At 45.2% G+C, this 57,671-nt stretch carries 57 protein-coding genes and 2 tRNA genes (2 of these 59 cut by a window edge); 16 read left to right on the forward strand and 43 right to left on the reverse strand.

Features of this window, described 5'->3' with window-relative positions; all coding sequences use genetic code 11:
• Positions 1-386: the end of an SIS domain-containing protein gene (locus B3157_RS06825; RefSeq protein WP_214060279.1), read on the forward strand. 619 nt of this gene lie to the left of the window's left edge; the window shows 386 of its 1,005 coding nt (coding positions 620-1,005); its start codon lies off the left edge, out of view; it ends in the stop codon at positions 384-386.
• A gap of 173 nt (positions 387-559) precedes the next feature.
• Positions 560-700 (forward strand): hypothetical protein, encoded by a 141-nt coding sequence (locus tag B3157_RS06830; protein ID WP_214060278.1) that lies wholly within the window; start codon positions 560-562, stop codon positions 698-700.
• A gap of 432 nt (positions 701-1,132) precedes the next feature.
• Here the strand turns inward: B3157_RS06830 and B3157_RS06835 are convergent, their stop codons facing one another.
• The 10 genes from B3157_RS06835 to glpX form a co-directional block, all read right to left on the reverse strand.
• Entirely contained in the window at positions 1,133-1,795 is a 663-nt protein-coding gene (locus B3157_RS06835; protein ID WP_214060277.1) for a class I SAM-dependent methyltransferase, read from the reverse strand.
• Between the two features lie 79 nt (positions 1,796-1,874).
• Positions 1,875-2,849, reverse strand: coding sequence for a Gfo/Idh/MocA family protein (locus B3157_RS06840; RefSeq protein ID WP_214079095.1), 975 nt, complete (start codon positions 2,847-2,849; stop codon positions 1,875-1,877).
• A gap of 1 nt (position 2,850) precedes the next feature.
• Positions 2,851-3,861 (reverse strand): Gfo/Idh/MocA family protein, encoded by a 1,011-nt coding sequence (locus B3157_RS06845; RefSeq protein WP_214079094.1) that lies wholly within the window; start codon positions 3,859-3,861, stop codon positions 2,851-2,853.
• Between the two features lie 32 nt (positions 3,862-3,893).
• Positions 3,894-5,129 carry a metallopeptidase TldD-related protein gene (locus B3157_RS06850; protein WP_214060325.1) on the reverse strand — a complete coding sequence of 412 codons (1,236 nt, stop codon included), beginning with the start codon at positions 5,127-5,129 and terminating at the stop codon, positions 3,894-3,896.
• A 12-nt stretch (positions 5,130-5,141) separates the two neighbouring features.
• Positions 5,142-6,482, reverse strand: a complete 1,341-nt coding sequence (locus B3157_RS06855; RefSeq protein WP_214079093.1) for a TldD/PmbA family protein — start codon at positions 6,480-6,482, stop codon at positions 5,142-5,144.
• A 243-nt stretch (positions 6,483-6,725) separates the two neighbouring features.
• On the reverse strand, positions 6,726-7,787 hold the full coding sequence (proB, locus tag B3157_RS06860; RefSeq protein WP_099828671.1) for a glutamate 5-kinase: 1,062 nt from the start codon (positions 7,785-7,787) through the stop codon (positions 6,726-6,728).
• On the reverse strand, positions 7,787-9,028 hold the full coding sequence (locus B3157_RS06865; protein WP_292589837.1) for a glutamate-5-semialdehyde dehydrogenase: 1,242 nt from the start codon (positions 9,026-9,028) through the stop codon (positions 7,787-7,789). Before B3157_RS06865 ends, proB begins: the two co-directional genes overlap by 1 nt.
• Complete coding sequence (gene proC / locus B3157_RS06870) at positions 9,012-9,842, reverse strand: pyrroline-5-carboxylate reductase (protein ID WP_214061333.1); 831 nt, start codon at positions 9,840-9,842, stop codon at positions 9,012-9,014. The genes B3157_RS06865 and proC overlap by 17 nt, the downstream gene beginning before the upstream one ends.
• A gap of 21 nt (positions 9,843-9,863) precedes the next feature.
• On the reverse strand, positions 9,864-10,451 hold the full coding sequence (locus tag B3157_RS06875; protein WP_214061334.1) for a type 1 glutamine amidotransferase: 588 nt from the start codon (positions 10,449-10,451) through the stop codon (positions 9,864-9,866).
• 141 nt (positions 10,452-10,592) lie between these two features.
• On the reverse strand, positions 10,593-11,606 hold the full coding sequence (glpX, locus tag B3157_RS06880) for a class II fructose-bisphosphatase (RefSeq protein WP_214061335.1): 1,014 nt from the start codon (positions 11,604-11,606) through the stop codon (positions 10,593-10,595).
• 396 nt (positions 11,607-12,002) lie between these two features.
• Between glpX and B3157_RS06885 the strand changes: the two genes are divergently transcribed.
• The 4 genes from B3157_RS06885 (at position 12,003) to B3157_RS06900 (ending at position 14,992) form a co-directional block, all read left to right on the forward strand.
• Positions 12,003-12,704, forward strand: a complete 702-nt coding sequence (locus B3157_RS06885; protein ID WP_214079090.1) for a DUF3298 and DUF4163 domain-containing protein — start codon at positions 12,003-12,005, stop codon at positions 12,702-12,704.
• Positions 12,705-12,804: 100 nt separating this feature from the next.
• Positions 12,805-12,894: transfer RNA gene (locus B3157_RS06890), tRNA-Leu, on the forward strand.
• A gap of 68 nt (positions 12,895-12,962) precedes the next feature.
• A complete protein-coding gene (locus B3157_RS06895; RefSeq protein WP_292589843.1) occupies positions 12,963-13,709 on the forward strand; it encodes a WecB/TagA/CpsF family glycosyltransferase in 747 nt (248 codons plus the stop codon).
• Positions 13,706-14,992, forward strand: a complete 1,287-nt coding sequence (locus B3157_RS06900) for an amidohydrolase (RefSeq protein ID WP_292589844.1) — start codon at positions 13,706-13,708, stop codon at positions 14,990-14,992. Before B3157_RS06895 ends, B3157_RS06900 begins: the two co-directional genes overlap by 4 nt.
• Here the strand turns inward: B3157_RS06900 and disA are convergent.
• The 6 genes from disA to B3157_RS06930 form a co-directional block, all read right to left on the reverse strand.
• Positions 14,973-16,052: a DNA integrity scanning diadenylate cyclase DisA gene (disA, locus tag B3157_RS06905; RefSeq protein WP_292589845.1), complete on the reverse strand. Its 1,080-nt coding sequence runs from the start codon at positions 16,050-16,052 to the stop codon at positions 14,973-14,975. The two genes, B3157_RS06900 and disA, sit on opposite strands and share 20 nt — an antisense overlap.
• Entirely contained in the window at positions 16,039-17,367 is a 1,329-nt protein-coding gene (radA, locus tag B3157_RS06910) for a DNA repair protein RadA (protein ID WP_292589846.1), read from the reverse strand. Before radA ends, disA begins: the two co-directional genes overlap by 14 nt.
• A 98-nt stretch (positions 17,368-17,465) precedes the next feature.
• Complete coding sequence (locus tag B3157_RS06915; protein WP_214079086.1) at positions 17,466-19,958, reverse strand: ATP-dependent Clp protease ATP-binding subunit; 2,493 nt, start codon at positions 19,956-19,958, stop codon at positions 17,466-17,468.
• Positions 19,959-19,963: 5 nt separating this feature from the next.
• On the reverse strand, positions 19,964-20,593 hold the full coding sequence (gene tmk, locus B3157_RS06920; protein ID WP_099828681.1) for a dTMP kinase: 630 nt from the start codon (positions 20,591-20,593) through the stop codon (positions 19,964-19,966).
• Positions 20,594-20,598: 5 nt separating this feature from the next.
• Positions 20,599-21,270 carry a tRNA1(Val) (adenine(37)-N6)-methyltransferase gene (locus B3157_RS06925; RefSeq protein ID WP_243392200.1) on the reverse strand — a complete coding sequence of 224 codons (672 nt, stop codon included), beginning with the start codon at positions 21,268-21,270 and terminating at the stop codon, positions 20,599-20,601.
• A gap of 9 nt (positions 21,271-21,279) precedes the next feature.
• The gene (locus B3157_RS06930) at positions 21,280-23,214 is read right to left on the reverse strand and encodes a hypothetical protein (RefSeq protein ID WP_292589847.1); all 1,935 of its coding nucleotides are present in this window, start codon (positions 23,212-23,214) and stop codon (positions 21,280-21,282) included.
• Between the two features lie 115 nt (positions 23,215-23,329).
• Between B3157_RS06930 and B3157_RS06935 the strand changes: the two genes are divergently transcribed.
• The gene (locus B3157_RS06935; protein WP_292589848.1) at positions 23,330-23,839 is read left to right on the forward strand and encodes a dihydrofolate reductase family protein; all 510 of its coding nucleotides are present in this window, start codon (positions 23,330-23,332) and stop codon (positions 23,837-23,839) included.
• Between the two features lies 1 nt (position 23,840).
• Here B3157_RS06935 and B3157_RS06940 read toward each other — a convergent pair.
• From B3157_RS06940 to B3157_RS07035, 20 genes are all read right to left on the reverse strand, one after another.
• A tRNA-Gly gene (locus tag B3157_RS06940) sits at positions 23,841-23,916 on the reverse strand.
• 65 nt (positions 23,917-23,981) lie between these two features.
• A complete protein-coding gene (locus B3157_RS06945) occupies positions 23,982-25,352 on the reverse strand; it encodes a GlmL-related ornithine degradation protein (RefSeq protein ID WP_292589849.1) in 1,371 nt (456 codons plus the stop codon).
• The gene (locus B3157_RS06950) at positions 25,349-25,810 is read right to left on the reverse strand and encodes a GatB/YqeY domain-containing protein (RefSeq protein ID WP_214060780.1); all 462 of its coding nucleotides are present in this window, start codon (positions 25,808-25,810) and stop codon (positions 25,349-25,351) included. Before B3157_RS06950 ends, B3157_RS06945 begins: the two co-directional genes overlap by 4 nt.
• Before the next feature lie 10 nt (positions 25,811-25,820).
• On the reverse strand, positions 25,821-27,326 hold the full coding sequence (lysS, locus tag B3157_RS06955) for a lysine--tRNA ligase (protein WP_292589850.1): 1,506 nt from the start codon (positions 27,324-27,326) through the stop codon (positions 25,821-25,823).
• Between the two features lie 12 nt (positions 27,327-27,338).
• A complete protein-coding gene (gene greA / locus B3157_RS06960) occupies positions 27,339-27,812 on the reverse strand; it encodes a transcription elongation factor GreA (RefSeq protein ID WP_099828686.1) in 474 nt (157 codons plus the stop codon).
• A gap of 17 nt (positions 27,813-27,829) precedes the next feature.
• A complete protein-coding gene (gene nrdR, locus B3157_RS06965; RefSeq protein ID WP_214060782.1) occupies positions 27,830-28,291 on the reverse strand; it encodes a transcriptional regulator NrdR in 462 nt (153 codons plus the stop codon).
• On the reverse strand, positions 28,292-29,218 hold the full coding sequence (gene whiA, locus B3157_RS06970; protein ID WP_214079083.1) for a DNA-binding protein WhiA: 927 nt from the start codon (positions 29,216-29,218) through the stop codon (positions 28,292-28,294).
• Positions 29,215-30,177: a gluconeogenesis factor YvcK family protein gene (locus B3157_RS06975; RefSeq protein ID WP_214060784.1), complete on the reverse strand. Its 963-nt coding sequence runs from the start codon at positions 30,175-30,177 to the stop codon at positions 29,215-29,217. Before B3157_RS06975 ends, whiA begins: the two co-directional genes overlap by 4 nt.
• The gene (murI, locus tag B3157_RS06980) at positions 30,174-31,001 is read right to left on the reverse strand and encodes a glutamate racemase (protein ID WP_214079082.1); all 828 of its coding nucleotides are present in this window, start codon (positions 30,999-31,001) and stop codon (positions 30,174-30,176) included. Before murI ends, B3157_RS06975 begins: the two co-directional genes overlap by 4 nt.
• Entirely contained in the window at positions 30,991-31,272 is a 282-nt protein-coding gene (locus tag B3157_RS06985; RefSeq protein WP_214079081.1) for a cell division protein ZapA, read from the reverse strand. The genes murI and B3157_RS06985 overlap by 11 nt, the downstream gene beginning before the upstream one ends.
• 11 nt (positions 31,273-31,283) lie before the next feature.
• Positions 31,284-31,520: a hypothetical protein gene (locus tag B3157_RS06990; RefSeq protein ID WP_099828692.1), complete on the reverse strand. Its 237-nt coding sequence runs from the start codon at positions 31,518-31,520 to the stop codon at positions 31,284-31,286.
• A gap of 92 nt (positions 31,521-31,612) precedes the next feature.
• The gene (tpiA, locus tag B3157_RS06995) at positions 31,613-33,580 is read right to left on the reverse strand and encodes a triose-phosphate isomerase (protein WP_292589851.1); all 1,968 of its coding nucleotides are present in this window, start codon (positions 33,578-33,580) and stop codon (positions 31,613-31,615) included.
• A 60-nt stretch (positions 33,581-33,640) separates the two neighbouring features.
• On the reverse strand, positions 33,641-34,636 hold the full coding sequence (gap, locus tag B3157_RS07000; protein WP_214079079.1) for a type I glyceraldehyde-3-phosphate dehydrogenase: 996 nt from the start codon (positions 34,634-34,636) through the stop codon (positions 33,641-33,643).
• A gap of 12 nt (positions 34,637-34,648) precedes the next feature.
• The gene (locus tag B3157_RS07005; protein ID WP_214059979.1) at positions 34,649-35,014 is read right to left on the reverse strand and encodes a YbaB/EbfC family nucleoid-associated protein; all 366 of its coding nucleotides are present in this window, start codon (positions 35,012-35,014) and stop codon (positions 34,649-34,651) included.
• A gap of 2 nt (positions 35,015-35,016) precedes the next feature.
• Positions 35,017-36,474, reverse strand: a complete 1,458-nt coding sequence (dnaX, locus tag B3157_RS07010; protein WP_214079078.1) for a DNA polymerase III subunit gamma/tau — start codon at positions 36,472-36,474, stop codon at positions 35,017-35,019.
• 136 nt (positions 36,475-36,610) lie between these two features.
• Positions 36,611-37,975, reverse strand: a complete 1,365-nt coding sequence (locus B3157_RS07015; RefSeq protein WP_214060416.1) for an MATE family efflux transporter — start codon at positions 37,973-37,975, stop codon at positions 36,611-36,613.
• Between the two features lie 98 nt (positions 37,976-38,073).
• The gene (locus tag B3157_RS07020) at positions 38,074-39,855 is read right to left on the reverse strand and encodes a M3 family oligoendopeptidase (RefSeq protein ID WP_292589852.1); all 1,782 of its coding nucleotides are present in this window, start codon (positions 39,853-39,855) and stop codon (positions 38,074-38,076) included.
• Complete coding sequence (locus B3157_RS07025; protein ID WP_292589853.1) at positions 39,848-40,405, reverse strand: hypothetical protein; 558 nt, start codon at positions 40,403-40,405, stop codon at positions 39,848-39,850. Before B3157_RS07025 ends, B3157_RS07020 begins: the two co-directional genes overlap by 8 nt.
• Positions 40,402-44,883 carry an MG2 domain-containing protein gene (locus B3157_RS07030; protein WP_292589854.1) on the reverse strand — a complete coding sequence of 1,494 codons (4,482 nt, stop codon included), beginning with the start codon at positions 44,881-44,883 and terminating at the stop codon, positions 40,402-40,404. The genes B3157_RS07025 and B3157_RS07030 overlap by 4 nt, the downstream gene beginning before the upstream one ends.
• A gap of 15 nt (positions 44,884-44,898) precedes the next feature.
• On the reverse strand, positions 44,899-45,888 hold the full coding sequence (locus B3157_RS07035) for a DUF1175 domain-containing protein (RefSeq protein ID WP_292589855.1): 990 nt from the start codon (positions 45,886-45,888) through the stop codon (positions 44,899-44,901).
• Between the two features lie 182 nt (positions 45,889-46,070).
• On the opposite strand from B3157_RS07035, the gene B3157_RS07040 reads away from it, so the two are divergent.
• Positions 46,071-46,550 carry a nuclear transport factor 2 family protein gene (locus tag B3157_RS07040; protein WP_292589856.1) on the forward strand — a complete coding sequence of 160 codons (480 nt, stop codon included), beginning with the start codon at positions 46,071-46,073 and terminating at the stop codon, positions 46,548-46,550.
• A gap of 115 nt (positions 46,551-46,665) precedes the next feature.
• On the opposite strand, the gene B3157_RS07045 is transcribed toward B3157_RS07040, so the two are convergent.
• From B3157_RS07045 to B3157_RS07065, 5 genes are all read right to left on the reverse strand, one after another.
• The gene (locus B3157_RS07045; protein ID WP_214079073.1) at positions 46,666-47,040 is read right to left on the reverse strand and encodes an FMN-binding protein; all 375 of its coding nucleotides are present in this window, start codon (positions 47,038-47,040) and stop codon (positions 46,666-46,668) included.
• A 145-nt stretch (positions 47,041-47,185) separates the two neighbouring features.
• Positions 47,186-48,529, reverse strand: a complete 1,344-nt coding sequence (dnaA, locus tag B3157_RS07050) for a chromosomal replication initiator protein DnaA (protein ID WP_292589857.1) — start codon at positions 48,527-48,529, stop codon at positions 47,186-47,188.
• Positions 48,530-48,723: 194 nt separating this feature from the next.
• Entirely contained in the window at positions 48,724-48,903 is a 180-nt protein-coding gene (locus tag B3157_RS07055) for a ferredoxin (RefSeq protein WP_214060720.1), read from the reverse strand.
• A 31-nt stretch (positions 48,904-48,934) separates the two neighbouring features.
• Positions 48,935-49,858 carry a hydroxyacid dehydrogenase gene (locus B3157_RS07060; RefSeq protein ID WP_292589858.1) on the reverse strand — a complete coding sequence of 308 codons (924 nt, stop codon included), beginning with the start codon at positions 49,856-49,858 and terminating at the stop codon, positions 48,935-48,937.
• Positions 49,858-51,000 carry a pyridoxal-phosphate-dependent aminotransferase family protein gene (locus B3157_RS07065; protein ID WP_214060718.1) on the reverse strand — a complete coding sequence of 381 codons (1,143 nt, stop codon included), beginning with the start codon at positions 50,998-51,000 and terminating at the stop codon, positions 49,858-49,860. The genes B3157_RS07060 and B3157_RS07065 overlap by 1 nt, the downstream gene beginning before the upstream one ends.
• Before the next feature lie 343 nt (positions 51,001-51,343).
• Between B3157_RS07065 and B3157_RS07070 the strand changes: the two genes are divergently transcribed.
• From B3157_RS07070 to B3157_RS07080, 3 genes are all read left to right on the forward strand, one after another.
• The gene (locus B3157_RS07070; RefSeq protein ID WP_292589889.1) at positions 51,344-52,276 is read left to right on the forward strand and encodes a 6-bladed beta-propeller; all 933 of its coding nucleotides are present in this window, start codon (positions 51,344-51,346) and stop codon (positions 52,274-52,276) included.
• A 29-nt stretch (positions 52,277-52,305) separates the two neighbouring features.
• Positions 52,306-53,292 carry a hypothetical protein gene (locus tag B3157_RS07075; protein WP_292589859.1) on the forward strand — a complete coding sequence of 329 codons (987 nt, stop codon included), beginning with the start codon at positions 52,306-52,308 and terminating at the stop codon, positions 53,290-53,292.
• A gap of 788 nt (positions 53,293-54,080) precedes the next feature.
• A complete protein-coding gene (locus tag B3157_RS07080; RefSeq protein ID WP_214079068.1) occupies positions 54,081-54,347 on the forward strand; it encodes a hypothetical protein in 267 nt (88 codons plus the stop codon).
• Between the two features lie 281 nt (positions 54,348-54,628).
• Here the strand turns inward: B3157_RS07080 and B3157_RS12870 are convergent, their stop codons facing one another.
• Positions 54,629-54,814, reverse strand: a complete 186-nt coding sequence (locus B3157_RS12870) for a Pr6Pr family membrane protein (RefSeq protein ID WP_414674286.1) — start codon at positions 54,812-54,814, stop codon at positions 54,629-54,631.
• Between the two features lie 9 nt (positions 54,815-54,823).
• Positions 54,824-55,129 carry a hypothetical protein gene (locus tag B3157_RS07085; protein ID WP_292589860.1) on the reverse strand — a complete coding sequence of 102 codons (306 nt, stop codon included), beginning with the start codon at positions 55,127-55,129 and terminating at the stop codon, positions 54,824-54,826.
• Positions 55,130-56,022: 893 nt separating this feature from the next.
• On the opposite strand from B3157_RS07085, the gene B3157_RS07090 reads away from it, so the two are divergent.
• The 5 genes from B3157_RS07090 to B3157_RS07105 form a co-directional block, all read left to right on the forward strand.
• Entirely contained in the window at positions 56,023-56,427 is a 405-nt protein-coding gene (locus tag B3157_RS07090; RefSeq protein WP_099828708.1) for a DUF4332 domain-containing protein, read from the forward strand.
• Between the two features lie 209 nt (positions 56,428-56,636).
• Positions 56,637-57,023 carry a hypothetical protein gene (locus B3157_RS07095; protein WP_214079066.1) on the forward strand — a complete coding sequence of 129 codons (387 nt, stop codon included), beginning with the start codon at positions 56,637-56,639 and terminating at the stop codon, positions 57,021-57,023.
• Positions 57,020-57,454, forward strand: coding sequence for a hypothetical protein (locus B3157_RS07100; protein ID WP_214079065.1), 435 nt, complete (start codon positions 57,020-57,022; stop codon positions 57,452-57,454). Before B3157_RS07095 ends, B3157_RS07100 begins: the two co-directional genes overlap by 4 nt.
• A gap of 4 nt (positions 57,455-57,458) precedes the next feature.
• Entirely contained in the window at positions 57,459-57,587 is a 129-nt protein-coding gene (locus B3157_RS12875) for a hypothetical protein (RefSeq protein ID WP_414674285.1), read from the forward strand.
• Positions 57,588-57,653: 66 nt separating this feature from the next.
• On the forward strand, positions 57,654-57,671 hold the beginning of the coding sequence (locus tag B3157_RS07105) for a cation-translocating P-type ATPase (RefSeq protein ID WP_214079063.1). Its footprint extends 2,658 nt past the window's final position; only the first 18 of its 2,676 coding nucleotides appear in the window; the start codon lies at positions 57,654-57,656; the stop codon falls past the right edge of the window.

Here is a 57,671-nt window from a genome sequence, read left to right on the forward strand (position 1 = left end):
TCGGAGTTGGCAGCATGGCAAGACTTATGTTTGCCGAAGTCGCTAAGATTAGCTTGATTTTCTACGCAGGAGCAGCCTTCAGGCATGGCCCTGTTGATCTGTTGATTGACAGACCGGTTGTACTCACTATGAATCCGGAAGGTGTAACCCAAAACCTGATGCAGGAACTACACAGAGATATTTCAGACAAGTGTGACCTAATAACGCTAACGAATTTAAAGAAAGAGAGTGTAGAGTCCATATATGTTTCCGAAGGTCTAGACGAAGTGCTTGCCTCAATTCCGATGATGAATGTTCTTCAGAAGTCCGTTGAAGAGATAGCGAGAAACCGGGGTTTCGATCCTGGGGCAGGAGTCTACGGAACGAAAGTAACGACCAAGGAATAGAAATATAGAGTACTTGTTGCAGAAGTTCCCACCCGTACGATGTCCTCATCACTACCTATAGGTTAGGGAGTAAGTGAGAAATCATATCATGCTCCTTCGCCCTTGACAATACATGCTGTATTTGGCTCTTGATGATCCTGATCCTAAGTCCTCCCTTGAAGGAGGGCTACGCATTGGCGGAGGGTGTCTCTGAAGGAACGAGTGCAAGACTAAGAGGGACCAACACCGAGAGCTCCGTTTCGAGAAAAACCATATTCGAGATTACCAAGAGTGAGGAGAGAAAGCAGATCCCGTATAACATCACTGCAGAATGACAGAACAAAAGAGGCGAAGAATGGTATAGACCACAGAAACCGGGCAGTCTCTATTTTTGCTTCTTGGCTTTTCACAGCGCTCAGCGTGCAGCGTTTATTGACAAGCGGGTCTTTGAGCCGAAAGCGGTCTCTCCAGCTCATGCGGGGACTTATAATCAATAGCGTAGAAATGCGACATCAGGTCTATTGATAACGATTACTAGTTCAGGAACTCAGTAATAAGGTGACTGAACTCCAAAGATGATGATGTGTGCAGCGATGAGGTAAGAATCCGGGTATAGGATACCACCTAAATCGGATTCATCGATCAAGACTTCTCTTATACATGAATTCTTCGACTTGGCACAAAAAAGCGAAGCTCCAGTTTTCATCAAAACTTCGCGGTTCAAGGCTTCTGGAGACTTTCAGAATATACTTATCTTGAAGACATCGCTAGGAAAAGGAGGCGCATATCAACCCCACCAACGGATGAATTTGAAGAATCTCGATTTCTTCTGCACCAGATTTTTCAAAGATCTCTCGCATGAACGAGATGCTCGCCGGATGATCTGTCTCGCTGTCATCAAAATAGACCTCATCCCATTCGTCCCTGTACTTGCCAGGGTCATCGAACCACATGATGTCGCCGACAACAATCCGCCCAGGACGTTTAAGCATCGCTGAAAGCTTTGAGATTGCCTCCGCCTTCATAGAATCAGTAAGATGGTGAAGAGAGTATATAGCGACTATCTTGTTTACATTCTTTTGCGAAATATCCGTCTCTTCACACGGGTCCTCAAAAGATCCTCTATAGAACTCTACATTCTCGGCTCCCGCGCTTGCAACGTTCATTCTTGCATCTTCGAGCATCCTTTTACTTATGTCTATACCTATTACTTTTTTGCAATGCTGACTGGCTGCCACGGCCCATCTCCCTCGCCCGGTTCCAATATCTAGCAGAACGTCATCCGCGCCAAGCTCAAGAAAATCAAGAGCAAGAGCTCCCACCATTGCGATTATGTCTCCCTTGAATGGGTCGATATCTGCTATAGGCGAAGCTTCGGGAAGGCTGTCAAACTCCTGTTCAAGTTTTCTACGGTCATACTGCTGCTCCAAACAACTCACCTCATGACTGTTATCATAACACCTAGATTATACGCCTTATGAATAAGCAAGGCGAAAAAAGAAGATCGAGTCAAACAATCTCGATCTCCCTTCCTTCCCGAAAGCTCCTGTAGGCAGCAGAGACCACTTCAAGAGCTCTCAATCCGTCTTCTCCATTAGTCAAAGGTTCCTTCCCAGAATGAATCACTTCAAGAAACTCTCTCGTCAAAAGCTGATCGAGATCATCTCCGTAGTTTTCCCAGCGATTTCCTTTCTCGCTGGAACTGACTTCAATCTTAGAGTTGAAGATATCCAGAAAGAGAGTACCTCTGGTTCCCACAATGTGTATAGTCACATCACCCCAGTAAGGATGGATTCTCGGTCTCGACCAGCTGCAGTCAAGCGTCATGTACTGGTCCGTTGAAAGTCTGAACATCTCCAGTCCGCAGTCTTCGACACGTGTATCGTGAATCAGGGTGTCATATACGGCGTAGACCTGTTTGAACTCGCAGTCGAGGAGCCATCTTACGGTGTCAACAACGTGAACGGTGTGGTCCATAACAGCGCCACCACCGCTAAGTTCGGGATCTATGAACCAGCCTCCAGGCATTCTCCCGTGGTTAGTTCCAACAAGGTTGACGATTTCACCCAAAAGACCATTCTTGATCAACTCTTTGGCCTTTCTTACGGAGGCACTATATCTCACCGGAAAAGCCATCTGAAGCCTAACGTTGTTTATATGACATATGTCTATCATAGCCTCGGCATCTTCAACAGATGTGGCAATCGGCTTTTCGCACAATACATGTTTTCCGCATCGAGCAGCGATTTCCACGAACTCTCTGTGAGTTGAGTTCTCGCTTGCAACTATTACTCCGTCGCTTGCAGCTACAAGCTCTTCGGGGTGGTCGTACGATTTAACCTCAAGAGCAGTGCTCGCTCTTGCCATCCTTGATCTGTCGTGGTCATATATCCCAACAATCTCAACATCTCTTTTCCCCTTCAACGCTTTGACGTAGCTGTAGCCATGCATGTGAGCTATTCCAAGAATCGAAATTCTAGTCATCTCACGACACCTCCGAGAGTTCTACCGGTCTCAACAGTCTCGCCGACAGGTTGGCTGCCAGTGCAACTCTCAACGATTCTGTAGCCTCTTCACAGCTCACCGGGACTTCTTTGCCTTCCTCTATCGATAGTATGAACGATTTCAGCTCCTCGGTATATGGATCATTCAAGATCGGATTCTCTTGAGAGTATAGGGGCTTGCCGTCGATTGAGGTTTGAAGGCGAAGCGTAGTTTCTCTCTCGTAGCTGTTCGTGATCATTCCCTTAGTGCCGATGAACTCGTAAGATGTTCCAAATCCAACCGGCATGTCGGCCGGTTCGGCCCAGCTGCCTTCGATGTGGGCCAGTGCGCCGGACTCGAACCTCAGAATCGCCATGCCGTGATCGAAAGAAGGCTTTTTCACTGTCGAGCTGAGTTCTACGGACCTCGCTTCGACGGTTCTCACCGGGCCAAGCAGTTTTCTAAGAAAATCAAAATCGTGTATGGAGAGATCGATGAAGACCCCGCCGCTTTTGGTGATATCTGCAAACCAGTTATCTATACCGTGCGAGGGAAAGGATCCTCCTCTGTAAAGTCTAGCCATTACGATTTCGCCAACGTCACCTGAGGAAGCGAGTTCTCTAACCTTAATATACTGCGGAAAGAAGCGTACGACGTGGCCCACCATAAACACTCTGCCGCTTTTTTTGGCCGCCTTGTCCATTGCCACGGCGTCTTCAATCTTCAGTGCTACCGGCTTTTCGCAGAAGACATGCTTGCCCGCCTCGAGAGCTCTGACTACAAGATCTCTGTGAGTGAAAGTCGGCGTGCAGATATCAACTATTTCTATTTCGTCATCTGCAAGGATTTCATCAAAACTTGCAGCGATTGCTCGATATTTGTCGGAGATAACCTTCGCTCTGCTTCCAACTGGATCGACTATCGATAAGGGACTCGTTTCATCTATCGTTCTATATGACCGAGCATGAACGTTTCCCATCATTCCGGCTCCAACTATTGCTATCGGGCGCACATCACACCTCCAGACTATTGGGAAGAAAAACGCTACAGTTTGCTCACCTTCATATCTATTATCGTCATCTTCGAATTCTCCGCTCCCAGAAAATCGTCGTTTGAGACCCCGCGAAAGTCCTTGCCAAACATATCATACATATGAGAACTCAAACTCAGCTCGGGGAGCCTTCCGACAAACCTCTCTCCATCAAACAGGAAGGCAAGTTGAACCGGGGTTGCAAAGCGCCCGTCCTGTGTGAAGTCTCCTCCACTGGCAATTAGAATGAAGATAGCCTTCTGACCTTTGAGAAGCTGTTTTGCAGTTTCCTGTGATTCAGCGAATTTAAGCTTCGGTATCCCCAGCTCCGGCAAACCATCGTACTCTCCACCTGCAGAACCAGTATGAGGTAGATTAAAAGTTGTAGCCGTTTTCTTATCCGTATATGGCGACTTTAGCACTCCGCTCTCAATTAGAGCAAATCTATCCAACTGATTTACAGTCCCTTCTAGATCAAAAAACGGTTCGAAGAAACCATCATCGACGTTACGCGTCTGCAAGAGAGTGACTCTATCGGAAAAGATCTTCTCACCGACTTTCCCTGACAAAAGGGATCCGCCAGAACCAAACAGCATCCCATTCAAAGACTCATAGAGTTTCTTGTAATACGTCATGTCGCCCGACATGAAAGCTACCGGATATACTCCTTCTTCTATGTCGTGGAGCTGGTTCTTGTATGCATCACAAATCATATTAGTCAGTCCTACAAACGAATCCTTTCGGAACTCTCTTCCTTCGTATCCTGTCATTGCATCGATAATGTTAGATGACTGTTTGTCCTTTATTACTAGTTCCATGCTGAGAGATTCTCGAGACGATCTCAGATCAAGACCGAGATCATTCTCCAGAAAAGACTCTACCCTAGCCGACTTGAATAAATGACTGAAACTGAATTGTGGCTGATCTCTTCTCAGTCTCTCAAGGATATCTTCTGCAGCTTCCAGAAGCTCCGCCTCGTTCTGAAGATCTGATTCGTGCTGTTCTTCTCTCTTTAGTTCTTTGCAAGGTTCGCAAGCATAAGGAATTCCAAGCTCGAGAGATTCTCTTGCTTTTTTTATGAGCTCTCGCTCATCGCAATTTCCAAAAGCACCGGCAACACCCATTGACTTACCATCGTAAAGACGAATTGAAGTTCGAAGAATGTCTTTCTTTCTTACTGAAGTAACCCGAGTTTGAACTATCTTCACAGCACTCTCTGTATAATGAACGACAAGTCTCTCTTTAGTCATAGTCAGCACCTCCTAGTGAGCATTCAACGAACGTACACGCACGTACGGTCCGCCGAATCCAACGGGAAGAGGGTACTGTTCCATCTTTCCACATCCTCCAAGCGCAAATGACAGAAGCTTGAATTCCTCGGTTAGTCCCTCTATTTCGTTAAGAGTCTGGAAAACACTTCCCGTCACAACAGAAATCTTCACAGGCTCAGCGATCTTTCCATCTCTGATCATATAAGCTCTGCAGGGAGCGAGAGTGAATGTAGACATTCCTGAACCATGGTTTAGTGAATCGACATAGAGTCCTTCTTTGATACCTGAAAGTAATTCATCAAAGGAGAGCCTTCCCGGCAGGATGTAGGTAGTCGTCATCCTAACTACAGGTTCGAACTCAAAGCTCACGGCCCTGGCGTTTCCCGTCAACTCCTCGTCTAGAGCGGCAGCAGTCTCGGCACTATGAAGCCTCCCTGAAAGACAACCGTTCTTTATCAAGTAAGTTTCTTCAGCTTTTGTTCCCTCGTCATCGAAAACAACGTTACCTACTCCAGGTTTATTTCCATCATCTACTATTGAAAGGATTTCGCTGCCGACCTTTCTGCCTATTTTCCACTCTTTCATCATCGTCTCGTCTCCGAGCATGAAGTCTGATTCACTCTTATGACCAAAACTCTCATGCGCAAACACACCTGCCGCCTCTGGAGAAAGAACCACCGGATATCTTCCAGGGATCACAGACTTTGCGTTTCTTATGAAGTATTCAGAAGCTTCAACTGACTTCCTGACGTCCTCGGAAAGTTCTTTGATCGATTCTAACTCGTTACCGGCAAGGTCGAATCTGTCCATAAGCTGCTCTTCTCCATCGGCCATTTGATAGAGCATTCTGAAGCCCACCCTTTGATAATCGAACTTCAAATCTGCTCCCTTGCTGGAGAAGAAGCTCTTGACAACTCTCTGGTCTACGTATTGGCCCCTCCAAAATCTCACGAGACCACTTTCTTCGACTATGGGAAAATAGGTAGAAAGAATATCGCGCTTCTCCTTAAGAGGTATAGTTGAGATATCCGATGATTTCTCGAATCTCAAAAACGAACCCTTGTTTACCTGAAACTTCTGAACTATCTGGTTCGCTTCGATAGATGGATTCTTTTTAGCAAGATCTGCCAGCCTGTAGATCTCACCTTGAACAGAGTTCAGGTCCGTAGTAGAACTGAAATACCACCTCTCTCCATCGAAAATCCTGATGAAAGCCGCAACGTATTTCTGTTCCTTCATGTTATCCGTTCTTCCTAGAGTAACAACTATATTGCTATTCGAGACTTCCTCTACCCTAACATCAGAGTAAACATATTCGGGAAAATCAAACATATCCTACCTCCAACGACTATTTCAGTAAGAGTATATAACGATGTCAATAGAAACAAGTCAATTACTCTCGGCTTAGCGCCAAATAAGCGTCTCTCACAGATTCTCACCGGCTTGACCGGAAAACAAAGCTAGAAAGCTGTCGTCAAGCATTTCATGAGGCGGTTTACTATTACAGTGATAGTTCGCTGATCCCGGTTTCCTTCCCTCTGTAGAAGGCAGCTAATCTTTGCTCAGCCAGAGCTATCAGATACGGTAAGAGTTATCAATATGGACCACAACTTTTGCGCAGTCGTGACCAAGAATCGATGATATCCTGTCGCTTCTAACTCCCCTTATCTTATCGACTTCAAGCGAGGTGAAGTTAGAGATTCCCCTCGCAATTTCCGACCCATCAACCGAGAGTATACTAACCACCTCGCCTTCAGAAAAGTCTCCAGATACTTCTTCCACGCCTATGGCCAAGAGACTCTTTCCTCTTGCAATTGCGCCTTCTGCGCCTCGGTTGATCTTAATACTCCCTTTCGGAGTAGAGAGAAATCCAATCCACGTTTTCCGGGCACCTGGCGATTCTATCGAGGGAAATACGGTTCCAATGTCATCACCCTTTGCAAATCTCTCTATGTTATTCAAGTCTCTCCCATTACAGATGCAGCTTCTGATACCGCTTGCAGATGCGGCCCGTCCAGCTCTTATTTTGGTCTTAATGCCTCCTGTACCCCACGAGGAGTTCTCTATGTTCTTTAGTCTCCTAGATGTATCAAACACCGAAATCACTTCACCGTTTTCGTCTACGATTCCCTCTACAGTGGACATCAGTATCAGAAGATCGGCCTGCCATCCTATTGCAAACATCGAGGCGAGAATGTCATTGTCTCCAAACATTATCTCTTCGGTAGATGTTGTGTCGTTCTCATTCACTACAGGGATCAGACCCAATTCTATCAACCCTATAAGAGTATTCCGCAGGTTAAGAAATCGCTTCCTGTCTCCAAAATCGTCTCTGTTGACCAGGATCTGAGCTATTCTCTCGCCAAAAAGATCGAACACGTTTTCGTATAGTTTCATTAGCTGAACCTGACCCGCAGCACAAAGAGCCTGCTTCATGTACAAATCGCTAGATGTTCTTCTCCCTTCAAGATAACCGAAGCCCGCTGCTTTAGCCCCTGAAGAGACAAGAACAACCTGATTACCTGACGACTTCAGAATAGCTATTTCCCTTGCTAGCTCTGTTATGTACTTCTTGTCGATCTCGCCATCTCTTTTTACCAGGAGGTTTGATCCGACTTTCAACACGATTCTTGACATTACTTTCTCACCTGGTAATCCCCTAGTATCGTATACTTGTAGCTTGTAAGTTCCTTCAGGCCAAACGGACCGCGTGCATGAAGCTTCTGGGTGCTGATACCTATTTCACTCCCGAACCCAAACTCTCCACCGTCCGTAAATCTTGTTGAAGCGTTTACGTAGACAACAGCAGAATCTACGCATCTAAGGAATTGCCTGGAGTTGGAGTAGTCATTTGTTAATATCGATTCCGAATGTCCCGATGAGTACTTCTCAATGTGCTGCATAGCTTCTTCTACGTTCTCTACGACCTTGATTGCAAGTATTAGATCGAGAAACTCATCGAAGTAGTCCTCTTCGGTCGCAGGATTCATTTTCCAGTATTTTATCGATTCTGCGCAACCTCTGAGCTCTACTCCCTTTGCGGTAAGAACACTGGCGACCCGAGGAATAAACTCGGCCGCAATCATTCTGTGGACAAGTAATGTCTCGACTGCATTGCAGGTACCTGGCCTCTGAGTCTTCGCATTATCGACAATCGAAACCGATTTTTCCAAATCAGCACCATAATCGACGAAGATGTGACAATTACCAGTACCGGTTTCTATAACCGGGATTCTAGAATTGTCAACAACGAACTTGATGAGAGCAGCGCCACCTCTTGGGATTATAAGAGAAAGGTACTGGTTCATCTCCAACATCTCTTTCACTACTTCGCGTGAAGTATCTTCAACCAACTCAATGGAACCATCCGGAAGCCCGGCCAGAGAAAGTGCTTTCTTCATTATCAGTACGATGGCCTTGTTCGAGTTAATAGCGTCGCTTCCTCCCTTCAAAAGGATAGAATTTCCCGATTTTATGGCAAGGATCGATGCATCAACAGTTACATTGGGCCTTGACTCGAATATCATTCCGATGGCTCCTATCGGCACTCTTTCCTTCGAAATTCGAAGGCCGTCTTTCTGTAGCCGCGTACTCTCTATTTCGCCTACCGGGTCAGGCAGCACTATAACTTCGCGACAAGCCTGAACCATGGCTTGTATCCTACTTTCAGAAAGCGCTAGCCTGTCTATCAGCGATTCCTTCGTTCCTTTCTCTCTGGCGTTGGAGACATCGACAGCATTTGCTCTGAGAATCACATCCTTATGCATTTCAATCTCTTTAGCAATCATTGAAATTGCATCGTTCTTCTCTTCTGTGGTGATCAGCCTGAGTTTTCTGGAGGCATTCCTAACTCTCTCTCCCTTACTTAGCAGATCCATCTTCGGTCACCTCCAGTTCGGAATTTATCTCCCTTGCTCTTAGGTAAGTGTCAAACAACGCTTTCATTATGGTTCCCCTAAGTCCTTCCCTTTCCAAGGAGTAAATTCCCTCGATGGTTGTTCCTCCTGGGGAAGTTACTAGATGTCTGAATTCGCCCGGGTGATTGCCTTTAACTTTGAGGAGTTCAACAGACCCTCCGAGAGTTCCTAAAATTAGCTCTCTAGCGACATCATAGGAAAGGCCCATCTTCAAACCAACATCGATCAGCGATTCCACTATCACGAAGACGAATGCAGGACCGCTTCCACTCAAAGCCGTTACAGCTGCGAGGTCCTTTTCACGGACCTCAACTATGTCGCCCATCGTAAGAAGAATTCTCTCCACTTCTCTCTTCTCCCTTCCGGTCAAAGAAGTCGAGCAGACGAATCCCGTTACCCCTCGTCCGATAGCGCTCGGAACATTTGGCATGATCCTTGCAATCTTCTCCAGTCCTGTATTCTTCGAAATGACCTTGATTTCTATCCCGGTGATAGTACTGATAACCACTGGACCGTCGTTCTTTCCGTTAATTATCTCCAGGAATAGCTCCCCACAGTCTTGAGGTTTCACCGAAATGATCACGTGGGTGCAATTGGAAAGAACTTCATTTGGACTCTTTGCGATTACCACTTTTTCACTTTCGGCAGAAAGACCGGAGAGTCTGTCGAGATTCCTGTCCAGCAAGTAAAGCTGCTCAAGGTCATGCAGCTCGTGAAGCAGTCTGTTCGCAAAAATACCACCTATGTTGCCAACACCAATAATGCCTATTTTCATTTTCCCCTCCTGAATAGCTGTCTAGCGAGAATTAACTATAGTCGAGAAGTTGGAGAAGATTCTCAGCAACTCTTCTTCAGAACCAAGTTCGATTTCCTCTGGATGGAACTGCACACCGAATCGCGATCCGTCAAGAGAAGCTATCCCTTGTATGAAGGTCGATTCCCCCCATGCAATTTGATAATAGCCACCGGGAATGTATGGAAGGCCATAGTTGTGACGCTGATAGGCATTCACTTCCGATTTCATTCCCCTGAACAGCTCATTCGAAGTGTCCAACCTAACCTTTGATACTCCGAGCTCACGCGAGGCTACCAAGGATTCCTGAAAGAGCCGAGCCAAGATTTGCATTCCCAGACAAATACCCAGAACAGGACCATGAAAATCCTTAACAAATGAGGCTCCCCAAGAAAGAGCACCACCATCGAAATACTCGCTCATCGAGAAGCCTCCTGACAGAACCAGACCATCACATCCCGATCCATCTTCAGGAAAGCCCTCAAGAAATATCCTCCAGGTTCTGTATGCTACGCCTGCTGTCTCCAAAGCGCTTTCAACAGGCGATACAGATGTCCCAAAATCGGTGTCGTTCACCAAGACGCAAATCACAGAGTCTCCCCCCTCTGTTTTGCGGCAATTATAGCACTTTAACTAGTGGTAGCTGTCCGCAAAATGAAAAGCAGATCAATTGTGATTTGAAACGACTTCAGACCTCCAAACTCAGGGAAGTAAAGAACTGCGGATAAACTACTAACCTCTCTTACCAAGCAAGCTGTTGAAAATGAAGACTTCACCTCCCGATTTCGTTGTAATGGTCTTATAGGCGATTTCGTGATAAGCCCTTATTCTCCTAACCGTTCTGGTGCTTGATCGCATGGCGATAGAATCGGTTATAGCCTGGTTATGGGTGAAGCGAACACCCTTCAGGAATGAACCGTCAGTTATTCCGGTGGCGCTGAAGACAACCTCCTCACCATCAATCAGATCCTTTGTTCGATAGACTCTATCAAGCTCAAACGAAGAATTATCTACCTTTTCAATCTCTTCTGAATCTCTTGGCCAGCACTTCACCTGGATCTCACCACCCATACACTGAAGTGCCGCTGCAGCCAGAACTGCTTCTGGAGAGCCTCCAACGCCCATGTAGATTTCTGTCCCTCCATCAGGAAGAGCAGTCGCGATTGCCGCAGCAATGTCTCCATCATTGATCAGTCTGATTCTTGCACCGACAGCTCTAACGGCCTCAACGAGAGGGTAGTTCCTCTCTCGATCGAGCATTGTCACCGTCAGTTCCGATACTTTGACACCAAGGATAGCTGCCGCGATACGGAGGTTTTCTCGTGGAGTTGCGTCGATATCCAGGTTTCCTGCAAGCTCCTTTCCAACCGCCAATTTGTCTACATAGTAGGTTGGTAAAGGAGCTACCTTGCCTCCTTCAGTTGCTGCAATCACGCTTAACGCATTAGATCTTCCATTCGCAACCAACCTGGTTCCATCTACCGGGTCAACAGCGATAAGGACTTCCGGATCGTCGTCATTCCACTTTCCAACATGCTCTCCGGCAGCCAGCATTGGTGCATCGTCCTTTTCTCCTTCGCCAATGATTATGGTTCCCTTCATGTCGAGCAAATCTAAAATACCTCTCATTGCATCTACAGCTCTTTGATCTACTGCTTCTTTGTTACCGCGGCCAAGATAAACACTAGAAAAGAGGGCCGCCGCCTCTGTCACCCTCACCATATCTAGGGTTATTTCTGCAATCAAGACTATCACCCCCCCATGTGATAATCATAGCACCGGAATAAGGCTTTTTTGCTGAATGAATTCAGCGCCCGTTTTCGAATTCTGTAGTTGTCAGAAACATTGCGAAGCGTTTGTGCTTTTTCGGAACCGATATTTGCTGCAAATCACTGCTCATTCTGTACAGAAGACCGTTGTGAGAAACGATAACAGAGCTTGAACGATTAGAAACTTTCCTGATTCTGCGACAATCAATATCTGTAGCCATTGATCTCTCAATGATCACGATCCACACTTTCTTGATAGGCAACTAATCCCGATTTGTCAGTGATATGATCTTACTAGATGATCGCAGGAGAACGCTTCCGGTTGTGAAGAATACCGAACCGGTCTTTCAAGTGATCAAAAGGAGGGAATTGTATGCGTAAGCTGTTGATAGCAGGCTATCTATTTATTGCACTGGCCGTTGTCTTCTCCTATACGGTCGATCTTCCTGAGCAGATCTTTGTTTCTCAAGGGAAACTGATCTCCGTTCTTGGAGAGAATTTAATTGAGGATTCCGAAATCTGTGCCGTAAATGTACAGATACCTTCAGTCAATGGACTTAGAGACAGACCTTTCGAGCAGTTTCTGAATTCTACTATCGAGGGTGAAATATCCCAGTATAGAAGCGAAATCGAGGAATTGGCCCGGAAAGCTTTTGAAGAGTCTAAGACTTCTGAGTGGCCATTCAGAACTTTCGATGTCTATGTTGTTTACTCCGCTTATCTTAGTGATGGAATTCTAAGCATAGACATGGTCTTCAGTGAGTTCACCGGAGGCGCACATCCAAACGCATCGAGAAGAACGTATAACATCGATCTGGAGAAGTCCCGACTTGTTGCTTTGCACAACATTCTCGGAAGCAAAAAAACTGAAGAGAAATTGAACGGATTGATTAAGGAAGAAATCTCTGCCCGCGATGATCTCTGGCCTGAGTACTTTGAAGGAGTCACGTCGGATCAGGGCTTCTACCTTAAGGGAGGAAGGCTCTGCATTTACTTCCAACCGTACGAAATCGGTCCCTGGGCAGTTGGAATGCCTGAGTTTTGTTTTTCGCTTGAGGAGTTGCTTGGCAACTGATAACTCTTACCTGGCTTGCATTCCAAAGTGATTTCTATGCTTATTTCTGAGTGAACGCTCGTTGACACCAATAATCATTGATGGTAAAGTTTTATTGCTGGCCGAGGTGGTGGAACTGGCAGACGCGGCGGACTCAAAATCCGCTGGGGTTGAGAGCCCCGTGCGGGTTCGATTCCCGCCCTCGGCACCAGAGGAAGGCTTAGCCTTCCTCTTTTCGTTGAAAAGGTTTTCATTTGTGCTTTAATGAAGTGTGGAGGTGTGTGTTTGCAGTTCCTTGATTTTGATCTCCAGGAAAAAGACCTCGTTTCTGCAGCCGATGAGCTCATACAGCGAACGCAATTGGGAGTGAGATCACATGTGCTCACGCTCAACGCCTTGATTGCTTATGAATACATCAACAACGAAGAATACAAGAAGGCTCTGAGTACAGTCAATTATGTAGTTCCCGATGGTAGCGGTGTGCTGAAAGCGATCAAGCTGATTTCAAAACAAAGAATTGAAAGAGTACCCGGAATAGACCTAATGCTTAAAATCTGCGAACTTTCATCCGGGGTGGGTCAAAAGATATTCCTTCTGGGGTCGAAAGAGAGTATCGTAACAAAGACTACCGAAAAACTAAAACAAAGATTTCCACTAATAGACATCGTTGGGTATCACAGCGGCTTTTTCACACAAGAGGAAAGTGATACAATCGTTTCGAAAATAAACAATTCATCAGCGGATATTGTTTTTGTCGGTATGGGTGTTCCAAGACAAGATATCTGGATTGCGAAGAACCTTGACAGACTTAACGCCATGCTTTTGATGGGAGTCGGTGGTTCTTTTGATGTTATCTCAGGCGATCTGAAGAGAGCTCCTTTGTTCATGCAGAAAGCCGGCCTTGAGTGGCTGTACAGGATATTTCAAGAACCTGGAAAACGACTCAAGATTATCCCGAAATTATTCAGCTTTGAGTGTTACGTTATCAGATCCTATTTCGAATCAAAAAGAGGTGGTTCCAGATGATCGTAACTAATGTTTTGGCATTCACAAATGATCTGAAGAACCCTCTTGTGGATGATGCTTTGGTTAGATTTGAGAATGGGAAGATCACTTTTGTCGGACCGAGGAGAGAGTACAGCATCCAAGAAGACGAAGAGATAATCGACGGCGAAAGGGGAATTCTCTTGCCTTCGTTTTTTAATGCACATTACAGCGTCTATTCCAGCATCTCCTCATACCCATTGAAACTTCTTAAAGATAATCAGACTAACAAAAGCTTTTTCAGCAATCTGCTGGAATCCGTCAGAAGCGAGATTAACCCTTCTTTAGTAAGGCTTTCTGCGGAAGTCGCCGTATTGAAAGCAATCAGGAGTGGTTCTGTCGCAATCAGCAGCCCAATAGTCGATCATCCTGAAATCGATCCAACATTCTACAAGGAAGTCGCAGCCAAGTACGGAGTTTACCTTGCTGTCGGACCTATATTGACCGAGGAGACAATTGACAACATCGCGGAGCGCTGGGAAAGCGTTACTCGCGACTCCACGTTCTGCCCAATAGTCTACGTAAGTGAGCTTGCCACCTATAACGAAGATAGCCTGAGAAAATTGAGAGAGCTGTACGAAAAAGGGATGAATCTGAACCTCTTCATTTTCGACATGAAGAGAGAGAATGAGACTTGCCTTCTCAGGTGGGGAGAGAGTCTTATAGAGAGACTCCTGAAAAACGGTATCCTTGGATCCGAATGTGGTGTCATCTACGGAGGTAATCTAAGCGAAACTGACATGGATATTATCTCTTCCCGGAGAATCTTCGTGACGAAATCACTCAGATCAGAAATGTACGCAGGTAGCTTTCAGTCAAACATATCCGACCTACTCGGTCGGGGGATGCAAGTTTGTTTGGGTACAGGATTCATTGGTTCGGATATGTTGGGAGAGGCAAAGGAAGTTATTCTTACTGAAAGGTACCACAGGGGTTTCGACAATTATCTCATCGATTATGAGATAAGAAAGACTCTCTTCGATAACAACCACAGGTTGTTCCAGAAGTTGTTCGGAAAAAGTACGGGAGTGCTTAAAGAAGGCTATTCGGCCGACCTGGCGTTGTCGAGGTCCTGCCTTGACCTGGAAAAGTTCGATTCTCATTTGCCTATAACACTTCAATTGGTCCTGAAATCGTTCTTTGACACGAGTTTTGATAAGGTTTGGAATTCAGGGGAATTGATTCTTGACAAAGGTTTCCCTCAGAGAATTTCGAAGAAAGAGCTTAAAGATCTCTCTAAGGAGCTCAGAAACCTGGAATTGTGATCTCGCCGGACTTCTTGTAAACTTCAATTGCGTGTCTTATTGCAGAGGCACGCTTTTCGCCAATTCCGTCGACATCCATCAGTTCGTCTTCCGTTCCCTCAAGAAGATTAGATAGCGTCCCAAATTCCTTGCCCAGGTTTATTGCGACCTGAAGAGGAATTCTAGGTATATGCCGAGCAAAACGTATTCCTCTTGATCTAATGAAATACTCAACAGCCTGAGAGGCAGTGTTAATTTCGTATCCAAGATGCCTCAATATTACCCCGAAACTGCTTATCTCTTTTTCGCTTAGATTCCTCAATTTTCCGATTGCCTCTTCAAGATTATCCTGATCAAGTAACTGTTCACTGAAATCCAGGACGAGACTTTCGATTTCTTCATTAACATTCACCAAAATCTCTGCTACTTGCAATGCAGGGAATCTTCCGTGGTTACCTAATTCGGCTATTGTAAACTCTGCTTCCTCGCAAATTAGAAGGACCATCAGTCCCTTTTGTATTGTCTTAACAACATCAAAGAGCGTGAGTGAACCTGCTCGCTCCATGAATTCTATTCCCTGCAGCGCCTCAATGAAGGCCTCTTTGTACTTCTCTGCCGTTCTTATTGTCTGAGTTATTTTAGAGGTAAGCGTCTCAACACTGTTCAAGGTATAAGTGTAATCGCCCAAAAAGATAGTCATCGTATTTCTTCTCTTTGAGACCGCAACAAGCATCTTGCCCGTCTCTTTAGCCATTCTTTCGGCAGCCCTGTGCCTCATGCCTGTCTGATTGGTCGGGATCGTGTGATCGGGAATCAGCTGAACGTTAGCTCCGACTATCGTTGTGAGATCATCATCCACCACGATCGCACCATCCATTTTGGCTAACTCATACAACTTGTTAGGATTGAACTGGCAGTTCAGAAGAAACCCTATCTGCATAAGCTGACCATACTTCTTGTAGTCATCGACAAAGAAAATCAGACCTCCCACGCTGGCATCCTGTATATCATCGAGAGCATGTCTTAAAGGAGTCCCCGGCGCAATCTTCTTGATTTTCTCTATTAGTTCACTCCTTTCCACTCTTCATACCTCCGATGATTTTCAAGAGTTGCTTCACATCTTTTATACCATTTCTTCCCTCTGGCGAGACTATCCTTGAGAAAGATGATTTTCTAGCTCTCTCCAGCCTCTTCTCTGTTGAAGATACTGAGCGAATGGTCCCGTCGAGGCCGATCTCACCAAAAAAGCCTACACCTTCAGACATTGATGTATCGGAGTACGAAGATATCAAAGCTGCTGCAATTGCCAAGTCAACACCGGTATCCTCTATCTGAAGCCCTCCTGCAACGTTAAGGTATAGATCAAGACTGTCCAGTGGAATACCCGCCCTCTTATTCAGCACGGCGGTTACTAGAAGCAGTCTTTCTAGTGGCACTCCGGTTGATAGCCTCCTGGGGGTTCCATATACTGGTTTCGAAACGAGCGCCTGAACTTCTACCAGAAAGGATCTCGAGCCTTCGTAGATAACCGATACTACGTTGCCGGGAGCACTTGTGTAATCCTCAACAAAGAGGCTACTTATGTCAGGAACCTCTTTCAGCCCTTCCGCAGTCATTTCGAAGACGGCGATTTCATCGGATGGACCAAATCGATTCTTCACGGTTCTAAGGAACCTGTATCCCGTCTTGCTTGATTCGAAATAAAGGACTGTGTCGACAAGATGCTCCACAAGCTTTGGACCAGCGATTTGCCCACCTTTAGTTATGTGAGATACTATCATAACAGGTATTTCAGAGGTCTTCGCCAGTGAAACGAGCATGTTTGCACACTCCTTGACTTGCACCACAGAACCGGGTAAAGAAGGAGCGCTTGACACCCTTATGGTCTGCAATGAATCTACCACCAGCATTCCGTACTTTCCAATCTCAAGCGATCTGAGAGCGTCTATTTCGTTAGTGGATACAACTTCTATTCGTTCCTTGTTTAGTAGCCGAAGTCTGTCGCCCCTCAACTTCAGTTGATGGACAGATTCCTCCCCAGATAAATAAAGAACGGGTCTCTCATCTGCCACCAAGTCTGATAGTTGCAGCATCAGAGTAGACTTCCCAATTCCAGGTTCTCCACTGACAAGAATTGCGCTACCGGGTACTATACCGCCGCCAAGAGATCTGTTCAACTCTTCGATGTGAGTGTCTATTCTCAAGGATTGTCTAGTGTCGATTTCAGAAAGAGGTCTAGCCTCTAGGTCTGCAATCGAGGAAGCTTCTTCGCGGCTTCCTTCTGCAGTAAAAGACACCGCGGTATTCCACTCGCCGCAGGAAGGGCAACGGCCGAACCAGGCAGGGGAATCATAACCACAGACTTCGCAAACGTAACTTCTTCTCTTCTTCATCATTTACAACCGCTTTGCTGCGGCTACTGCACCCCCTATCCTTAGATTCCAGAAAGGGGGGCGAGAAACTGCCCCCCTTGCTATCTTATCTGGAATGAGCTCTAGGTAACTGCTTTCACTTCAGTTTTCTCATCCTTCTTCTTCTTGAAGACGAGAACTCTGTTGTCAACTTCAGCCGTTATTAGATCCCCTTCTTGGAATCTTCCTCTGAGAAGTTCTTCGGAAAGAGGATCTTCAACGTACTTCTGGATAGCTCTCTTCAGTGGTCGAGCACCATATACAGGGTTGAACCCTTCATCGACCAGAAAGTCCTGAGCTGCTTCCGAAAGAAGCAATCTCAAGCGTTTCTCCTTAAGTCTCTTTCTCATATCGTTCATTAGTATATCGATTATCGACTTAATCTGAACTTTGGTTAGTTGATGGAATACTACTACCTCATCGAGTCTGTTAAGGAACTCAGGTCTAAAAGTTCGTTTTACCTCTTCGAGGACAGAAGTTTTCATGGCCTCATATTCTTTTTCCTCCTGAATAGACTCGACAAAACCTATCGAAGATTTCGTTTTGTTTATGAATTCCCCGCCTAAATTGCTTGTCATTATAACTATGGTATTCCGGAAGTCGACCTGTCTACCCTGCGAATCGGTAAGTCTACCATCGTCCATTATCTGTAGAAGAATGTTGAAAATATCGGCATGTGCCTTCTCAATCTCATCAAAAAGTATCACCGAAAAAGGCCTCTTTCTTATTCGTTCTGTCAGGGTTCCGCCTTCGTCATAACCAACATAGCCTGGAGGTGCTCCAATAAGCCTGGAAACGGAGAACCTTTCCATATACTCCGACATGTCGAACCTGACAAGGGCCTTGTCATCCCCAAACAAGTACTCGGCTAAGGCCTTCGCTAGTTCAGTCTTTCCGACTCCTGTAGGACCTAAGAATAGGAAGGCTCCAATCGGTCTTCTAGGATCTTTAAGACCGCTCCTAGCACGCCTAATTGACTTTGCAACGGCGGTAATTGCTTCGTCCTGGGATACTATCCTTTCGTGTAACGCGGATTCAAGAGTCAGCAACTTCTCGCTATCGGTCTCCTCAAGTTTTCTGAGCGGAATCCCAGTCCAATTGGATACGATCTCGGCGACTTCATCATCATCGAGAGTTACTATCTCGGAATCGACCCTGCTTCTCCATTCGTTATAACCGTCTCTATATTTCTGCTGTATCAGACGTTCTTTCTCTTTAAGCTGAGCCGCCTTCTCATATTCTTGATCTGCTGCAGCTGTCTCTCTCTTTATCTTAAGAACCTCGATCTCTCCCTGCATGTTCTTCAACTCATTCGGTACTGTGAGTTTCTTCAGTCTGGCCCTGGAACCTGCCTCGTCAATGATGTCTATTGCCTTGTCAGGAAGGAATCTGTCAGACACGTACCTATGTGACAAAGTTACCGCCGCCTCCAGACCCTTATCTGTATAATGAACTTTGTGGTGAAGTTCATACTTGTGTCTTATACCTTTCAGAATCTCTACAGACTGTTCGGGAGACGGTTCGGTCACATAGATTTTCTGAAATCTCCGCTCCAGAGCTGCATCCTTTTCTATGTACTTCCTGTATTCATCAGGAGTTGTCGAGCCTATACATCTAATCTCCCCACTGGCCAAAGCTGGCTTTAGGATATTTGCAGCATCTACGGCACCTTCAGCCGAACCAGCGCCAACTATCGTATGGACTTCATCTATGAACAGAATGATATTCCCGTTGGATTTCACAACATGGATGAGTTTCTTCAGTCTCTTCTCAAATTCACCTCTGTACTTTGTCCCGGCTATGAGTGAAGCTACATCCAGTGCAAAAATGACTTTATTCTTGAGTGTCTCGGGAACCTCTTCATCAACAATCATTTGTGCGAGTCCTTCAACAATCGCCGTCTTTCCGACGCCAGGTTCTCCAATCAAGACGGGATTGTTCTTCTTCCGTCTGGAAAGAACCTCCATTAGCCTCTGCCTTTCAATCTCTCTACCAACAATCGGATCTAGTTTTCCCGCTTTGGCCATAGCAGTAAGATCGGTGCCAAAGCCCTCAAGCTGCTTAATCGCTGAACTCATTGTCGGACTTTGTTGAACGAAAACATTATCAGGCTGCTCACTTCCTCCTTCTTCCCAGTCGCCCGTGATGTTTTCAATGATCTCTCTCCTAAGCTGCGACAAGTTCACTCCCATCTGCTTCAAAATGTGGGCCGCGATTCCTTCTCCTTCGCGAACGATCCCGAGCATAATGTGTTCCACATCAATCTTGTCTTGTCCGAGCATCTTCGACTCGTCATTTGCTAGCTCGATAACTCTCCTTGCTCTCGGGGTCATCTGTGGAGCCCCAACTACAGACTGATGTACATTCGTTCCAACCATAGAAGTAACTTCTCTGGAGATTCTCTCGTATGTAATCGAGTAGTTTCTCAGAATCCTAGTTGTTTGCTCATTATCAACCTTGATGATCGCTAGGAGGAGGTGTTCAGTTCCAACGTAAGGGTGGCCGAGACTTCTAGCCTCGTCCTGGGCTGTCACAAATACTTGGGCAGCGCCTTCAGAAAACTTGTCGAAGTACATTATCGTCACCTCCCATTTGGCTTCCTCTTTCCTAAGAAAACTGACAAAGCCTTTCTGATGTCTTGTTGCACTCTCTCTTCACTGTTTGTTCCGTCTATAACAACAAATCTCTCTCTATTCTCAGCCATCAATTCTTCGTATCCTTTTCTTACTCTTTCGAAAAACTCTAAACTCTCTACTTCTATTTTATCATTTTTCCTTTCTTTTCTCATCCGCGAGATAGCAACATCAGCCGGTACATCAATATACAAGGTGATGTCAGGTAATGTGTCTGCCACTGCAAAAGAATTCATCAACTGGACAATCTCACGCCCAAGACATCTTCCGACTCCTTGATAAGCAACTGATGAGTCCATGAACCTGTCGGCGATGACTATGCGACCGCTCTCAAGAGCTGGCTTTATGACCTCTCTGACAATCTGAGCGCGGGCAGCCATGAATAGGAGCAATTCCGATTCGGCGCATAAAGGATAATCCTTGTGGAGAAGTATCTCCCTGATCTCCTCGCCAGCTCTAGTTCCTCCAGGCTCTCTGACAATTGCAAACTCCACATCTAATAGACTCAAATACTCTTCGAGGAGTTTGATTTGAGTGGTCTTTCCACATCCGTCTATTCCTTCTATACTAACGAACATAGCTTTCACCTCATCTCTATTGGAGGTTCTACAACGACTTCAGACGATGAACCCTTTCTTCCGCTCAAAAGAACTAGCTGAGCTTGTTTGTCAAGAGATCCATGTGCAAAACGTACTCTGTGAATCCCAAGACCTTGATCCTCCAGAAGACGAAACCACTTCGTCATATCTCTAGGATGCAGCAGAAAAAAGAACGCGCCTCTGTTCTTCAAGAGTCTACCTGTGGCAAAGGCGAATATTCTCGCGGATTCACGATCGGTCCTTCTTGCAATGTTTCTTCTTTCATCGGGGCTTTCCACTCCTGAGTGAACGAAATGCGGCGGATTAGCGATCACTACATCGTAGACCTCTTCACTTTTGTCTCTCAAGTATTCTTCTATATTGCAATTGATGAAAGTTGTGAGTTCTTGCACGCAGTTCGAATATGAGTTCTTGACCGAAATATCGCGGAGATTTCTATCGATCTCCAGCCCGGTAGCCTTCAGGCCGAAGGTCTTCGCAAGAAAGATCGATATTGCTCCACTCCCAGAACCCAGTTCAAGAACAGTCCTAGAGCCCTTTGGGGGATCAATAAACCAGGATAATAATACCGTGCCGTGGTTTACACGAGCATGAGGAGAAGTGAAATCCAGTTTCAATCGCTCAAGAACATGCGGATCGAATTCTCTAAAACTCATTCCCATAGCTCAGAACACCTTGATTGCAGACTTTTCATCTGAAAGAATCTCGAGTAACCCCTCCACTTTCTTCTGAACGGATAGACGCGACAGCTCTTTAATGTCGATCGTAACACTTCCGATTATTTGAGGTTCATCAATATGAAGAGAAGACGCACCGGAGACTTCAATTACTGTATCGATCAACGGACCTCCGATAAATGAGAATCGGGAGGTCTTGTTCACCAGAACACTCTTCGATTCGATAAGAGAATCAACCACTTCGATCCGCGAGTTGATAACTCGAAGGGTCTGAGACTTCATATCGCTCCTGGAGAGCATTGCCATTCCGAGATTGCTGAAAGTGACTTCGGTTCCCGAAAAGTCGCTAACATGAACAAGCATTTCTCTAACGTTCTCAACGACAACTTCGCCCTTAACGTTGCTCCCGTATATCTGGACAGTACGCGCTCCTTCTATCTCGAGCCCTCTGGAAAAGGTGCAATTCTCAAAGACAACTACAGCAGCTTCCTTAACCAGTATTCTGGTGTTGTTGAAATCCACGCTTCTCGCAATCAGGACCCCATTATTTGCAACTTCAATAGTACCGGTTGAACCTCCCGGGTTCACCGAAATTCGATCCTTCCGCCCTTCTAGATCAAGAACTCCGCTCACCAAAAGGGTGTTACCCTTAGGAATTGTAAGAGAAGAGCCAGATTCGGCTCTCATCACCGATCCGTCTCTTACAACAATGTTTCCGTAGAACCTGTAGTCGTTACCTCCAACTAGTAGAGCGTCCATTCCCAAGAAGGACGAGATAACCTCAGTACTGAATCTCCTGAACAGACTTTCTTTCGCGAACACCGGAACTGAAGGCATGAATCTCTCTCTATCTGACTCGAAAACAATTCTGTACAAGTCGCCATTCTCAGATATGCTTTCCTTGGTTATCACAGAAGACCTTTCGTTTGGCATATGAGTAGAAAGTGTTATCCATTCGCCATCTCTGTATCTCTGCAATTCGACCGGACCTTCTGAAGCACTCCATCTTGCATTTCTGATTGTACCCTCTTCAATATAGAGCTCGGGAAGATCAACCGAAGTCTTGCGAATAACTTGAATCTGTCTTCTGCATTCGGTCTTGTTGCCGGAAGAGTCTATCACTTTAACTACAAGAGTATTCAGTCCTTCCGGAAGAGGTATCTCCGGAATCAACTTTGTCCCGTCAAAGAGAAGGGGGATTCCACTTTCTTCAATATAGGCCCTAATCGAAAGATCGGCAACGCTGTCCCAATCGTCGCTTATTGCTGCTCCAAGTGACCCTCCCAAATACGGTTGTCCTATTGACAGGTCGACGACAGGAGGAAAATCCTCAGAAAGTCTCAAATCAATTACTGAGGGTTTTGAAGTGATGGAACCAGATCTTGAGAATGCTTTTACTATGTATTCGTTGTCCCTCTCAATAGGAAAAGTAAAGACCCCATCCGATGAACCATATTCGGTATCGTTAACGAGAATAAGGTAGTCGGTAACTGAACCATTGGTCTCTGTCTCCAAAGTCAGAGTCACCTCTCCATGTGCGAGATTCCATCGAAATACCGGAGCGTTAGGTGGCTGAAGATTTACGGTTGCTTTCGCATAGGCCGGCGTAGTCAAGAATCTCTTTCCCTCGATCAGAGTCACATAAATCGAATGAGTGCCATGCTCTTTCAGCTCAAAGGAGATCTCCGAGCCTTTGAACTTCATTCCATCATTGCCGTCAAGGGGCGATCGACCGACGGTAACCAGAACCGAAGGAAGGTCTCTGCCGGGAGAAGACACATCCAGCTTCAAATAACACATAGTACCTTCACATTCGATGTTCACTATTGACAAGCTGTGACTCGTACTGTCACTGCAAGCACCAAGTATTACGACCAACAACGTAACGACAAATAGCCACCTAATCTTCCTGATGTCCTTCACACTCCCATCTTAAGAAGAATAACACATCTTTCTGAAACTGACTCTCGGAATGTTGCCAGAAGTTGGGGAAAAAAGATACAATCAACGAGTAATGAAACCAAATGCGGATCGGGAGGTGTTCAACCTGCGAGTTATTGCAGTATTTGCAAGCACGGTAAACGGTAAAATTGCGCTGTCTCATGATGACAGAAGCGAATGGACATCCAGCGAAGATAAGAAGTACTTCAAATCTCTAACATCAAGAATAGGAGTAGTCATTATGGGTAGAAAAACCCACGAGGCAATCGGAAGACCTCTATCCGGAAGGTTAAATATAGTTTTGACAAGGCATCCGGAGAGATACCGGAACTCGAGAGAATTGCTCTTTACTTCGACTACGCTCCTTGAACTACTTGAAGAGCTTGAGAAGAGAGGTTTCAAGGAGGTATGCCTAATAGGTGGAGCAGAAACGTTTGATCAATTCGCCAATCAAGGTTTAATCAACGAACTCCATATCACGTTTGAACCCATCTTGAGCAAGGGAATCAAAGGGTTGGGAGAAAACCTTAGTCGTAAAATGGAAATGAAACTCAGAGAGTCCCGTCAACTCGGTGAAGCAACTCTTATGGTCTATGATGTGAAATAGATGGAGCGGGCGACGGGACTCGAACCCGCGACCCTCAGCTTGGGAAGCTGATGCTCTACCAACTGAGCTACACCCGCATTCATGGAGATTCTATCACCCTGGTGAAATGCTTGTCAATCACTCTAGAAGGATCGTTCTCCAATCAAATGTCTACAAGTTCTTCTAAAGAAGCTTTCGCAAGATCCGCAGCAGACGAAGAGTCTACAGTAGATATCAGACCTATGGCTCCAAGAATATAGTCTCTATCCCTGAAAAGACTGACTTCCTTTCTTGGAAGGAGTTCCTTTTCATGTTTCGCCGATAGACTTCTTATACTCTCCATAATCTTCGAGGCAAACCGAGACCTGCTGAGAATTCCTCCTGTGCCAATTACTGACCTAACGGCAGTCAGATCCTTGCCGTAAGCCACTTCTATTCTTCCAGTCGGCCCAAAGAACTGCTTGAGGCCTCCGGCATGTCTTCTGATTGAAGTCTCGAAACAATACGTTGCCAAACGAGCAGAGAACGCCTCATCATTAGCGTCCTTGGGATAGGGAGTAAGGTTGCTCACGATTTTATCTAGATGAGGAAACTCGATTTTCAGTTTGTCCCTGCCTATGTGTTCAACAACGTGACGGGCATTAACGTAGATCCCCAGATCTCCTTCAACTGTTCTCTTGGATCTCGGTTCAGGAGAAACCAGCATTGAAGCGATTTTGGGGTCTCCATCTGTAACGGAATCGACATCCGTTGTAGCCCCTCCTATGTCTACAGCAACAACGTCCCCATGAAAACTGGAAAATAACTCTGTTGCAAGCATTACCGCAGCTGGAGTAGGAACTATTGGTCTGTTGATCATTGAGTAGATCTTCTCCATACCAGGTCCTTTTACAATGTTTTTCGAGAAAACCTCTCTGATTACTTCTCTGGTAGGCTCGACATTGAGTTCATCTATGCGAGGGTACACATTATCTACAATGTGAATATCTCGCCCCTTCTGCGAGATTATCTCCTCCACCTCATCGGCTGCCGCGGAATTGCCTGCATAGACAATGGGGATTTCGTGATCTATGTTTCCTAGAACTTCAGCGTTGCGCACTACCGTCTCTCTCTCCCCATAGTCTACCCCGCCCGCAAGAAGAATCAATTTAGGACTTGTTTCCATTATCCTCTTCAGATCTCTTTCTGAGAGCTTGCCAGCAGTTACCAACTTGATAACTCCGCCAGCCCCAAGCGCCGCTTCTCTGGCGGCTTTTACTGTCATATCATAAACAAGTCCATGAACCGTCATTCTGAGTCCACCGGCCGCACTCGAAGATGCGAGGAATGCATCCCATTCAAGACTGTCAATGCGAAGAGATATCTTAAGAGCTCTCAAAGCCTTCTCTATCCCAATTGTCACATCTTGCTCATCAACTGTAGTATAGGATTCACCCTGTCCAAGAAACCTCATCGATCCAGAAGCGTCAGAAGAAAAAGCAGAGAGCACCGTAGTGGTGCTCCCGATTTCTGCAGTCAGGAACTCAATTCTCATCTGCTTTCAAGGAGCTCCCTTACGATCCTGTTGGCCAGCTTGCCATCTGCTCTTCCCTTCAGTCTAGCCATCAGTTCTCTCATTACCTTGCCCAGATCTGACGGATTATTGGCCTTTAAATCATCAATCGTCTTCAATGCAAGTTTCCGAATTTCATCAACGGTCATTTCCTCAGGAAGAAATCGCTTAAGGATTTCCAGCTCTGCCGATTCGCTTGCAACGAGATCGTCTCTCCCGGCCTTCTCGTAAGCCTCAATAGATTCTTCGCGTTTCTTAGCTTCCTTCGCAATGAGATCTATCAGCAACTCATCGGTAACTTCTGCGCCTCTTGTTTCTTCAGAAGACGCAAGATATGTCTTCACTGAAGCGATAACTCCCCTAAGTGTGTTGGTTTTCAGGGAATCCCTGGATTTCATGGCTTCTTTCATCTCTTGTTGGATTCGATCAAACAGACTCATAAAATCACCTCTACAGATCCTCGATGTCGCTTAGCGACTCTTCTTCATCAAAAGAGATCGGTCTCACGAGCGGGAACGGAATGATATCCCTAATTGACGGCGAATCTGTAACAAGCATGATTACTCTATCCCAACCCACCCCCAAGCCTCCAGTAGGCGGCATTCCGTATTCAAGAGCCCTTATGAAGTCTTGATCCATCATCTGAGCTTCCTCGTCTCCAATATCTCTCAAGCTAGCCTGGTGAAGAAAACGGTTGTACTGCTCTATCGGATCGTTCAGTTCACTAAAGGCGTTGGCCATTTCCATTGAGCTGATTATCAACTCGAATCTTTCGGTCACTCTAGAATCTTCTCTGTGGACTTTCGACAGTGGGGAGATTATCACCGGATGCTCGGTCACAAAAGTGGGATTCACAAGATTATGTTCGACGAGATCCCAGAGCTTCTCAATCAAGTGGCCCCTTTCCTTGATTTCGAGTTCAGTATTGTTCTTTTTCAGAATGGCTATTAGTTCTTCATCGGAGTCTTTCAAAATATCTACGCCTAGATTCTCCTTGATAAAATCTGCCATCCTCACTCTTCGCCATGGTCTGGAAAAGTCGATTTCTTTTCCCTGATATGTAATCTTTTCAGAACCCGTGATTTCACGCACGACGTAATTGATCATCTCTTCGGTGATGTCCATTATGTCGTTGTAGTCCGCATAAGCCCAATACAGCTCCATCATAGTGAACTCAGGATGATGCTTGTAGGATACTCCCTCATTGCGGAAATTCTTTCCGATTTCAAATATCCTTTCAAATCCACCAACGAGATACCTCTTGAGGAATAGCTCTTCGGCGATTCTAAGATACATGTCCGATTCAAAAACGTTTATGTAAGTCCTAAAAGGCCTTGCTGATGCCCCTCCCGTCAAGTAGTGGAGCATTGGTGTATCCACTTCGATGAAATCCTTAGACTGAAGAAACTCTCTAACAAGCCTGAACAGTTCCGAACGAACCTTGAACCTTCTGAGAGCATCATCGCTTGAAAGCATTTCGACGTATCTCTGCCTGTAGATTATCTCCTTGTCCCTTACTCCGTGCCATTTTTCGGGCATCATTCGTATCGCCTTTGAGAGTATTTCAAATTCCTTGACGAAGACCGACATCTCACCTGTATGAGTCTTGAATGGGAAACCGACTACTCCGACGAAATCTCCGATATTCACAAATTTCTTGAAGACTTCGAAGTTCTCGGCACCGACCCCATCAAGCCTTACATAGGCCTGGATCCTATCGGAATTATCTCGGATAACAAAGAAGGCTGATTTTCCGTGGTTTCTCATCGCCACGATTCTTCCCGCGATTCTTACAGTCGTATCTTCCTTTGTTTCGGAGTCCTTGAGGTAGGAAAACTCTCTCTTGATTTGATCTGCCCAATGAGTCTTGTCGAAACGATACGGAAACGGCTCGATTCCTTCATTGCGCATCTGATTAATCTCTTCAATTCTTTGTCTTCGTGCTTCTTCACCCATAAATATCCCCCATCACTTGCCGATGGTAAGAATCTTGTACTTAGCCCAGCCTGCAGGGGTTTTCACCCTCACCACTTCATCCACTTTGTGAGTCAGGATTCCCCGCCCAATCGGAGAATCGGAACTGATTTTTCCCTCGAAAATGTTGGCTTCCTGTGCGTTAACAATTCTGAACTGAGATTTTTCGCCTGTCTCTATATTCTGAAGCTCAACTACATAACCGAGCTTCACAGAGCTTGTATCTCCGTCATCTTCAATAATCTCGGCATTATTCAGAATTTCCTCAAGCTGCTTTATCCTGCTATCGATTCTTCCCTGTTCGTTCTTAGCCTCGTCGTATTCGCTATTTTCGCTAAGGTCTCCGAGCTCCCTTGCCTCCTTAATCCGCTCCGCAATATCATACATGAGCTTCTTCCTTAGGCTCTCGAGCTCCTCTTTCATTCTGTCGAAACCTTCCTGCGTGAGGTAGATAACCTGCTTTTTCACGAACTGAATCCCTCCATTCAACGATCTCTATCGTCTCTGAGTTCCTCAATTATATCCATGAAATGGTCTATGTCCCTAAATTCTTTGTAAACAGATGCAAATCTGACGTAGGCAACCCTATCCAGGGACTTAAGTTCCGCCATTATCATTTCACCAATCTCGCTTGAGATTACTTCATATTTTCCCGATTTCACTACCTCGTTTTCTACTTGATTTACTATCCTGTTGACTGTGTCTACAGATATGGGCCTCTTTTCACAGGCTCTGAGTAGCCCGTTTAGGAGTTTCTCCCTGCTGAACTTCTCTCTCCTTCCATCCTTCTTAACAACTAAGAAAGGAAGCCTCTCATACCTTTCGTAGGTAGTAAATCTTGCACCACAACTCTCGCACTCTCTTCTTCTCCGAATGGAAGTGCTTTCATCGGTCGGCCTTGAATCAAGAACTCTTGTCGAATCTCCACCACAAAAAGGACATTTCATCTAGCTATCTCCCAACTCTTCCGCCAATGCCATGAGCTTCTTCAACCTATTATATACTGCTGACTTGCTCATCGGCGGATTCATAATCTCGCCCAGCTCTCTCAGATTAAGATCCTCGTTTTCAATCCTGAGGATTGCAACTTGACGAAGATCCTCATCCAATCTGTCGATGCCGTACTTCCTATCGATGATTCTTATGGCTCTTACATGCTTTGCCATTGCCTGAGCAGACTTGTTTGCATTTGCTGTAAGGAAATTCAGAGTCCTGCTTACATCGCTCCTGATCTTTCTTACTTCGACCGCGCTCGAAAGTCTCGTCACCGTCTTCTTTCCCCCCATGAGAGAAAGCAGTTCTATTAGGTCAAGCGATGACTTCACATATGCTTTGAACTTATCTCTTACTCTTACTATTCCGATCTTGATGTTGAAATTGTCTGATATGTACTCCTTCAGTGAACTAACAAAAGCCTCAGTAGTATCAAGCGTTATTTCCAGGTGATACTCCTTGGATGGATCAACAATCGAACCTCCAGCCAAATACAGTCCCCTGATGAACGCACCGAAGTAGACCGGATCATCTCTAACGGGTTCTGGTATGGAGTCATCTCTGACTGAAATGCCATTCTTTCGGAGGAACTCTTCTACCTCTTCAAAGCGAAAACTAAGCTCTCCGCCTCTCTTTCTTCCTAATCTGATTTCTTCTATTACCTGTGTTTCATGAATCGGCATGGAAAGCTTCTTCGAAATCTGAAACAGCCTTTTAAGACTCGTTATAGATGTAAGCGGGATAACGAGGAAAGCGGTACTTCCTCTTAATCGTAATGTCCCTCTCGACTTAACAAAACCCAGATATTCAGATCTGCACTCGTCTTGGTCGTCCAACGGGAGATGACAAAGCTCTTCTTTGAGTTTGTCGGCATAGCTCACATCTTTTCCTCTCCCAATAGATTCAGCTCTTTCAGGATCGACAGAATGCTGTCTCTCGAATGACGAACGACCAGACGGCTCCGTCCGTCATCAATCAGCTCTGCAGTACCGCCTGAAACTACCCTAACTCGAGTATCGGTAAGCATATCGTTTCTCACCGGCATAGAACCCCTTTCATAATACCTATTCAGCACGGCAGGCTCTACTTCTCCCACTTCAGTCCAAAAGATCATGTCAAAAGTCACCCCACTATAGTCTTCAACGACATTGACGTGATCGGCAAGTGAAAAACCTGTAGACTCCCCAGGTTGGGTCATAATGTTACATATGTAGGCCTTATTTGCTCTAGACTTCCCGAAGGCCTCTCTGACCCCGGAAACCAGGAAATTGGGTACAACACTTGTAAACAGGCTGCCGGGGCCCACAATTACCGTCTTTGCAGATTCTATTGCGTCCAAAACCTCTGGAAGTGCCTTCACAGCCTTATCGAGAAATACCCTTTCAATTCTCTTTCCGGCAGCCGATATCTTTGACTCTCCCTTAATGAATGATCCATCATCAATCTCAGCCACAAGATGCACAAGATCGTCAGCTACGGGCAAGACTCTCCCTTTGATATTCAGCATTCTTGAGGCTGCGAGGACCGCTTCTGGAAAGCTCTGAAACATCTCAGTAAGACCTGCAATAATTATATTGCCAAGAGAATGACCATTCATAGCGCGAGCCTCAAATCTGTACGAAAAGACTTTTGTTAGGAATTCCTCATCATCAGCCAAAGCAATCACGTTATTCCTTACATCCCCTGGCGGGGGCATGCTCATGGCTTCCCTGAGAAATCCTGAGCTTCCACCATCGTCCGTAACTGCAACTACAAGCGTTAAACTACTATCGTAATGCTTCAGGACCCTTGCAAAGGTAGAGAGACCAGTTCCGCCACCTATCAAAACCGTCTTGCTCATGATGTAACTCGTTCCTTCAAAGCAATCCCTGAAGACGTAAGGTCAACGCCCCTGACGTTTTCCGCCTTTCCTAGATATCTTCCAAGAATCTCCTGGAAAAAGCGAATATTACCGCTTACATAATACTCAACAGTAGATGAATCATGCGAGGAAATCGTTGCCCAATCGGCAACATTCTTGACAATGTACTCCGCGGGGTCTATGATCCTTGTCCTGGGAGACAAAAGCGACTCGATCGAACTCCTAATAAACGGATAATGAGTACATCCAAGAATCAAGAAGTCCGGTTGAATCTTAGCGAGGTCTGTCAAATAATACTTGACGATCGAATCAACGATTTCACCCTCCCAGATTCCCTCTTCTATCAAAGGAACGAAAAGCGGGCAGGCCCTTTGTAAGATTTTGCTGATGCTTTCATAACGAAACAGCCTTCTTAAATATAGAGACTTCTTCACAGTATTCTCAGTTGCGATCACTGCAACTGTCGACTTGTCGGGTGCAGTCTCCCCAAGAAACTTCGCTGTTGGATCGATGATGCTGAAGTATGGAGTAGTCAGCTCCGTCTTCTCCCTTTGAGAGAGTATAGAATCGGAAGTGTTACAGGCAGTGACGATTGCATCGACACCCAACTGGGCAAAAAAGTCGAAGATCTCACTGACATACCTTCTCAGTGTCTCAACTGGCTTTGAGCCATAGGGTACCCTCGCAGTGTCGGCAAAGTAGTGCAGGCTTACTCCCTCGGGAAAGGCTTCCAATAGTCTTTTCACAACTGTGAGGCCACCAATTCCAGAATCGAAGACTCCGATCCTCAGACTATTTCTCAACCTCGTCACGTCCCTGGAAGTATTCCGAAAGAACCTCTTCATATTTCACCTTTAGCCTAAGTAGTTCATTCTGACTTCTTGCAAGGTCGTGTGCAAGGTTCACAGAAATCCCCACAAGCAACTTCTCATAGCCCACTTCCTCTTCGTTCTTGCTCATTGAAATGTACATCTCCGTAATCTTTGAAAAGACCTGATCCACGAGTTCCTGAGGATCGCTTGTAAGAAAAGTGTACTTCCTTCCTCCGAGGTCCAGAGTGACTGATCGCTTCATTGTTCGACTCCTTATACTTTCTTGCTGTCTTCGACGAGGCTGCCTCTTACCCTTTTTATTAATGAAGAAATTGTCCTTGACTCACTTTCAAGGCGGAGTTCAAGTTCCCGGATTCTTAGCTCGGATTCCTCAACTTTTTTCTGTGCTGTCTCGAGCTGCGTCCAGAGCTGTTCGTTTTCCTTCCTGAGACGGTTGAATTCCTCAACCATCTTGTCTACGACTAGTTCAAGCTCCTGATAACTGTCCAAGAACGACACCCCCTATTTTGAGATTATAACACCTCAACAGAGAAAGAAAACGCGAGCAACCGCCCGTTCGGGCGGTTGCTATATCGCTCTGATTAAGCGTAAATCTTTGCTATCGCTACCAGTTGGACAAAGCTCTCTTGAAGGCTGGCCCCTCCCACCAAACCACCGTCAATGTTCTCCATAGCGATTAGGGAATCAAAGTTATCCGGTCTGATACTGCCACCATAGAGAATTCTTGTTCGCTCTGCCACGCTGCACTCGTATAGCGACGATAATAAACTCCTTATGTACTTCATGGTGGCCTCGGCCTGTTCGGGAGTAGCCACAACACCAGTTCCGATCGCCCATACTGGTTCATACGCTATGATCACTTGCTCAACCTCACTCTTGTCAAGGCCGGCAAGACCTTTTCTGATCTGTTCTTCGAGAACCTGCTCCGTCCTGCCTGATTCCCGTTCTTGAAGAGTTTCCCCAACACAGAATACTGGAACTAGGCCCTCTCTTAATACTGCCTTGATTTTCTCGTTAGTCATCTCGCTTGTCTCGCCGAATATGTGCCTTCGTTCTGAATGACCAACAAGAACGTACTCCACCGCAAGGTCCGAAAGCATAGGCGCAGAAATCTCGCCTGTAAAGGCTCCACTATCTGCAGGATAGACATTCTGGACTCCGACCTTAATCGACGTGTCCTTGAGGATGTCTGCCACCCCAGCAACTGAAAGGCTTGTTGGAAATACTACAACATCAACGGCCTTCTCGTTACCGATTGAAGATGCAAGGAAACCGGCGAACATTCGCGCTTCATTGGGCGACTTGTTCATCTTCCAGTTTCCGGCGACCATTATTCTACGTTTTTTTTTACCTTCTTTAGTCGCTAGACTCCTTATACCAGGCATCTCTTTTCCCTCAAGCATCTCAAGAGAAGCCCCGCCACCGGTTGATACGTGAGAAACTCTGTCGGCCAAGCCAAACTTGTTGATAGCGGCTGCGCTGTCTCCGCCTCCGATAATCGTTACTGCACCCTTGAGCGAAGCCAGCGTCTTCGCGATCGATTCGGTTCCTTTCGCAAAATCATCGATCTCGAAGACCCCCATAGGACCGTTCCAAACAACGGTTTTGGCGTCAACCAGCTTGCTTCTGAATAGCTCAATAGTTGATGTCCCGATGTCAAGTCCCTTCCAGCCGGATGGGACTCCTTCATCTATGAGAACCGTCTTCGATTCACTACCTGCAGCGATTTCCTTGGACACAACCGTGTCAACAGGGAGGACGAGCTCAACCTTCTTCTCTTCGGCTTTCCTCATTATCTCCTTTGCCAGCTCGATCTTGTCCTCTTCAACCAGGGAGTCACCAGTTTGCTTCCCCAGAGCCTTAAGGAATGTGAACATCATCGCACCGCCGATTAGTATTCTATCGGCCTTCTCCAGAAGATTCGTAATGACTCCGATCTTATCGGAAACCTTTGCTCCTCCTAAAATGACTACGTAGGGGTGCTTGGGACTCTCAACGGCCATGCCAAGCATTTCGATTTCCTTCTGCATAAGGAAACCAGGTACACTGGTCAAGTACTGGGCAGCACCCACATTCGATGCATGACCTCTATGTGCTGTTCCGAAAGCATCGTTTACGTGAATGTCCGCGATCGCAGAGAGCCTCTTCGAAAACTCCGGATCATTCTTCTCTTCTTCAGGGTAGAACCTAACATTCTCCAGAAGAAGAATATCTCCGTTGTTCATCTTTGAGACAGCTTTCTCCACTTCATCTCCGATGCAATCAGGGACAAAGGCAACGGGCTTGCCGATTAGCCTTTCCAGACTTTTGCTAACCTTTTGCATTGAGTACTTAGGGTCTCTCTTGCCCTTGGGCCTCCCCAGATGGGAAACAAGGATTGTCTTTCCACCATTTTCGGCTACGTACTTTATCGTTGGTATTGCAGCCACAATCCTAGTATCGTCACTCACTTCACCAGTCTCTTTATCTAGAGGAACGTTGAAATCGACCCTTACAAGCACCCTCTTTCCACTCAAATCAACATCTCTTAGTGTTAGAACTTTAGACATCTCTTACCTCCTTTCCTCAATAAAACGGGGCCTCCAGGCCCCGTCAGAAAAAATCGAGAATTACATCTTCATCATTTTCTCAGCAAGATCGACTACCCTGCAAGAATAGCCATATTCATTGTCATACCAAGCGCAAACTTTCAAAAGATTACCCATCACTGCAGTAAGCTTGCTGTCAAATACTGAAGACACCGTTGTTCCGACAATATCCGAGGAAACGAGTTCTTCTTCAGTATATTCGACTATTCCCTTCAGTTCGTTTTCCGCCGCTTTCTTCACGAGCGCATTTACTTCCTCCACTGTTGTATCTTTTTCGAGAACCACGGTTAGATCAGTTATTGAACCGTCAGTTACAGGAACTCTCATAGCTATTCCATCAAGCTTGCCTTTGAGTTCAGGAATGACAAGCCCTACTGCCTTAGCGGCGCCTGTTGAAGTGGGTATCGTATTGGCGGCAGCAGCCCTCGCTCTTCTCAAGTCACTGTGAGGCAAATCAAGAATTCTCTGATCGTTCGTATAAGCATGGACCGTCGTCAAATAACCTTTCTGAATCTTGAAACTATCGTTCAAGATCTTTATTATTGGCGCAATAGAGTTAGTTGTACAGGAGGCATTAGAGACAATCTTCATCTCCGGCCTCAGCATATCGTCGTTGACACCAAGTACGATTGTCGCATCCACTTCACCCTTTGCAGGGGCAGTAATCAATACCTTTTTTGCCCCGGCTTCAATATGGGGCATTGTCTTCTCTCTGTTTCTGAAGACGCCTGTAGACTCAATGACCAGTTCAACGCCAAGGTTCTTCCAGGGGAGGTTTGCAGGACTCTTCTCTGCGAAAACTTTAACCTCCTTGCCATTTACAACAATCGCTCCATCCTTAGCCTCCACTGAACCCTTGAATCTCCCGTGAACCGAATCATATTTGAGAAGATGAGCCAGGGTAGCTGCATCGGTTAGGTCATTGATTGCAACTACATCGAAATCCCCGCGTTTTACCATCTCTCTAAAAACAAGTCTTCCAATTCTTCCAAAACCGTTAATTGCTACTTTGTACATCTCTTACACCTCCTAAAGTATATTGTCAGGTAGATTGAGCGATCCTGTAACCTTAGCCGTTTCTTCATCTCTTCTCTTCGCTACCTCTGCTAACGCCTCGTTTATCCCCGCAATTATCAAATCTTGAACAATCTCAAAATCCTCTTCTCTTATCTCAGGCTCGACCTCGATCGACTTAATGCGATAGTCGCAAGTTGCAACAACGTTTATCGCTCCTCCTCCGGCAGAAGCCGTCACCTCCAAAGTCTTGAAGGTTTCTTCCAGGCTCTCCATTTCTTCCTGTGCTTTCTGAGCCTGTTTCAGAAGTTCACTCATGTTTGATCCCTTCCTGGAACCTCCATAGTTCTTTCCGCCGAGACCTCTAAATTTCTTTGCCATTGTTAGTCCTCCTCAAGGTCTATCTTTATCTTTCCTTTATATATGTCGTCCTTCAGCCCCAAGCTTGAAATCACAAAGTTAACGTATTCCTGAGAATCTTTATCCAGACCTTCAAAGAGATTGCCTCCAACTGATTCATTGGAGAGAAGGAATCGTTTCCCGATTAAATCTTCTGCAATCCCGTTCAGCGACTCAAGTCTATCTTTCAGAAGATCGTAAGAATAGTTGCTGTCCGCTTCCAGAGTTAATACCCCGCCAGATTCGCTTCTAGTAATCTTCGAAAGACTTAGAAGAGTCCAGAGCAGAACGAAGTTGTTATTTCGAAGATGGTCGATAAGTTTGGACAAACTATTCTCTTCCGCAGTGTCTCTTTTTGGAGCTTTCTCGGACTTATCACTCGTTTCAAAAACTTCGCTTTTTACGTTTTCAGACTTACCAATTCTCTCTACTGCCGACTTCTCATAACCACTCTTCAGAAGGACCATTACTTCAAATGTTCCTCTCTTATCCTCGGCAAATTTGAGCTCTTTAGTGATCTCCCATAAAGAAAGCAAGAGCTTGAAACGCTCATCAGTTGATTCAGCGATCAGCTGATCCTTCACAGTATCGATCACCTGTTCAAGGAAGACTTCGTAAGTATATCCTGCAGACTGGATCTCTTCAGAGATTTTCAATATCGAAGCCGGCTCTCCCGAAGAAAATGCAGTAATGAACTCCTTAACAACTTCTTCGGGCAGAATACCAAGAGTAGCTCTAACAGATTCTTCACTAACATCACCCGAATAAGAGACAACTCTCTCCATAAGATTAACCGCGTCTCTCATGCCTCCGTGTGCGGCTTTCGAAATGAACCTCAATGCTTTGTCGTCATATTCCAAACCTTCAGATTTTGCGATTCTTTCCAGATAAGTAGCTATGTCTCTTTCGATGAGTGGTTTGAAATAGAAGATCTGACATCGTGAAAGAACTGTTTCAGGAACCTTCTCAAGATTGGTAGTTGCAAGAATAAAAATCACTTTATCGGGAGGTTCTTCAAGAGTCTTAAGAAGTGCATTGAAAGCTTCCCTGGTCAGCATATGGAATTCATCAATTATGTACACTTTGAATCTGCCCATGACAGGTCTATACGATACTGCATCCCGGATTTTCCTGATCTCGTCAATGCCTCTGTAAGAAGCTGCATCCAGCTCAATGACATCCATGTGTGAAGAAGCATCAATCGCTTTGCATGAATCGCAAATACCGCAAGGCTTCTCAGAATCCTCTGCAAGACAGTTCAGCATTTTGGCGACGATTCTTGCACTAGTTGTCTTCCCGGTACCTCTAGACCCAGAGAATATGTAAGCATGAAAAACCGAATCCTTCTCTATTGCTCTTCCTAGGATCTCTTTCACTTGATCCTGCCCAACCAATTCACTGAATTTTCTAGGCCTATATTTCCTATACAAAACCTCAGACATCTTAATCACCCGTTCATCTGAATTATAGCAGATCACCCAAAGTTTGTTTGCTGCAGAGATGACCGAAGTGAAACAGTTAGTGAAATTCATAACTAACTCATCCATCTGCAGCACTTGGGAATGAATTCGACTTTCGCTAGTAGACCCTTCTCTTCACCCACTTACCCTTTAAATAGTAAAAGACCATCACCGCAGCCTCTGCAATATCCGAGAATACATATGAAAGCCAGACCCAAACTATGCCGGCCTTCAACACGAACACTGCAATGACCAATATTGGCACTTGAATAAGCCACCTGGATACTACGCTCCCCACCACGAACGGGAAGTTGTACCCGGACCCTCCGAAGACCGATGAGAGACCAAAACCGTATGCCAAGACAGAAATGCCGAGTGAGCCGTATTTCAGGAAACTGGCACCGTAAGCAATTATCTCCGGATCCTTATTGAACACAGCGATAACATGCTCGCCTGCAAAGAAGGCTATTAGTGCAAAGAAAAACATGAAAAAGAACCCGATTAAGGCAGCGGTTCTGGCTGTGGCTCTTGCACGGTCGGCGTTGTCAGCTCCCAGGTTTTGACCGACCATCGCAGAGCCGCCCATGCTAAGCCCTACAAGAGGCATAAACGCTAGTCCAAAAAGCCTCCCCGTTACTCCTACCGCAGCAACCGCAGCGGTCCCGTAGAAGGCAACGAACTTCAGGACTACTACAGCTGACAAGTTCCTGAAGAACCCCTCCAGCCCAGTTGGAAGCCCTATAGTCAAGAGCTTCTTGTCTATAGCTCTATCAAGCCTGAAAAGCCTGGACAGTCTTGGTTTTACGCCTTCCTTTCCTGAGAAAAGAATGTAGAATCCCAATAGAAATGCTGCCGATTGAGCGATTACCGTAGCGACGGCCGCACCAAAAACGCCCAGGCCAAATCCGGGAATCGATGTCCCCGGAATCTTTTCAAACATCATTATTGGATCGAGAGAAATATTGAGAACACTTGCGAACATCATTATGTACATTGGACTCTTTGCGTCCCCTATGCATCTGAGAGCCGTGTTGACGGAGTAAGACGAAAACATCATTGGCAGGAAGAACAGTCTGATATAGCCGTAATCAAGAGCTGATCTCATTACTTTCATATCGTCAGTAAAGAATCCTAGCGATGGTTTTAGGAAGGAGGCAACTAGAACAGCGGAAATCAGAGCAACAATGAACTTGAAAGTAATTGTCTGTTCTATCGCCTTACTTGTTCCTTCGAAGTCCTTTTTTCCGAAGCCCTGAGAGATCAAGGAGATTGAGCTCTGCCCGATTATCGAATTGAGAATATCCACAATCCAAAAAAGAGTGGTGAAAATCGTAACTCCTGCAATTGCTTCGCCTGAGATGCGCCCAATCCAGAAGATGTCTACAATGTCGTAAACCATCTGTGCGCTGAACCCTATCATTGTAGGCACAGACATTATAAGAAGATTCTTCAGAATGCTCCCTTGAGTAAGATCCCTTGCCATTTTTGCCCCCTAGCTTACCTTGTGAAGAAATGTGAAAGAATGCCCGAGTCCAAAATGGACACAGGAATTATACACCCTTTCTAGAGATCGGAACAGGTCTAGATCATCTTCCTCAGTGTATCAAGGAAATTCTCCTTGATAAAACTAATTCCCTTTTGCCAAAAGACAGGATCTGAGACATCTATGCCTACTTTCTGCAGAAGAGATTTGGGAGATTCCGATCCACCGCTTTCAAGTAAAGCGATATACTTTCTTCTGAAGACAGCCCCGTCCTCAAGGTATTTCCTGTACAAAGAAATTACGAGAAGCTGGGCGAAGTTGTAAGCATAACAATAGAAAGGGGTATGAAAGAAGTGAGGGATTCGAGCCCATTCGAACTCGCTTTCCGGGAGAAAATCAACGGTGTCCCCAAACATGAGTTTGAGCTCCTTGGAGTAAAGCTCGGATAGTTCTTCAAACGCCAGATACTCGCCTGACATTTTCTCGTGGGCAGAGATCTCGAACCTGGTGAACATGTTCTGCCTTGCGGTTGTTGCAAATATCTCTTCAATCCTGTTGACCAGAAAAGAGATCTTCTCCTCTCTTTCTTCAATGTTCTTCAAAAGAAAGTCCGTCATAAGCATCTCAGAAAATACAGAGGCTGTTTCGGCCATTGTAAGCGGCGTATCATAGTTAACTAGGGTCTGTTTGGACGCCAGAACGCCGTGAAGGCCGTGGCCTAGTTCGTGTGCCAGTGTCAAAACATCACTCATCTTGCCATTGTAATTGACGAGCACATACGGATGCATTCTTGGCGAGGCATACGCGCAGTAAGCTCCACTTCGCTTTCCCGGCATGATCGATCCATGAATATAATCCTCATCGAAGAATCTAGCAACTATACTTTCAATCCGGGGATCAAAGTTTCCCATAACCTCCAGGATCATCTTCTTCGCTTCCTGCCAATCAAATGTCCTGTCTGAAGTTCCAACAGGAGCATATATATCGCTGTGGAGAAGGGCTTCCCTCCCCATAATTATCGCCTTCAGTCGGTAATAGTCGTGAACAACAGAATAACCATCGGTGGTGGCGTCGATGATACAATTCACTGCCTCATCTGAGACTTCGTTCAGTTCGTTCCTCATTGAAATAGGGGAATCATATCCCCTCTTGTCTGCTTCCAAGTCCCAATCTCTGGAAAGAGAATTGTAAAGATTGGTCAGAACAATACTGTTTTCCTTCGCCTTTCTAAAGAGGCTTTCAAAGGCCTTCTTTCTAAGCTCCGAATCATGATCTCTTCTTAAAGTCTCCACTTCACTCTCTGTGAGCGTCTCTTCCGATGCACCGGTAGTAATTCTATACGTAAAACTCGATGTGAATTCATCATAGAGATTCAGAATCGCCTTCTTGCCCGTTATCTCTTTTAGAACCATAATTCTTTCTTCCGGCTCAGAAAGCATGTGCTTCCTTTGAGTTCGAATGAGATCGAGATGATGTCTGTAATCTGCTAGTTCGGTAGAATTCATAAGACTATTAAAGAAGTCCTCGGAGACTTTCGAAAGTTCGAGTTTCAGAAAGAGAAGCTTGCTTTCAAGTTGCGATTCAAGATCATCTATCTTACGTAGGAGCTTCTGAACAGCTGGTTCCTTAGAGTCTGTTGAGTGGCTCAAGAACGAGAACATCGATAATCTGAAAAAACGGTTCATAAGGTCTTCTTCTCTTTCAATAGCTATCTTCAGTTCGCTAGCCTTGACACTCTCGGTCTGAATTCTCCCTTTGAAGTCTTTAATAAGCTTATCACTCTCACTTATCAGAATTCGTATGTCTTCTTCCAGGGAGGGATCGTCCGGCGAACCGTACAATCTTGTGAGATCCCACTGAACCAGTTTCCCGTCACTCAATTCTTCGTTTACCTCCTTCTCCAAATTCTGCAATCAATTCTCCAAAAGACCTATTGCGAAGAAGCCTGGATGCTTCTACCCAACAAGTATAACTGTACGAACGATATGTCATGAAATCCATCTTCGAGTAATCAAGAGTCTTCACCTCGTCAAGAATGATTTCTTCTCGACCAACCCACTCACCCGTAATATAACAGACAATACCTTCTTCTAGCCAATAGGGAAGTTGGTAATCCCTCAGAATGAGATGGCTCATCTCATGTGCAAGCGTTCGCGGCAGGTTCTGAACTAGAGTAAGCGGCTGCACAATAATCGTGTTTCCAGTTGCTGCAGCGAGAAACCAATAACCTATGCCGGAGAGTTCAGAGAACTCTCCGGCCGAGGAAGCGATAATTAGAATATAGGTACCATTTACGGATCTTCCCGTTAGTCTTTCAAGCAAGCTTCTATAGCCTTCAAACTCTGGCATTTCCCATGAGACATACGCGCTTGTGAAACAAAAAACCGTCACTTGAAGTAGCAAAATGACAACAATAGCTAGTGCTCTCATTCAACGTTCAGCATTACCGATTCTGTGTTTGCCCGATAGTCTGCATCGTACATTGCCCATGCCTGTACAGGAGGAATAATGAATTCCCCTCTGGTGAGAATTCTCCAGCTGCTTTTCGTCACGAACTCTCCTCCGTCATTGAAGAAGAAGGCTATGCGGTCGTATCTTGCATCCTTGAAGGTGTATCCCCACCAGTAGTAGTCAAAATAGTAGAATTTTGTGTATCCGAGTGTGTCACCCTCAATGTTCTCCTCAACGGAGATTCCTGTGGAGGGCAACATATCTTCGACCACAACATAGGGAACGGTATCGGGAATCCTTATTCTCACTTCGGAGACTATCGTCTCCCCGACTCTTATCGGGCCGGGTTTACCAAGCTTAACAGCGAAAAGCTCCATCGTGGCGTCATTGTAGTAACTGTATTCAACCGACCTGACGATTATCTCGCCATTGCTAATACCGAGAACATCGCCTTCGTAGATCTTGAGACCGAGTCCAAAGTTTGAAAGCTTCAGCTCACCGTCTACTATCGCAACAACCATCCCTTCAATAGTCTTGGAGGCACTTATTTCAAGAGAACCTACTTCGTCAGCCGACAGCGTCCTGATCGAAGTAACTACGGCAGGCGAGTCTATCTGAGGTGTGGTGAGAACGTGAGTATCATCCATGGGCACGGCTACCTTTCTTCTCAGAACCCTTTCGACAATCAGACCCGCGTTTTCGGCTTTGATTTCCTCTGACCTAACTGCCGTTTCTCCGTTAATCGATACCGCTACCATTTCAGAGCTTTCAATAACAATCGTCTTTCCAGTAATCGGTATTGTTATTGAATCCTCCAACCCGCCTTCGAAGACTACATCCCCGTCTTCAAAAACCACTTCAACTTCCGCATCCTTTGAAAGCGAGCTGCTAACTGATGAAAGTGAGAGAATAGCCATAGCGGTCGATGATGTTCTATACCAATAACTGCCGTTTCCCATCTTCAGGAGTCTTTTGGAAATTTCTGCAACTGTTGCAGAAGGTACATCTAGATCTACCGCAGCTTTCAGAAGGAAAGAGAGAGTAACCGTATCGTCAAAGAAATAGTTGAAACTGCTACCCGAGATAACGTCAGATGCGCCTAGGTCGACATACTCCATGGCCTCCTCAAAAAGTGCAACCGCCTTGGCGTCCATGTTTAGAGTCTCGTATGTCAGCGCGGTCAAAACGATCGAAGCAACATCATTCTTATAATCTACGATTGAGCTTATCGGGTCTCGCAGTTTCCTGCTGAACAGTGTAATGACATACTGAAGGAAAGGATCCGGCTTGTCTCTGTTAAGACTCTTCAATGCCGAGTACCCCATCGCGATTACATCCCTATTTATATCGTAACCGTTTTCTGTGGCAAGATATAGACCTAACATCACGTAAGACGTCATGAATGGAGTGCTCTGGTCATCTTTCCACCAACCCCAACCTCCGTCGTAGTGCTGATAGCCAAAGAGGCGTTCAAGACCATCGCCAACTACAACCGAGACTTTGTCTGCAAAAGACTCATCGGCACCTGCAAGTAGTTGAGAAGCCGCCAATGCTGGAAGAAGCCTACTCATTGTCTGTTCCACACAGCCATAGGGATAATCTACCAGATACCTTATTGCTTCAAGAAGAATTGGATCAATTGTGGAAGAGATGGTAACACTACCAATTGAGTCTTCCATAAATTCAATTACTCTATTTCCTTCAAGAAAGTCAAGGTCGCCAAATCGGATATATGAGTACCTTGGCTTCAAAGGAATTTCGTATTCAACACCGTCGGAGCCGCGACTTCCTTCAACAACAAACTTAACTCTGAGACTCTCTTCCTTCTCCGAAGGCAAGAGATCTCTTAGAACCATCTGATAGCTGAAGGAAAGACTTCCGAAGGCGTCAATAGTTGCTCCCTTCTCCTCAATGACTTCATCATCAACATAGAAACCGGTGATGACAGGCATACGAGTGTCAAGATTATTCTTCACGGAAAAGACTAGATTCACTGTATCGCCAGCGATCAGAAACTCCGGAAGGAAACTGCTAACGGTCATGGGCTTCCAAGTCTCGAAACTAGACTTCTCGTAGCTGAAATCTCCCGAAAAGTCGGCCGCAAGAGTTCTGACAGTCCATGTATCGAGATCTTCCGGCACAACAAACGACAGTTCTGCAAAGCCGCTCTCATCGGTGAAAGTTCCAACAGACCAGAAGGCGCTGTCGCTGAAAAGTTTCCTGGCTCTCACGTCCGAAGTCAAGCTTTCACCATTTCCACCACGATCGCCCATCCCGAAAGGAGCACCACCAATCACCTTAGATTCGGCCGCGGGTGGTTGAGATTCCAGTAGATCTCCTAGCTTGGCTATTGACGGGTAGGCAGAATAATACAGGTCGTTTATGCTTATAGTGTTGAAACCCCTGTTGAAGGGACTGCCCAGTGATTCCTTCCACCGATCGGAATCGCCTTCAAAGAGAGAAAGCATTGCCTGAGATACTACTGAAACCGTCAGTCCTACAACGGCGGGATTCCCTTCATCATCGAGGACCTGCAGCTTCATATTGACGGTATCGCCAGGTTCATATCTATCCTGAGTAAGCACATTGATTGAAAGATCTCTTGAAGCAGTCTCAACTTCGATGACTCTTGACTGAATAATCTGATAGTTCTTATATCCAACGATAAAGAGCATGAAGTTCTCGTAACCATAGTTCTCGGGGATCTCTATTTCGATAGTGTTCTTGCCCTCCGTAGAACTGAAAGGAAACTGCTTGAATTCACCCGAAAAATCACCAATGACCCAAAGATCCATTGGAGATGATGTATAGAATGATACTCTTGCCTTGGAGCCAGGAGCAGCAGACTCAACTGAATCCACCAGAATAGACCCGTAGTAGTCATAGTACCCACTAGTATAGACTGAATATCTGTTAACCACTTCCGGTTCATTTGAAGGAGCCCCGTTGGCCTCGAAATACACAACCGTATCCGGCGGGACGTCCCTAAGATTGATCAGAATCTCTGCCCTTCCACCACTGTCAGTGGAAAGTTCTTCCCTGAAAATGTTGATCTTAAGCTTCTTCTCAACCTGTTTTCCTTCGTCCATTAGAATTACAGGTTCTTCATACCACGCCTTCATCTCAAATGCCTTGGAAACAAGTGTATCGTTGTTCAATCTTGTTTCGATTTTCACGAGTGCTTCTTTATCGGTGAATCTGTAGTCAACATTGAAGTCGAATGTTCCCTGTACTACCTTGAAGTCAACCGTACTTCGTGACTGCATACCGGTATCGTCTGAGACAGTAATAACCGCGTAGTATGAACCGCTCTCAAGCTCTTCAGAGTAGCCAATCACCGCTTTACCCAGGCCATCAAGTCTCGCAGATCCATTGTCAATATACTGACTGCCCTTGTATATCGTGTAGTCTACTTTGCCAAGCGAGACGGGATCTCCGAAGTAGTACTCGGACAAAACGTTGATTGTAACTGCCTCTCCCTTTCTGAATGCCTTTGATGCAGATTCCGCTGTTGTGAAGAACGTAGGCTTTTTGTAGTCGGCAATCTGGAAGTAATAGTAGTCCTCGTTTCCTTCCCACCGGATGATAATCCTGTAGGATCCCCTGGTGATTTCGGAGTATGTTCGGAACGTACCACTAACAGAGCCAAGGTTATCCGGGCTCAACTCTTCAGTGAAGACGCTCCTGTTTAATGGATCTACTATTTCAACTTCTACAGAATTAGTTCTAGGTATTTGATAGCCCGAAGATGTTATCTCCCTTATGAAAGCTCTGAAATTAACAACTTCACCGGCTTTGTATGCCGGTCGATCAGTGAATATCAGAGAGATGTTTCGAGACGAGAAATAGTAATCATACTCGCCCGGCCTCCACAGGATCGATCCATTGGCAGATTGAACAAGTATTGCATCTCCTGTCGTGGGAAGATAGTCAAAAACGAACACTCCATTTTCTGTCCGTCCCAATAACTCCCCGTCTATGAGTCTGTAAAGGGAGAAGCTGTCAATGAAGCTGGAATCTTCCTTTTTCCAGAGTCTCATCATCGCTCCATCTTCATAAGCAAGCAGCTGAGCTCCAACCATACGATAGCTTGTCATCAGTTTGGCACTTCCTGACTGCGACGAAACAACAATCAGTCTTAGGCCCATTAGAGCTTTCTCGGGCAAGTATATCCTTTGTTTCTCCTTTACTGTCTGCCTGAAAGCGTAGAGTGGATCGCCGGAGATTCCGACATCCCCGATGGTGATCGCCCCAGTAAGATCCTGCTCGTCCAAATCATAAATCTTGATATCGATGTAGCTATCCTTGTCGTCTGTGTATATGGTAGGTGGATAGTCCATAGAGTACAACTCTACGAAAGATGATCTGAGCTCATAACCGTACTGCTGAATTTGAAAAGCAAGTGCCGTTAACCCTGTGAATAACAGAATAATAAGAAACACCAAGATTCTTCTCATTGCCTTCACTCTCCATCACTTGCGGGGTAGAAACTTGAAGGAATATACCCCGAGATAGTTTTCGTTGTTGTATATTGGCAACCATTGATAAGGCATCGTTCGTAAATAATCATCTATTCTCCAGAGCTTCAGAACACCTGAATCACTTTCGGAAAGAGGTCCGGTATGATAGATCAACCCATCGCCAGTGTATATCATCGAGTGAAAAGTTGATGGAGAGGGGTGGTGAAAAAAGATTATATCTCCAGGTCTTGCAACGCTGAGATCCCTTCCCTTAAATACCATACTACTACGAATCAGGTTGTAAGCATCGGCAAAATAAGTGAATTCTCCGGTGTTACTGATGAAGATTCTATTCTTCAGAATTGGTATATCCGGGTAGTTGTACTTCTTAACGTCAGGTACCGCTTGCAAGTCTATTCCTGTCTTTTCGTACCAAAGCTCTTTGTCAATACCCGAATCAAGAAACCACTGTTCATCATGCCTTTTGAGAGCCTCTCTAGCTGCGAATCTTATTAGCCCGCTGCAATCCCTCTCTTGAGAGCTCCACCTGCTGGAAAACTCAATAACCTGATAAGCTGAAATATTCACAAACCAAGTTCTGAAGTTCTCTGTATCTTCCAAATCAAGCACTAGATTGTCAGGGAAGCCATCTGAATTGATATCGATGAAATCCTCGAACTCTAGAGAGACAGTCTTACGTGCTTTGAATAGTCCTTGAAACGAAATAACAACTACCGCGTCGCTATCGTCAGCAACGAAAGAGTATTGAGTATACCCTCGATCGGCTGACAAGCTTTCCAGGGTTGCTCCTCTCACGTATGTTAAGGAAGGCCTTCCGAAAAGCGAATCAGGAACCTTAACTGTGAAAGCGTCGCCACGTCTAATACCGTTTCTATCAACTACTATCCGTTCAAAACTACCTCTAAAACTCAAATATGTCGCAGATAGGAAAGTAGTTATCAAGAGAGCCAGAACGAAATACACAAGACTGATTCTTTTCAATGCAATCCCCCTCTGTAAACCATCATACTCCTTCAATGATAGGACTTTGGATAGAGGTTTTTGTTCGGGAAAAGCAGATAGTTAAGATCCTCCTCTTTGTAGGTTCACTTATTCTTTTGAAAGATTCTTGGATAAGCAAATCTGTTATTATTAAGAGAAGAAGATGAGCGGGGGGTGACGATATGATAAGGAGAAGAGCCTTTTTTGCTACAGTGGTGATGATTATCTCTATGATTCTCACTTCTGGTTGCGTTGGATATATACTGGCAAGACCCGACAGCTTGGTTGCGAGGCTGGAGCGCGAGATCAACAGGGGCAGGGAAGACAGAATTCTTGAGCTCTACGCAGAAGAGATTTGGATCGCCACTTCGGGAAGTCCATTAGGAAGAACGCTTCCAAAAGACACCGTTGCCTCCTTCTATGCGGACTTCTTCGAACTCTACGATGGCATTAGTTACACTGTTGAAGTAGATAGAGTTGAAAGAGACTCCCGAGAAGCAACAATGACTGTGTCCTTCACTCTCGACTATTCATCTGGGGAAGAGAAGTATTCAAAGAGCGGCGAGAGTATGATCTTCTTGACGGGAATTGATAGTCAATGGAAGATTTCCGGAGAATTCAACAATCCGATTATCAGTTTATTTGAGCCTGCTAGCATGTAATTGCAATAATATGAAGTGGTATTCATATTCTTTACAAAACACGTAAGACGATGCAGCGCACTATATCGGCTTTTTGCTTTGGAATCTATCTGTTCTGTTCTTCATGAACGGTGATCTAATCTTCGATTCCGCCTATTGCCGCCTTTACCGCTGCAACAATTGACTCACTTGTCGCTGTGGCTCCGGTAATCACATCTACATCGAGACTCTGAGCTTCAATAATTCTTTCGGTTAAGGCTTCTGCACTTCTAGCATACCTGTCTGAACGATTCTGAACAATTCTTATCTCAATTATCCTCCCATCCAGTATTTCAACCTCAAGTCCAACGTAACCTTCTCGTCCAACATACACTCCATCTTCCAGATTGCCAAATGGTTGTAAATTGATCTGTGGAATCTTCTCAGGCCTATTGACTTGCCAGTTGAATACTACTCCGATTATCACCATAGCGAGAGCCAAGAAAATCGAAACGCTAATCGTGTATTTCATCGATACCTCCCATCCATAAAAAGCTTGTTAAGAAATTATCCCTCGCATCACAACCCGAGAGATTTCCTGAATGAAATATTCGGATTACTTTTATCGGCTATTTTCCGAAAATCACGTAACTCATTTCTGATTCAGGTCCAAGAGGTCAAACGGCAGCGGAATTCGAAGAGAGCATCCCGATAATGTCATCAAACAAGAGCTTTGTGGCACCCTTACCCATCATGACGCTTTTATCAATCTTCTTCAGAGAGTGAATCACTGTTGAGTGCTGCTTACCGGTTTCCCTTGCTATCTCCGTTACTTGTTTGCCGAAGTGGTTTTTCAGAATGTACATTGTCAGCTGTCTGGCAAGAACTATATCTTTACTTCGACTTCCCGATTCAATCTCCTTTCTGGTAACTTTCATAATCTTCTCAATAGCAGCATAGATCTGGTCTATCGGTCTCTGAGATACAGGAACATTCACTGATCCCGTAAAAGACTGAAGTATTTGAGTTGCCAGAGAAAGGTCTATCTGTGATCTGAAAACACTGCTGTGAACTATCAACTTTATGATTGCGCCTCTAAGTCTTCTTAAGTTTCCGTCGATATTGTCGGCCAAAACTTTCGCCACATCGTCCGGAAGTGAAACGGACTCTCTCTGAGCAAGCTGTTTAGCAATATGAAATCTCGTAGAAGGCTGGGGTTCCTGGATCGACATAAGCATGCCCATCTGGAATCTTGATTTGAGTCTGCTATGGAAAGTATCAAGCTCCTCAGGATTTCTATCAGAGCATATTATCAACTGCTTTCCCGAATCGTGAAGCTCATTAAATGAATGAAAGAACTCGTTTTGAACTCCTTTCTTCCCAATTAGAAACTGGATATCGTCGATCAACAGAATGTCGGATTTCTTTCTGTAGTGGTCTCTGAATTTTTGAATGTTGTTTTCTTTAATAGACTGGATCATGTCGTTCATAAACTGCTCGCTTGTTATGTATAGCACCTTCTTGTCGGGAAAACTGTTCATCGTCTCTTGAGCGATTGCCTGCAGGAGATGTGTCTTACCCAGCCCAACATCTCCGTATACGAAGAAGGGATTATATTTGCCCGGATTCTGGGCAACATCAAGCGCAACTTGGTAGAGCGCCTTATTCTCGCTCCCGACAACGAAATTGCTGAATGTGTATTCCGGGTTTAGGTTGGAAATCATCAGCGGCTTTCTTTTCAACAGAGAACCGGAAACTCTTGAATCGCTTTGCTCCTCCGAGTGGGTCTCTTTGCTTTTGTAGATTATTTCGAAAGGCATTTTCTTTCCAAGGATACTTGATATTGAATCGGAAATGACTCCTCCGTATTTTGTCTGGAGCCAATCCTTTATGAATAGATTGGCAACAGAGAAAACCACTTTCTCATCTTCGACTTCTTTCAATTCAAATGTGGAGAACCAGTTGTCCCACGTTTTCTTTGAGACCTTCTTCTTAAGAGTGCTTATTATAGAATTAGACACAACGACCTCCACGGATGATAGCTGTAACCCTGAAGCGAACCGCATAATAGGAAATAACGAATAATATGTAGCTCCGAAGCAATTACTACTATACCAGACTTAACACGCAGAAAAAATAGACAAATTTTGTGTTCCACTATAGAAAGGGGCAGACCATTTGTCTGCCCCTACATGTGATTGTTAAGAATTGGAAACTATTCTACTTTTATTGACTGAACTGGACAAGAATCAGCGGCATCCTGAGCACAAGCCGCTTCTGTCTCCGGAACAATCACCTCTGCCTTTCCATCATCATTCATTCTGAAGACTTCGGGACATATTCCTTCGCACACGCCACATCCAATACAAGTATCTTTGTCTACGTATACTTTCACACTCACACCTCCACCAGAAAAATCATGTGCATTATATCATGATCTTGCATTCTTCTACGATTATCTTGGCCATCTCCAGGCCAACTCTCTTCTGACCCTCCGATGTACTTGCTCCTACATGAGGAACGCAGATTACGTTCCCCAGTCCGATAAGTTTCCTTCTCAACTCGTCGGACGGCGGCTCTACCTCAAAAACATCAAGGGCTGCTCCAGAAACCTTACCTGAAACCAATCCGTTGTAGAGTGCCTGTTCATCTATGGTCCCGCCTCGGCTTGCATTGATAATAATAACGCCGTCCTTCATCAGGGAGATCTCTTTTTCGCCAATTATGTGTTTCGTTTCGGGAGTGAGGGGTATGTGGAGCGATATTATATCCGATCTCTCAATAAGTGAGTCAACGGTGTCCATCAGATCGACTTCCAAATCGGTTTCCTTAACAAAAGGATCGTACGCACAGACGTTCATTCCAAATGCCAATGCTCTCTTTGCTACTTCCCTGCCTATTGCTCCAAACCCGATCAATCCTATAGTCTTGCCAAAGATCTCGGTACCCTTGAGCTCCTTCTTCTCCCACTTTCCTTCCTTAATTCCGTAAGTACCTCTTGGAATATGTCTGACCAGTCCAAGAAGCAATCCGAAAGTCAGCTCAGCCACCGATATCGCGTTCGCGCCAGGCGTATTTCTAACAAGGATATTGTGTTTCTTTGCCGCCTCGACATCTACATTGTCCAACCCAACTCCGGCTCTTGCGATTAGCTTGAGTTTCTTCCCTGCCTCGATTATCTCTGATGTGACTTTCGTCGCACTCCTGACAACGAGCACTTCAACCTCAGGCATTATCTCAAGCAAATGATCTCTATCGAGATGCTCTGCAGATATCTGGAAGAGATTGCTTTCTTCGAGTATCTTCATAGCGGTTTTGTCCAGAGGATCGTTAGCATGCAGTCTGAGCATCACGCACCCTCCTTTTCGAATACTTCCATAGCGACTTTCGCTCCGGTCCCGTACTCGACATTGAAGCCGAGTCTTCGCAAGACTTTCTCAAGAGCCGTTAGGGCAATTACTACGTCATAGTCGGACATGTAGCCGAGGTGTGCAATTCTGAAGATGTTACCTTTCATCGTGCCCTGTCCTCCTGCGATTGTTACGCCATATTCGTCTCTCATAATAGAGACGATTTTGCCGCCGTCGACTCCTTCAGGTACTTTGACAGAAGTGAGGACGTTTCCCGGTCTCTTGGAAAAAAGCTCCAGCCCCATTGCTTTTATGGCTTCTCTTGTTGCCTTTCCCATCAGTTCGTGTCGTGCCCACACATTCTCCATGCCTTCGTCAAGGAGCATTTTTACTGCAAGGCTCTGCTGATAGATCAAATTAACTGCGGGCGTCCATGGAAGAGGGTCTTTGAGATATTTCTTCAGATTAAAATAGTAGCTTGTGGATTTCGTGTTCTTAGCCTTTTCAACGGCTTCTTTGCTGAATGATATGAAGGCCAGTCCAGGAGGCAGCATGAAACCCTTCTGGGAACCGGAGACAACGATATCCAGTCCCCACTCATCCGTTAGCAAGGGCTCTGCAACAAGACCGCTTATACCATCAACCGCAATCAGCTTGCCGGCCTTCTTCACAACTTTGCTGATACCTTCGATATCCATTACAGTGCCTGTGGATGTCTCACTAAGAGTTGTCAGAACTGCAACCGCATCCGGGTTGGCATTGAGGGATTCTTCAACCATTTCCGGAGTGTAGAAATCTCCATACTCCCTCTCCAACAAGACAACATCTGCACCAAAAGTCTTTGCTAGCTCAAGCCATCTTTCGCCAAACTTTCCAACACTGCAAACTATAACTTTCTCGCCGGGATTTACAATATTCGTGACGGCCATTTCCATGGCACCTGTTCCTGAAGAAGCTAGAATGAATAGATCATTCTCCGTCTTGAAGACATTCTTAGTGCCGCTTACCGCATCTTCAAAGATTTTTTTGAACTGTGGAGTTCTGTGATGAATAGTATCCCTAGCACCTTCAAGTAGTACATCGATAGGAACCGGTGTCGGTCCGGGAGCAAGTAGGTAATTCTTCTTAATCATCTTTGCCAATTGAGGCACCTCCAATTTAATTTGGTTTTTGGTGTTCATTCTATGTTAGGGTATGTACTTGCTAAATTGAATCACCATCGATTATGAGAAATAATCAGCGACATCTCATCTATAGTTTAGAACACGTAGCTTTATGTGGCAACGCCCGGTAACCTCAAACAAGGACAATGATTGTTGGTAGAAGCATCACATCACGTTTATACTTGGTTTTGCGCCTTCCTCGTTCCTTCATTTTCATTTGCGGCCGAAGACCCGGAATCACCCGATACGAGTGTATGAAATCGTTCTGTTTTGAGCATCAGGGATGATAAGATCAGACAGGCAAAATGAGATGCCAAAAGGGGTGGATTTTTTGAAGTGGTTTGCCATTCTTACAATTCTAATTATTTCTTCTATTTCGTTGCTAGGTTTGTCCGTGACTTTCGAAAAGTCATGGGGGTCTCAAGGGAACAAGGACGGACAGTTCAGTGACCCTCAGGGGCTTGCCTCAGACGGGAAAGATTTCATTTACGTAGCCGACACACTTAATCATAGAATTCAGGTTTTCGACAGCACCGGAAAGCACCAAATGTCCTTCGGAAGGTTTGGCAGCGAGCGAGGTGAATTCCTTTTCCCGCATGATGTTGTCGTAGATTCAAAAGGCAGTATATACGTCGCTGATTCCCAGAATGGCAGAGTTCAGAAGTTCGATAACGAGAACAAGTTTGTGAAGTCTTGGGGAAGTAAAGGTGCAGAACCCGGTCAGTTTGACGGACCTATGTATATTGCAATCGATGGCGCAGACACAATATATGTAGGCGATGCTTTCAATCAAAGAGTTCAGGTTTTCGACGGGGAAGGAACTCTTCTGCTGACAGTAGGCGCAAAGGTAAACATGTTCGAGGCAATGAACCCCGGCAATCTCGCCTCAATATCGGGGTTGAGCGTTGACAGCAATGGAAACATCTACGTATCGGACGACATAATGAGAAGAATCCAGAAGTTTGATTCCCAAGGGAACTACATTTCGAACTGGGCCTCAACCTATGAAGGCAACTGGGGCCAGCCTGGAGAGTCTGTGGTAGATCGTTTTGGAAATCTGTTCTTTATAAACAAAATGACAAGTATGATACTAGTTCTTGATCCGGACGGGAACTTCCTCTTTGAGTGGGGAGGTGTAGGAACTACAAGTGGTTTATTTACGAAGCCTTTCAATATATGTGTCGACGGTAAAGACAATGTGTTTGTACTGGAGCAATTAGGAAATAGGATTCAAAGATTCAAGATCAATTACTAATCAAGGTATAGGACAAAGGAGGTTGGTTTATGAAGAAATTTTCTGTTTTGCTGATTTTGATAGTCCTTATCGCCAGCTCCGCTTTCTCCCAGCGGTTATTGCCACAAGACAGTGCGAAGTTCATCAGTATTGTAACTGACGGAACTTTCAATAATTTCCCCGATGTGCCCATAGGCGAAGCCTTTGACTCATTCTTCGAGATGTCAAGATGGAAGCATTTGAAGGAAGGAACGCAAAACATTGTTGAGTTCAACGGCAGCTTCGCGGATGAATATAGGGGAAGTTCAACGGTTCTGATGCGATTCTCGGTTGTAGAAGAGGACTCTACCTTCACATTGAGCTATTGGGAGATCAATGGAGTTCCTCAGGATAATAGCGGCCAGTACGCTTTTTTGGAGAGGATCTTTCTTCCCGATAGGGCTGCTGTAGCAATCTCCATAGTAAGAGACGGTTTCTTCTTCGAATTCCCCGACAGGGTAATAGGAGAGTCTTTCAGCAGCTTTTTCGCCGATAGTTACTGGGATTACTTCCTTACTTCCGACAATCTAGACGTTGTAGAGTTCTCGGGCTTCTTCTACAGCAACGACGAGCTTGTTGAAGCTCTCTTCCAGTTCATAGTAAACGTCGATGAACGGACCTTCGAGATCGCTTACCTCGGAGTTGACGATGTTACTCAGGACGATACGTTGATTAATACGTTGTTGAACTCAATCTTTGCATCGAAAATCACGGACGTCAAGAACTCATATTTCGACGTGTACTACAACTGGATGACGCTAGGGGAAGCCTTTGACAGTTTCTTCTACGATCCATACTGGGACTACTTTCTATCAACAGATGATCTCGATATTGTAGAGTTCTATGGAACCTTCGACCTTGGAGGGATTCCAGCAGAAGTGTACTGCCAATTCGAAGTATATGACGATGGCAGCTACGATCTGTATTACTGGGAGATAGATGGATACCATGAAAGCATAAATACCTTCTACCTGCTTCTTGAATTGATTTACTACTGAATCTTGTAGAGAGGGCCCATCAGGGCCCTCTTCTTTTCCGCTTTCAAACTGAACAGATCTACGAAATAATCGGCATGAAATCGACAAAACTCTATTTCAAGGTTTTTGTTGAGCAGTGGAACCGAAAGATAAATGCGTCACGATTTTCAAGGGGCTTTGCTAGCGGGTAGTTTTAGGTCACCCTTCAATAAAGGAGGGATGTTATAGAAGGTTACTTGGAGGTTCTCATTCTTCACGAGATGAACAATACCGTTAGGGAAGTCATAGAATGATAGTGCAGGAAAGACCAAGCGGTTACTAGGAGCTCCAAGAAGTCCCCAAGAACACAGAATGTCAGAACATTGATTCACGGGTTTCAAGCAGAACATAATGTTAACGAGCGAAAATCCTTTCAAATTCTCCCTAGTGTTTATTACGAAAACTCTTCTAGCAAAGCGACAATTGGAAAATGCAATCACCTACAAAGCTTTGGAATGCAGATGCTAATGCATTGAGGGAGTTCTAGCATACGTTTTGGAACTAGAGATGCTCAACTACTCTAGGGAAGAAAGGAGAGATCACTTGGTTCAATTCGTATTTCCTCTTTGTTCTTGAAGGGATTCGGTCAAAGCAGTGATATCGAATCTCGATTATTCAATGAACAGCATAATTAAATCTACGTGGAACTCCACGATCTGTTTGCTGATTAGGTGATGCTATTCGCTCCGTCCAAGTTGAGAATCTAAGGAAACTCTAAGGAATGGATAGTAATATCTTGTGTACTGCTTGAATGAAGGAGGTGCATAGGGATGAAGAAAGTAGTCATAATCGTACTTGTACTTTTCCTGGCGGCAACTCTAACCTATGCTGTTGGTCAGCAACTCAGAGGAAACAAGGGCGCTAGACTTGCTTCCGAAGAGTGCCCGCGTTTTGCTGAAAGAACTGAAGCCAACGTAGGAGAGTCATGTCCTAATGACGGAGAGATGCTTCAGAAACGCTTGAGAAATGGTAGTTGCGAAGCGGGGAAGTCTTTCGGCGAAGGAAGAGGATACCGCAAAGGTTTGGGAACACGCTAACAGCGAGTTGTTAATTCTCTTAAGGAGGGCCTAGCCCTCCTTTTCTTAACTTACATAAGGACAAGAGATATGAATCAATACAAACTGACTTCTAGGTCAGTTTTCTAATCAAATCCGGTTATTATTCTTGAATAGATTTGCAAAGCGACCGCCAGAAAGATGTAGATAGTTCAAGAAGACCATTAGATACTTGGTCGCAATGAAAATCAGACCGACAACAAGAGTGAAGATGAAGAGATTTAGATATGAACCAATTCCGTTTGGATAGGTCGCAGCGGGGTCTAGAAACCAGTAAGGAAAAAACCTGTTATGGCTCCTCGAATCACCGAAACAACCGCGTAGGAAAGAGGATATACTGCCCAGAGCAAGGGATAGAAAAACCTATATGATTTCCCTTCTTCAAAGATTAGCCAGAAGATTATCGCGAGAAGCGGTGTAACGTAGTGCAAAAGGTTGTTAGCGAACAGAGCCTGTCCTCAGGGCCTATAGCGGTCCGAAAGAAGGAGATGGTAAATAGTCATAGTCACTGTTATCCACAACACCGAACCACCCGTGATAATGCGCAGTAATCCGGCTGTTATTTGTGATTTTGCTGTCCTTATGGAGAATACTGCATTCAAGAGGGCGACTATTGCGACTATCAGATTCGTCTGCAAAGTGTAGTAGCTCAATTGCATCAGTGCTCCCGAAAGATTCCTGGACAATAACAGTTGAAAGGCTATTCCAGAAAGAGAGATACAGAACAACGATAATTGAGAAATCAGATTCACTTTCCTTTTCACTTTGAGCTCCTAGTATCGAAGAATTCGGTGCGCTCGTAATTCAGCTCTCGGAAGAGTTTTGAACTCCAATGATTCACAGCCAACATACTGAATAATAGAATCTGCTAGTCTTAAAGTCCGTATTAGTAGGTTTCGGAAGGACTGAATCCAGGAGTATTGATTTCCTCGAGTGTCGACTCTCTCCAAGTACCTTTCTTTTTATAACAAGGAAGTATAATAACATTGGTGTTACCTAATTTCAAAGGAGGCCATTTGTGAGGCTATTTGATCTCGAGCTGAAGCAGCTTTGTGAAGAAGATGACGCTTCGGAACTAGCCCGATCCGTTAATACAACTCCGGAGAAGGTCAGAGAACTCACTTAACCTGTGTCCCTACGCTTTTAAAGGGGCTTTTGCTCTACTGCTCGACTGAGCAAGGTTTTGAATCTCTCAGCAAAGGGTTGAAGAAGCATCGGGAAGATACTCCAGAGAATGTCCGTATATCCATCTCAGCCGTTCACAAGACCAAAGAGTCTGAGATGCCTAAACAGGACTATGTGGAAAATGAAATGAAGAAGAATCTTGGGAGCCGACAAAACTATAGCCCAATCGTGTTTCAGACATTCTTCGGCAACTGGCATAGTTGCTTCTGGTGGTCCTTGACAAGGAGTAAAAAGATGAAAATGCTGATTCCGAGCCAACAAGTGATTGCTTTGTAAATAGGGCAGCGGCGGAGATGTTTAGAGGATGTCATCCTATTTGCTTGACAAGAGCAAAGAGGGGCAAGTTGTTGATTGCGAGAGTTCCTCCGTTGGGGACTTGCTCAAGAAATGGCCAAGTGAATCATGTAGTTGTAACAGAGCAGTTGCGGGATAGTTTGAAATCAAAACCACTATATAGAAGGGAGGAAGATCAATGGCGAAACTCACAATTGTAGAAGGGATTGGACCCGTGTTTGAAAAGAAGCTCAAGGATGCGGGTGTAAACTCAATCGAAGCGCTTCTGAAGACCTGCGAAACAAAGAAGGCACGAGCCGAACTTGCTAAGAAAACCGATATTCTTGAAGAGACCATCCTTACCTGGGTGAATCACGCAGACTTGATGAGAATCAAGGGAATCGGGGGAGAATACTCTGAACTACTTGAAGCAGCTGGAGTCGACACAGTGCCAGAACTCTCTAAGAGAAACGGTGATAACCTTTATGAAAAGGTAGTGGAAGTAAATGCAGCAAAGAGACTCGTGCGCAAATTACCATCCAAGAAACAGATTCTGAATTGGATTGAGCAGGCCAAGAAGCTTCCTAGAGCGATTCAGTACTGAGCTCCTCAGATAAGCTCAACAGCTCGAGACTGATGAAAAGTGGCCGGGTAAATTCCGGCCCTTTCTTTTGGTTGTACTGTAGCGAGAGACTTGGGGACGTTGTTGGATTTGCTGCTATGGTATAATTAACGATTATTCGGTGCAGAAAGTCTCATGCTATGTTCAGGGAGGGATCTCTTTGAAGAAAGATGTCACCATGAGGAGGCTATGTGCCAGAAATTGACTACATGAGGATAAGAGACCTGATAATAGAGACTTTCCCACTCTATGGAGGACCTTTCAACTGGACCATCGACAGGTGGAATATCTGTAGATTTCACATCATACCTCTCCATAAGTACTATTCACCGAGTTATTTCGGCGTTCCGATGAGACCACATGTGGACCACAGAGACGAACCTCCTCTCTGGCAAAACGGAATTGGAATCTGGGAAACCGGCGATGGAGAAGTAGTTGCAGTAGCACATTCCGAAAACGAAGAGCCCGGAGAAGCCTGGATACAAGTCCATCCGAATTACGGGTTTCTTTGTCCTGAGATTATCGATTACATTGAAGAGGACCTTGTGCAGACTGGGCAAATGGATATGGGCTCGTGAAACTCTATGTCAAAGATCTTGAATCGGTGGTAGAGGAGAGAGTCTACATCAGACTGGAGACACCTAATCCCTATCTTGTCTATGAGATTCACGATGATGTAGAGACTCCTTCCTTCCCGGTAGGATACAAAGTACTCAGTGTTGCTGAAGAAGACGATTCGATCAAGAGATCAAGAGCAAAGGCGATGGCCTTTCATGGTTTTTGTCCACCTTCACATTGGCCTCCAGCAGACGCTTTCAGAGAGATTCGGAAAGCTCCTGATTACGGGAGAGAGCTAGACCTTTTTGTTGTAGGTCCCGATGGCGAGCATGCCTCCTTTTGTACGATTTGGCTCGATCTGGAAAACCGATATGGAAACTTTGAACCGGTCGGCACACATTGCCTACAGAAATCTCGGTTTTGCAACTCAACTACTTTTGGAAGGCATTAGAAGAATGAAATCATTTGGCATTGAAAGATCATTCATGAATTCGACTGTCGAGTTCTACAGGAAATTTGGATTCAAGGATACTTCTAGATATTGCAGACCTTGGGTGAAGCATTTCATTACCCAGAGCAATTGAGGTCAGTTCATTGAGGGCCTTCTCAAAACCAGGAAATTCGAATTCCTGTTGATGCAGGGGGGAACAATGCAGAAGAGTATTGAA

This window comes from Mesotoga sp. UBA5557 (assembly GCF_002425715.1).
Classification (GTDB): domain Bacteria; phylum Thermotogota; class Thermotogae; order Petrotogales; family Kosmotogaceae; genus Mesotoga.

What these genes read in the sequence shown, in the direction of transcription:
- B3157_RS06840 (WP_214079095.1), bottom strand. Translation starts at nt 2,849, where the DNA reads ATGACTAGAATTTCGATTCTTGGAATAGCTCACATGCATGGCTACAGC.
- B3157_RS06850 (WP_214060325.1), bottom strand. Translation starts at nt 5,129, where the DNA reads ATGACTAAAGAGAGACTTGTCGTTCATTATACAGAGAGTGCTGTGAAG.
- B3157_RS06855 (WP_214079093.1), bottom strand. Translation starts at nt 6,482, where the DNA reads ATGTTTGATTTTCCCGAATATGTTTACTCTGATGTTAGGGTAGAGGAA.
- proB (WP_099828671.1), bottom strand. Translation starts at nt 7,787, where the DNA reads ATGTCAAGAATCGTGTTGAAAGTCGGATCAAACCTCCTGGTAAAAAGA.
- B3157_RS06865 (WP_292589837.1), bottom strand. Translation starts at nt 9,028, where the DNA reads ATGGATCTGCTAAGTAAGGGAGAGAGAGTTAGGAATGCCTCCAGAAAA.
- proC (WP_214061333.1), bottom strand. Translation starts at nt 9,842, where the DNA reads ATGAAAATAGGCATTATTGGTGTTGGCAACATAGGTGGTATTTTTGCG.
- B3157_RS06885 (WP_214079090.1), top strand. Translation starts at nt 12,003, where the DNA reads ATGCGTAAGCTGTTGATAGCAGGCTATCTATTTATTGCACTGGCCGTT.
- B3157_RS06900 (WP_292589844.1), top strand. Translation starts at nt 13,706, where the DNA reads ATGATCGTAACTAATGTTTTGGCATTCACAAATGATCTGAAGAACCCT.
- radA (WP_292589846.1), bottom strand. Translation starts at nt 17,367, where the DNA reads ATGATGAAGAAGAGAAGAAGTTACGTTTGCGAAGTCTGTGGTTATGAT.
- B3157_RS06915 (WP_214079086.1), bottom strand. Translation starts at nt 19,958, where the DNA reads ATGTACTTCGACAAGTTTTCTGAAGGCGCTGCCCAAGTATTTGTGACA.
- tmk (WP_099828681.1), bottom strand. Translation starts at nt 20,593, where the DNA reads ATGTTCGTTAGTATAGAAGGAATAGACGGATGTGGAAAGACCACTCAA.
- B3157_RS06925 (WP_243392200.1), bottom strand. Translation starts at nt 21,270, where the DNA reads ATGAGTTTTAGAGAATTCGATCCGCATGTTCTTGAGCGATTGAAACTG.
- B3157_RS06945 (WP_292589849.1), bottom strand. Translation starts at nt 25,352, where the DNA reads ATGAGAATTGAGTTCCTGACTGCAGAAATCGGGAGCACCACTACGGTG.
- B3157_RS06950 (WP_214060780.1), bottom strand. Translation starts at nt 25,810, where the DNA reads ATGAGTCTGTTTGATCGAATCCAACAAGAGATGAAAGAAGCCATGAAA.
- lysS (WP_292589850.1), bottom strand. Translation starts at nt 27,326, where the DNA reads ATGGGTGAAGAAGCACGAAGACAAAGAATTGAAGAGATTAATCAGATG.
- nrdR (WP_214060782.1), bottom strand. Translation starts at nt 28,291, where the DNA reads ATGAAATGTCCTTTTTGTGGTGGAGATTCGACAAGAGTTCTTGATTCA.
- B3157_RS06975 (WP_214060784.1), bottom strand. Translation starts at nt 30,177, where the DNA reads ATGAGCAAGACGGTTTTGATAGGTGGCGGAACTGGTCTCTCTACCTTT.
- B3157_RS06985 (WP_214079081.1), bottom strand. Translation starts at nt 31,272, where the DNA reads ATGAAGCGATCAGTCACTCTGGACCTCGGAGGAAGGAAGTACACTTTT.
- tpiA (WP_292589851.1), bottom strand. Translation starts at nt 33,580, where the DNA reads ATGTCTAAAGTTCTAACACTAAGAGATGTTGATTTGAGTGGAAAGAGG.
- gap (WP_214079079.1), bottom strand. Translation starts at nt 34,636, where the DNA reads ATGTACAAAGTAGCAATTAACGGTTTTGGAAGAATTGGAAGACTTGTT.
- B3157_RS07005 (WP_214059979.1), bottom strand. Translation starts at nt 35,014, where the DNA reads ATGGCAAAGAAATTTAGAGGTCTCGGCGGAAAGAACTATGGAGGTTCC.
- dnaX (WP_214079078.1), bottom strand. Translation starts at nt 36,474, where the DNA reads ATGTCTGAGGTTTTGTATAGGAAATATAGGCCTAGAAAATTCAGTGAA.
- B3157_RS07015 (WP_214060416.1), bottom strand. Translation starts at nt 37,975, where the DNA reads ATGGCAAGGGATCTTACTCAAGGGAGCATTCTGAAGAATCTTCTTATA.
- B3157_RS07025 (WP_292589853.1), bottom strand. Translation starts at nt 40,405, where the DNA reads ATGAGAGCACTAGCTATTGTTGTCATTTTGCTACTTCAAGTGACGGTT.
- B3157_RS07030 (WP_292589854.1), bottom strand. Translation starts at nt 44,883, where the DNA reads ATGAGAAGAATCTTGGTGTTTCTTATTATTCTGTTATTCACAGGGTTA.
- B3157_RS07040 (WP_292589856.1), top strand. Translation starts at nt 46,071, where the DNA reads ATGATAAGGAGAAGAGCCTTTTTTGCTACAGTGGTGATGATTATCTCT.
- B3157_RS07045 (WP_214079073.1), bottom strand. Translation starts at nt 47,040, where the DNA reads ATGAAATACACGATTAGCGTTTCGATTTTCTTGGCTCTCGCTATGGTG.
- B3157_RS07060 (WP_292589858.1), bottom strand. Translation starts at nt 49,858, where the DNA reads ATGCTCAGACTGCATGCTAACGATCCTCTGGACAAAACCGCTATGAAG.
- B3157_RS07075 (WP_292589859.1), top strand. Translation starts at nt 52,306, where the DNA reads ATGAAGAAATTTTCTGTTTTGCTGATTTTGATAGTCCTTATCGCCAGC.
- B3157_RS07080 (WP_214079068.1), top strand. Translation starts at nt 54,081, where the DNA reads ATGAAGAAAGTAGTCATAATCGTACTTGTACTTTTCCTGGCGGCAACT.
- B3157_RS07090 (WP_099828708.1), top strand. Translation starts at nt 56,023, where the DNA reads ATGGCGAAACTCACAATTGTAGAAGGGATTGGACCCGTGTTTGAAAAG.
- B3157_RS12875 (WP_414674285.1), top strand. Translation starts at nt 57,459, where the DNA reads ATGAAATCATTTGGCATTGAAAGATCATTCATGAATTCGACTGTCGAG.